Here is a 45,052-nt window from a genome sequence, read left to right as displayed (position 1 = left end):
TAATATGTAGAATTGTTTTTGACCAAATGTAATAGAAGATATAAATGATCTTAAAGAGAGAAAATTTAAAAAGTATAGATGCTGCACAGGTTATTGTGCCGAATGAAGCAATATTTGAACTTCCAGAAAAGGTACTTCAGTTTGGAACAGGCGTTTTGTTGCGCGGCCTTCCAGATTTTTTTATAGATAAAGCCAATAGAAACGGTGTTTTTAATGGCCGTGTGGTGGTGGTAAAATCAACCAGTAATGGTGGAACAAGTGAGTTTGACGAACAGGATAATTTATATACCCTTTGCATCAGAGGGATTGAAAATGGAAAATCAGTTGAAGAGAATATCATTTCTTCGGCCATCAGCAGGGTGGTTACGGCAGATAAAGAATGGAATGCTATTCTTGAGTTTGCTCAGAGTCCTGATTTTCAGGTTGTCATTTCTAATACAACGGAAGTTGGCATTGCCTATGTGGAAGAATCCATTACGCAACAGCCACCGGCATCCTTTCCGGCAAAATTACTTGCTGTACTTTTTGAAAGGTTTAAAAAATATGAAGGTAGTACTGAGGGTGCTTTAGTGGTGATCCCTACAGAACTGGTACCCGATAACGGTAAAAAATTAGCATCTATAGTTCAGGACTTAGCTGCATTTAACCAATTAGGCGAAGCTTTCAATAGCTGGATGACCGCTAATGTAGAATTTTGCAATTCTTTGGTTGACCGAATTGTTCCTGGAAAACCTGACCAGGCAACGCTGACAGCACTGGAAACTGAACTGGGTTACAGTGATAATTTATTGGCCATGGTAGAACCTTATTCATTATGGGCTATTGAAGGAAGTGAAAAAGCAGCATCCATTTTGTCTTTTAGTCAAACTGACCCGGGTGTAGTCATTACCAATGATATTCAACGTTTCAGAGAGCTTAAAGTTAGGTTGCTGAATGGCACACATACTTTAAGCTGTGGTATTGCAGTACTTTCTGCTATCGACACCGTGAAAAACGGCATGAAGGACGAAAATCTAAAAACCTATATTCAGCGATTAATGGAGCAGGAAATTGGCCCTGCTATTCCTTATGAAATCAACGAGGCAGATACCCAGGCCTTTGCAAAAGTGGTAACAGACCGTTTTGCTAATCCATATATTGAACACCTGTGGATCAACATTACAGTGCAATATACCATGAAAATGAAGATCAGGATTTTGCCTGTGTTGGAAAATTACTTCAAAATTAACCACACCATTCCTGCTTATATGGCCTTTGGTTTCGCCGCTTTTCTTGCTTTCATGAAATCGGAAGAAAGGGATGGAAAGTACTTTGGAAATTATGGCGGTGTCGAATATCCTATTAATGACGACAGTGCAGCCTATTTTCACGAAAAGCAAGTAGTAGCAACGTCAGAAGAAAGTTACATTCGTCAAATAATGAAAGATTCTGCCTTTTGGGGCCTAGATCTGCAATCTTTAACAGGATTTACCGAACAGGTGACAAAATATTACCTAGAGATAAAAGAAACAAGCATAAAACAAGCAATATCTGCGTTTTTATTGTAAATTCAGCCTAGAATCATGAAATACAACATTTTAAAAGTTCATCCTGGCGACAATGTTATTGTTGCATTGAGTGATCTCTCTAAAGGAGAAGTTCTTAATTTTGAGGAAGAAACCTATGTATTACAAGATAAAATCCTTGCAAAACACAAATTTACGATGGTAGATTTGGGGGAAGGTGATAAGATTATCATGTACGGCGTTTTAGTTGGCAAGACTAAAACAGCAATTCCCAAAGGATCTTTAATTACAACGGAAAATATTGTCCATGCGTCAACAGATTTTGACCTTGGTACAGAGAAAATTGGTTGGACTGCTCCGGATATCACTGCATGGAAAGATAAAACATTTAATGGTTTTCACCGTCCTGATGGGCAGGTAGGAACAGCTAACTATTGGTTGGTGATCCCTATGGTATTCTGTGAAAACAGAAATGTAGAAGTGCTGCAGGAAGCCTTGTTGAATAACCTGGGTTATGGCAGAAATGAAACTTACCAATCGCAGGCCCGGGAATTAATGTCGCTTTATGAAAATGGTGCTTCTATTGACCAGATTTTAAATGCACAAGTTACCCATACGGAGAACAGGAAGAAAGAAAATAAGCTGTTCCCAAACCTGGATGGCATAAAGTTCTTATCACATACCGGTGGTTGTGGTGGCACGCGCCAGGATTCAGAAACATTATGCGGCTTAATTGCAGGTTATATTACCCACCCCAATGTGGCAGGGGCAACCATTTTAAGTTTAGGCTGCCAGAATGCACAGGTAAGCATCTTAACAGAAGAAATTAACAAAAGAGATCCTGCTTTTGCCAAGCCTTTATATGTATTAGATCAACAAACCATTGGTAAGGAAGCAGACATGCTTTCTTTGGCAATTAAACAAACATTTGCCGGCTTAATGGCGGCTAATTGCAATGCAAGAAAACCAGCTCCATTGAGTAAATTATGTATTGGTTTGGAGTGTGGTGGTTCTGATGGGTTTTCAGGTATTTCTGCCAACCCCGCAATAGGTTATACGTCAGACTTATTAGTGGCCTTAGGTGGCTCTGTAATTCTTGCTGAATTTCCAGAATTATGTGGTGTAGAACAAAACCTGACTAACCGTTGTGTAGACGATAAAGATGCAGCAAGATTTGTGGATTTAATGCGTACTTACAGCAACAGGGCTACAGCAGCAGGTTCAGGTTTCGATAAAAATCCATCACCTGGAAATATCAAAGATGGCTTAATTACCGATGCAATCAAATCTGCAGGTGCTGCCAAAAAAGGAGGCACATCGCCTGTTGTTGCCGTTTTAGATTATCCAGAAAAAGTAACTAAACCGGGCTTAAACCTTTTATGTACACCGGGGAATGATGTGGAGTCTACCACTGCTGAAGTAGGTTCGGGTGCCAACGTGGTATTATTTACCACAGGTCTGGGTACGCCAACAGGAAATCCTATTGCTCCGGTCGTTAAAATATCTAGCAATACGGTGCTCTTTAATAAAATGAATGACATTATTGACATTGACACAGGTTCGATCATCGCTAAAACAGAAACCATTCAGGAAGCCGGAGAGCGGATCTTAAACTATGTGATAGAAGTAGCCAGCGGAAACATTCAGGTTAAAGCGGTTAAACATATACAAGACGACTTTATTCCATGGAAACGTGGAGTATCATTATAATTTAACAATAAAAATAATACACAAATGAAGGATATGAAAGTATTACATGCGGTACATCCGGATGATTTTAAAGCTTACAATACCGAAAAAATCAGGTCACAATTTTTGTTAGCTAATTTAAAAGAAGCAGACAAAGGAAATTATGCCTATACACATTACGACAGAATGATCATTGGTTTAGTTCATCCTGTTACCACTACTGTTACTTTAGAAAATTTCTCTAACCTGCGTGCTGAATTCTTTTTGGAAAGAAGAGAAGTAGGGATCATCAATGTTGGTGGAGCAGGAGTTATTGAAGCTGATGGGACAGCTTATACGGTTAATAAATTAGATGCTTTATATATTGGTAAAGGGGTTAAAGAAGTAAACTTTAAAAGCGTTGATGCTAACCAGCCAGCGGTTTTTTACCTTTTATCTACGCCAGCACATACCAACCACCCCACAACTTTATTAGAGCGTAAAGATGCTTTCTCTGCCGTATTGGGGAGTTTAGATACAGCTAACGAACGCAGAATCATCAGGTATATCCATAAAGATGGTATTCAAAGTTGCCAATTGGTAATGGGCTTAACCATTTTAGCGAATGGTAGTGTTTGGAACACCATGCCAGCGCATGTACACGACAGAAGAATGGAGGCATATTTCTATTTTGACGTAGAAGAAGATCAGCGTGTATTCCATTTTATGGGCGAAGCACAAGAAACAAGACATATTTTAATGGGTAACCATGATGCTGTAGTTTCTCCACCATGGAGCATTCACTCTGGTGCGGGAACTAAAAATTACAGTTTTATTTGGGGTATGGGTGGCGAGAATCTGGATTATGCAGATATGGATCCTGTTTTAATTCAAGATATACGATAATGGAAAATTTATTCTCATTGAAAGATAAGGTTATTATTGTAACCGGTGGTACAGGTATTTTAGGTGGTGCATTTGTCAATGCCGTTGTAGAAGCAGGTGGTAAAGTGGGTATTTTAGGCAGAAATGCTGAGGTTGCCAATGAGCGTGCTGATGCTATTAACCAGGCAGGTGGCGAGGCTATTGCTTTAGTGGCAGATGTGATGGATGAAAATCAACTCATCAAATGCCGCGAGCAAATTCTTGAAAAGTTTGGCCGTATTGATGGCTTGGTGAACGCCGCTGGGGGTAACCAACCAGAAGGGGTGATTAATCCTGATCAGGATATATTCAAAATGAACCTTGATGGAATGAAAAAAGTAATGGACCTGAACTTATGGGGTACCATTATTCCTACACAAGTATTTGGAGAGGCTATTGCTGCTACCGGTAAAGGAAGCATTGTGAATATCTCTTCCATGAACTCTAAAAGAGCAATATCTAAAGTTTTAGGCTATAACATGGGTAAAGCAGGAGTTGATTATTATAACCAATGGTTTGCTGTAGAATTGGCTAACCGTTATGGGGATAAAATCAGAATGAATGCTATTGCACCGGGCTTTTTCTTAACAGAACAAAACCGCAATTTACTTACTGTTGCTGATGGTGGTTATACTGACCGCGGAGGCATGGTGATTAAACAAACGCCGTTTAAGCGTTTTGGTGATCCTGATGAATTGAAAGGTGCTATCGTTTATTTATTGAGTGATGCTTCAAAATTTGTAACAGGAGCTATGATTTGTATTGATGGTGGTTTCTCTGTTTACGGGGGTGTTTAACAATATAATATAATTGAAGTGAAAAAATTCATCGACGAAAATTTCTTATTGAATAATAAAACGGCAGAAGTCCTTTATCATCAATATGCCAAAGACATGCCTATTATAGATTATCACTGTCACTTGCCTCCGGATCAAATTGCCGAAGACAGGAACTTTGAGAACCTTACGCAGGTATGGCTTTATGGAGATCACTACAAATGGCGCGCTATGCGCGCCAATGGTATTCCTGAAGAATATATTACAGGAAATAAAAGCGATTGGGAGAAGTTTGAAAAATGGGCGGAAACTGTCCCTTATACGCTTCGTAACCCTCTTTACCACTGGACACACTTAGAGTTGCAAAGGTATTTTGATGTATATGACATCCTTTCTCCTGCTACGGCAAGAAAGATCTATGATGAGTGTACAGCAAAACTTCAAACACCGGAATATTCAGTACGTAATTTATTACGTAAAATGAAGGTCGTTGTTGTGGCTACAACAGATGATCCTATAGATAACCTGGCTTACCATCAGCAAATTAAAGCTGAAGGTATAGACCTGAAAATATTACCTGCTTTTAGACCTGATAAAGCCATGCATGCTGATGATTTGCCTGCACTGGTTTCTTATATTTGCAAACTGGAAGAAGTAGCTGCAATGCCTGTTACTGACTTCAATTCTTATTTAGCAGCTTTAAAAAGCAGACATGATTACTTTGCAGTGAATGGCTGTTTGGTTTCTGATCATGGATTGGAGCAGATGTATGCAGAAAACTATACCGATGAAGAGGTAGAACAGATCTTTTTGAAGATCATGGCTGCACAACCTTTATCGGCATCAGAAATTCTTCAATTTAAATCTGCCATGCTTTATCATTTTGCTGTTTGGGATCATGAAAAAGGCTGGGTACAACAATACCATTTAGGTGCTTTAAGGAATAACAATTCACGCTTATTGCAAAGTCTTGGCCCGGATACAGGCTGGGATTCTATTGGTGATTTTCAACAAGGACCAATGCTATCGAAATTCTTCAACAGGTTGGATTCTAGTGATCAATTGACGAAAACTATTCTCTACAACTTAAACCCTGCAGACAATGAGCTGATGGCTACCATGATTGGAAATTACAATGATGGTTCTATTGCCGGAAAAATGCAGTATGGTTCCTCGTGGTGGTTCCTTGATCAGAAAGATGGCATGATCCGCCAGATGAATGCACTTTCTAACATGGGCTTATTAAGCAAGTTTGTGGGCATGTTAACGGATTCTCGAAGCTTCCTTTCTTTTCCGCGTCATGAATATTTCAGAAGGTTACTTTGTAATTTACTGGGCGAAGATGTTGAAAATGGCGAGTTGCCAGAAGACATTGAATGGTTAGGCAAAGTGGTTAAGGATATCTGTTTTAACAATGCTAAAGAATACTTCAAATTTTAAAATGGGCAAAGTATTAAACTTCGGCGAGTTGCTATTGAGAATTTGTCCTGATCCTGAAGGAAATTGGTTAAAGGTAAATAACCTGCCTTTTTTTGTTGGTGGGGCAGAATTAAATGTAGCAACCGCATTGTCACTTTGGGGCATTCCATCGGCCTACATGACTTCCTTGCCTAGAAATTTCCTTGCCGAGCAATTGGTAGCTTATGTGAATGAATTGGGTATTGATACTTCTAAAATTGAATACCAGGGAGAACGCATAGGGCTGTATTATTTGCACAAAGGCAAGGACATGAAAAATGCTGGCGTCATCTACGACAGAAGCAATTCTTCATTTGCAACCTTAGCCACAGGCGTAGTGAATTGGGATGAAGCTTTTAAAGATATTTCCTGGTTCCATTTCAGTGCCATTTGTCCGGCTTTAAGTCAGCTGACAGTTGACCTTTGTGAAGAAGCTTTAATTGAAGCATCGAAAAGAAATATCACCATCTCTATTGACTTAAACTTCAGGGAGAAACTCTGGAAATATGGCAAAGCGCCGATTGATGTTTTACCCTCGCTGGTTAAATATTGTGATGTGGTGATGGGCAATGTTTGGGCTGCTGAAAAGATGCTCGGCATCACTGTAGACGAAGATTTAGTGGATAATGATGACAAGGCACAATACCTGCAACAGGCAGAACGCAGCTCAAAGCTGATCCAGGAGCAATTCCCTAAGTGTAAGGCTGTGGCCAATACTTTCCGTTTTGATCATGGCCAGGGTGTGAGGTATTATTCATGCCTTTATACTGACCAGCAGTTATATGTATCAAAACAATACATGGCGGAAAAAATATTAGATAAAGTGGGTAGTGGCGACTGCTATATGGCGGGCTTAATTTATGGCTTTTATCAAAAACAGCAAGTACAGGAGATCCTTGATTTTGCTACTGCGGCGGCATTTTCAAAGCTGTTTATTGCCAGTGATGCCACGACATTGAAACCAGAAGAGATTAAAGAAATTGTAATAAAATATGAAAACTAAAGAGAGTTCTTTAAAAGCGATAACCGATCAGGGCTTATTACCATTGTTCTTTTATGAAGATGCACAAGTAAGTCTGGACTTGATCAGAACACTGTACAAGTCTGGAATTCGCGTACTAGAATATACCAACAGGGGCAAAGAAGCCTATGAAAATTTCAAGTTCCTGGTAAAGGCAGTTGAAGCAGAAATGAAAGACCTTCATTTAGGAATTGGGACTATAAAAAATACAGAAGAAGCACAAGCATTTATTGAAGCAGGTGCACATTTTATCGTTTGTCCGGTGGTTGATCCGGCAGTAGGAAAAATTGTACACGATGCAGGTTTGTTATGGATTCCAGGGTGTTTTACGCCAACAGAAATCAATACGGCACACCAGCTGCAGGCAGGTATCATTAAGTTGTTTCCGGCAAATATGCTTGGCCCCGCTTATTTATCTTCGATTAAAGAATTATTCCCTGGACAGCTTTTTATACCTACAGGAGGTGTAGAAATTGAGCAGGAGAACATGACAAAATGGTTTAAGTCTGGTGTTTGTGCTGTTGGGATGGGTAGTAAACTGATCAGCAAAAGCATTATGGAGACCAAAAATTACGAAGAACTAACTGTGCTAACTCAAAAAACTATTGATATGGTGAAAATTTCCAGGTAATACCAACGAATTAATATCATAACCAAAAACTAAATATAAATGAACGAGACCAAAATCACAAAATACCGCTGGACCATCTGTGCCCTGTTGTTTTTTGCTACTACCGTTAATTACCTTGACAGACAGGTATTAAGCCTTTTACATACACAGCTTGCTGAAGAATTTAACTGGACAAATACTGATTATGCAAACATTACGGCTGCATTTCAATTTGTGTATGCGCTATCTATGCTTTTTGCAGGCCGTATAGTAGATAAATTAGGCACTAAATGGGGTTATGCCGTTGCCATTATTTTATGGTCTGTAGGGGCTATTCTACACGCTAAGGCTATCCCAATGGGCCATGGCCTGGTTAATATTTTAGGTATTGTAGGCATTAGCGGGGTTTCTTTCTCCGTGATTGGATTTATATTTTCCCGCGCCATACTCGCTATTGGCGAATCGGGAAACTTTCCTGCAGCGATTAAAGCTACTGCAGAGTATTTCCCTAAAAAAGAACGTTCACTTGCCACAGGTATTTTCAATTCAGGAGCAAATGTGGGTGCTGTATTGGCACCATTAACAGTGCCATGGATAGCCTTGAAATATGGATGGGAAGCTGCCTTCATTATTATCGGTGCTGTAGGTTTTCTATGGCTGATTTTGTGGTTTATCTTTTATGAGATTCCAGCAAAACAAAAACGTTTATCGGACGCTGAACGTGCCTACATTTTAAGTGATGCTGAAGGTGTTGAGCCTATCACCACTGATCCAGCACCAAATATTGAAAAAGTATCTTGGGTACAACTTTTTAAATATAGACAAACCTGGGCTTTTACCTTTGGTAAATTTATGACTGATGGTGTATGGTGGTTTTTCTTGTTTTGGCTGCCGTCTTATTTAAATGTACAATACGGAATGGATAATACCGCAATTATGCTTCCCCTGGCTGTTTTATACAGTATGACGATGATTGGTAGTGTTGGTGGCGGTTGGTTCCCTATGTATTTCATGAAAAGAGGTTATACCGCGTATGATGGTAGAATGAAGGCCATGTTCATTATTGCGCTATTTCCTTTATTAGTGCTTCTGGCACAGCCTTTAGGACATTATACTTTCTGGATACCAGTTATTTTGATTGGTATTGGTGCTTCTGCTCACCAGGCATGGTCGGCTAATATTTTCACCACTGTATCTGATATGTTTCCTCAAAAAGCAATTGGATCTGTAATCGGAATTGGTGGCATGGCAGGTGGTATTGGTGGCGTTGTGATTTCAAAATTGGGTGGTGCATTATTTGATTATTACAAAGAACAAGGACACATCCAAACTGGTTATACCATTATGTTTGCTATTTGTGCTGTGGCTTATTTAGTAGCATGGGTAGTGATGAAATCTTTGGTACCTAAATACAGACCCATTACCGATTTATAAGACCTTTACACGACCGAGACGTAAACCACTTTAAAATTAAACCAATGAATTTTCAAGAACAGCTCAATTCTATTTTTGTTGAAGAGCATGAAATCCCCGAAGCCTTTAGGTTGGACGGTGAACTACACCAACAGGAATACCTCAGCAATGGGGTTATGCATCCCTGGACTGGTGCCGTCCATACCGTAGTTTCACCAATTTGTATCAAAACCCCACAAGGTTTAGAACGTAAGGTTATCGGCACTTACCCATTATGTGATGAAAAGGAGGCTATGGAGGCCCTTGATGCAGCGGTTGCTGCTTACGACAACGGCCGGGGTGAGTGGCCAACCATGAGTGTGGCCAATAGAATCAATCACGTGGAGAACTTTACACATCGGATTATTGAGAAAAAAGCCGAAGTGGTGAAATTGTTGATGTGGGAAATAGGTAAATCCTATGCTGATTCTGTGAAAGAATTTGATAGAACTGTTGAGTACATCTATGCTACTATTGATGCCCTAAAAGATTTGGATCGTCAATCGTCGACATTCATTATTGAACAAGGTATTGTGGCACAGGTTAGACGTTCACCACTAGGGGTTGTTTTATGTATGGGGCCATTCAATTACCCATTGAATGAAACCTTTACCACTTTGATCCCAGCCTTGATTATGGGGAATACCCTGTTATTTAAACCACCTAAGCACGGTACGCTTTTGCATTACCCCTTATTAGAAGCTTTTAGAGATTGTTTCCCTAAGGGAGTAGTCAATACCATTTATGGCAGAGGCAACAAAATTATTCCTGGAATTATGAAATCAGGAAAAGTTAATGTGTTGACGTTAATTGGCTCAAGTAAAGTCGCGAATGAACTAAAGAAATTGCACCCTAAAGTTAACAGACTGCGTGCGATTTTAGGTTTAGATGCTAAAAATGCGGCGATCATTACGGCAAAGGCTGACCTTAAATTAGCAGTACAGGAAACCGTTTTGGGCGCTTTGTCTTTTAACGGACAACGTTGTACGGCATTAAAAATTATTTTTGTTCATAGGTCTTTAGCAGATCAGTTCCTGAAAGATTTGTCGGCAGCTGTGGCTCAATTGAAGTTTGGTATGCCTTGGGTAGAGGGTGTTTCTTTAACCCCACTTCCTGAATTGCAAAAACCAGCTTATTTAAAAGAATGTATTGACGATGCCATCAGTCATGGTGCGCATATAGTCAACGAAAATGGTGGTGCTACCAATGAGTCTTTTGTTTATCCGGCTATTGTATATCCTGTTAATAAAGACATGAAACTTTATACCGAAGAGCAATTTGGACCATTAATTCCTGTGGTTCCTTTTGATGATTTAGAAGAAGCAATTGAATACCTCATTGAATCTACCCACGGACAACAAGTGAGTATTTTTAGTAATGACGACCAGGAAATTGCCTCCCTTATTGATCCTTTGGTTAACCAGGTGAGCAGGGTAAATATCAATTGTCAATGTCAGCGTGGACCAGATGTTTTTCCTTTTACAGGTAGAAAAGATAGTGCCGAGGGAACTTTATCTGTTGTAGATGCGCTAAGGTCATTCTCTATCCGATCGTTAGTGGCTACAAAATTAAACGAGAGCAATAAGAAACTGATCAACGAAATCATCGACAGCAACAGTTCAAACTTCTTGAGTACAAAGTTTCTGTTTTAATTTTAAATTTAATCATTCAATGGGCCCTTTGGTAAATTAATTTTTTCAAAGGGCCTTTATCGTTCACCTATTATTGCTTTTTTGGTAGACCAGGGCTTTGATAAATTTGCTGTAATAGGTTTTTTTACTGATGCATTGGTATTGCGCATTCTTAAAATAGGGCGCAGTATCTATAAGTTGCTGTGCATCAACACTGGCTATTTTACTGAAAAAGGCATACATTAATTTCAATAAAAGTCCTTTCCAAAAGGCGTCTTGTTTGGGTTGATAAGAAAAGTCTGTAAATAACCAGAGTCCTCCGTCTTTTAACAAAGCATGTAATTTATTGAAGGCAATTTCTGCCTTTTCTTTACCAAAGTTATCGAACAGAAATGCTGTATGGATCACATCATAGCAATCGCTGGTGTTAAAATCTTCTACGGCGGTCTGGATAAATTCTACCTGGTGCTTTCCGGTTTTACGCTTTTTCGCCAGGTTGATCATTTCACCTGAAATCTCTAAATAGGTGATATATAGTTTCTCGGGATGGCTTTTAGCAATTTGCTCCAATATCCAGCCTGTTCCTCCGCCAGCAATTAAAACCTTACTATGTGCAGGGATCAGGTGAAGCTGTTGGATTTGAGCATTTACCTGCGATTTAAAAAAAAGCATTCTGCTCAATATATCATAAGCCTTTGCTATTTGATCATAGTTATTTACCATCGGCTTATTCATTTAAGGTGCTAGCAATAGTGCGGCGGTAATGCCACATAAAGCCTTGATCAGGATCAACCCGTCAATGATCACCAGGTAAAATAATATATTCTTTCTCTTATTCATAGAATAGGCTACCATTAAGGTGAGCACAAAAGGAATGAAGTTGAAGATAACGGCTATTGCTGGAAACTGTGCGATGGTTGTAAAGATAAGCATGGAGATCATACCTATGCATAGCATAGGTATAAGGACCTTGTAAATGGTTTTTCGCATACCCATTCTCACAACTATGGTTTTGAGTTCTTTGTTGGCATCAATGGCATAATCCTTCATGTCGAACATAATGGCATTAACGGTACAGAACATCCAGTTTTTGATGAAGAGCCAGACCCAGAATATGGTGCCGGTAACATTAATGCCTGTTTCTATTTTATGGTCTATCAGTGGAAGCAGGTTAGCCGTACAGGCCCAAACAAAACCAATGATGAGTGGTTTAAGCCAGCCGGTGTTTCTTAGGTTTAAATTAAAAAAATAAGCAGGCAGCAGTCCGTAATAGAGCAAAGCGGCGAGCAGTGGAAAAATAATGGCTAACCAAAAATAATAGGGCAGGTGTAATATTTCATGGAAGTGTGGCACAAGGATGGTTAGTAAAGCACATGCTGCAATCAACGTTAGCATTCGCTGGCTCCATACTATAAAACGCTGGTGATCTATATACCACTGTGTTCTGGGGTTGGCAGCCTTGGTTAACTTCTGCACACCCATGTAAGCGTAAGTATAATACACAATGGGGGCCACTGCAATTAGGATATAATAGGGGATGGAATTAAAAGGCAGCTGAAGTTGAACTGTGGATTCTACGGTGAGGGCTACGGCTAATAAGCCAATAAAGTAATTCCCGAAAAAGATGAATTTTACAATTCTTAGCCCCATCTGTTCGCGTTGTGTATTAATCGTAGGTTTGTTAACAAACCTACGATTATATTGTGGATTGTAAGATCCTTACAAGGTTTTGTAGGTTATTTTAAAGACAGTTTTTGTATTGCCTTCTGTTAAGGTAATGACGCTTGGGAAATCATCTGCATTGTATTCATAGGTATAACTGTAAGCTGCGGTTGCCGGGCCTTTGGTTTTGGTAAGCACATTGTTGACTGTGCAATAAAAGAGTTTATGGGGCATTTCTAAAGACATGAGCTGTGCATTCTCTACGTACTTGAACAGGCCATTTTTTTTGTCGAAGGTGAACAGGATATCTTCATCAGGATTTAGGTTGTTGGTGATGGAGTTGTTGTTTAGTGAGGCATCGTAAGCGAGGGTGAGGGAGGAAGTTAGTTGTTTATTTGGCAGGTAATACTTAATATCTTTTATTTGTTGAAGGTTATTGTATTCTAGCGTGTATTCGCCAAGAGGTGTAATAATGTTTCCTTTTTGATTGAATTGAGTCACCCTATTGACAATTTGGTTAGTTTTCCAATATTCTACAAAATAAGTCAGCCCATTAATTTCATTAAGTTGAAAACCGGTGAGTAGGTCATTTGAATAATTTATACTGCCTGTTTTCTTCGTTTGACCATCTTCAAAGACATATAGTTTACCGGTATTACCTACGTATTTAAAAGTAAGGATACCCAAGGTAGATTCAATTTTGACAGGTATTAATTTGGCTGTAGAATTTGGAGGAGTAGGGTTTTCAGGACCAGGCGTTGTAGGACCAGGCGGTGTTGGAATTGGCACTGTCACCACTGGTTTTTCAGGTTCCAGTGGAGGGTCAGCTTTACCACAGCCCTTAAATACCATTAACATTAAAAGGATTAATATACCTGCCAGATTCCTAAGTTTTTTATTCATAATGAGCGTCTTTTAATCCTTAAAAGTGGATTAATTATCCTCCAATAAAAACATAACTTACCAATTGAGTAATAGTGTGTAAAAATGTATTTACCTGCTTGATGCCAATCTCAACTTTTAAAAAGTTCTTATTGAAATAATTTACTATTTTCAGCCTCTATATAAACCCAATCGAAATTTAAAGACCAACCATCACATGAAATCTTTCTATCATCAGCAGGCATTAACCTTGAAATTACTGTTCATTCTGTTGTTTATCTTTTCAGTCACCCTATCACAGGCTGCCACAGTAGATACCGTTTCTACGTTTAGCAAGTCCATGAATAAAACCATTAAAGCCGTGGTGATCTTGCCTGCTACATACAAAGCTCAACAACGATTTTCTACTGTATATTTATTACATGGCTATGGGGGTAATTATGGAGATTATATCAACAAAATTCCGGCAATTAAAGCCTATGCAGATCAATATCAAATGATCATTGTTTGTGCTGATGGTAGCTCCAGCTGGTATTTGGATAGCCCTGTTGATGACAAATGGAAATACGACACCTATATTTCTACAGAATTGGTGAGCTATACTGACCAGCATTATAAAACCATTGCCAACAGAAATAACAGGGCCATTACTGGTTTGAGCATGGGAGGTCATGGTGCGCTTTCTGTCGCCATTAAACACCAGGATGTATTTGGTGCCGCGGGCAGCATGAGTGGCGGATTAGATTTACGCCCTTTTCCGGCAAATTGGGAAATAGCAAAAAGATTGGGTACTTATGTACAGTATCCGGAAAGATGGAACAACAATAGTGTGATGGAATTAACACCCTTGCTTTCTACACATCAGCTGGCCTTGATTATTGATTGTGGAAAAGACGATTTCTTTTATACCGTGAATAAGGCCTTCCACGAAAAATTACTCTATCAGCAAATTCCCCATGATTTTATCATCAGACCGGGAGCTCACAATTGGGCTTACTGGACAAATTCCATAGGCTACCAGCTCTTGTTTTTTAATAATTTCTTTCAGCAGAGTATCCTTAAGTAATTGGTTTTTAGTGGATTTAAGGTTGTTTAAAAATAAAAATGAATATTAGTTCTATATATTCTATATACTTTATATATTTGTGAAGATGAACAACCTGAACCCGATTAAAATTTATATGATGTCCCCATGCTGTAAAAGCAGCGCTTAGACTGTTATGGGGTGTCATATATAAAAACTTCTTCAGTCTCAAAAACCGAAGAAGTTTTTTTTTAATCAAAATTAAACCAACATGCAAAGTTTTAGAACCGAACTTGAAAATCCAATAGTAGAACAAGACATCATAGATTTAGAGAAGAAAATCCGCCTATACAGGGAGGGTGCTATCCATGATGAAAAGTTCCGAAGCTTACGTCTGGCACGCGGCATTTATGGTCAGCGCCAGCCAGGGGTTCAAATGATCCGTATCAAATTACCCTTTGGAAAGGTTACTTTCAGACAATTGCTAAAAATTGCAGATGTAGCTGATGAGTATGGAAGTGGAAACCTCCATTTAACGACCCGTCAGGATATCCAAATGCACTATGTGAGTTTAGACCGTACACCAGAATTATGGGAGCAGCTGGAACGTGAAGATGTCACCATTCGTGAGGCTTGCGGAAATACAGTGAGAAATGTAACCTCATCTCCAGATGCTGGTATCAATCCAGACGAGATTTTTGATGTAAGTCCTTATGCACATGCGGTATTTTCATATTTCTTACGCAATCCTATTTGTCAGGAGATGGGAAGAAAGATCAAGATTTCTTTCTCTGCTACGGAAAAAGATACAGCCTTCAGTTATATCCATGATTTAGGCTTCATTCCAAAAATTAATGAGCAAGGTGAACGCGGATTTAAAGTTCTTTTTGCAGGCGGTTTAGGGGCACAGCCATTTTTGGCTAATGCTGTTCATGAATTCCTTCCTGAAGATCAGCTTATTCCCTATACAGAATCTGTACTACGCGTATTTGACCGCCATGGGGAGCGTAACAATAGAAATAAAGCACGTTTAAAATATTTAGTGCAAAAGTTAGGTTTAGCAGAAGTATTACAGCTGATTGAAGAAGAGCGTACGGCAAATAAATCCAAAAGCTTTGCGGTAGACAGAGATGCTGTGCCTTTGCCAGAACCACCTGCACTGCTCAACTTTGAGGAAACAGGAGTAGAAGAAACCATCGGTTACCAGCACTGGTTGGCTACCAATGTGTTTGAGCAAAAACAACCAGGTTTTTATGGGGTCTATATAAAAGTGACCATTGGTGACATCAGGACCTTTAAAGCGCGTGAATTAGTAGAAGCTATTCATCCTTATGTAGCTGACGAACTTAGGGTAACGCCTAACCAGGGCTTATTATTGAAGTTTGTTCGCCAAGAAGCTTTGCCTTCTCTATATAAAGCCTTATTGGCTACAGGATTTGCAAAGGCTGGCTTTGACAGCTTAGCAGATGTAACTACCTGCCCGGGAACAGATACTTGTAACCTTGGGATCTCCAATAGTATGTCGCTTGCTGCTACACTAGAAGATTTGGTGTATGAAGAATATCCTAACCTGATCTTCAATAAAGACATTAAAATTAAAATCAGCGGTTGCATGAATTCATGCGGACAGCATGGTTTAGCACATATAGGTTTCCATGGCAGTTCTGTTAAAGCAAACGGAAAAGTGGTGCCTGCAGTACAGGTTTTACTGGGTGGTGGTACCGTTGGCGATGGTGTTGGAAGAGTAGCTGAAAAAGTAATCAAAACACCATCAAAGCGTGCAACAGCCGTGTTAAGAACCATTTTAGACGATTACCAGGCGAATGCCCTGGCAGAAGAAAATTTCCACGGTTATTATGATCGCCTTGGTAAGGATTATTTCTACCAGTTATTAAAGCCTTTGGCTGATTTAACTAACCTTAAAGAAGATGAATATGTAGACTGGGGTCATGAGGAGACTTTTCAAACAGCCATTGGTGTTGGTGAATGTGCAGGAGTGATCATAGACCTTGTAGCCACCTTACTTTTAGAGGGTGAAGAAAAACTGGGCTGGGCAAAAGCTTCATTTAATGCTAAAGCCTGGTCAGATTCTATCTACCATAGCTACAGTGTAATGGTGAACACCGCAAAAGCCATGTTATTGGATAAAGGCGTGAGCAGCAGTACACAGGCGGGTGTTATCCGCGAATTTGAGAACCACTATGTTAACACAGGAGACGTAGAGCTGCAAGGCAGTTTCAATGACCTGGTATTACAGATCAATAAAAATGAACCAACAGAAGGTTTTGCCCGAGCTTATTTAAATAGTGCGGAAAGCTTTTTTAATCAAATGAAAACTAAAAGGGAGGCGGCGTTTCAATTATGATTCTAACGAACACACAACTAGGGTTTAAAGAACCCAAAATCACATTAGTAGGTGCTGGTCCTGGTGACCCAGAATTAATTACACTAAAAGGTGCTAATGCCTTGAAAACTGCAGACGTCATTTTATATGATGCCCTTGTAAATGAAGCTTTGCTGACTTACGCTAGTCCGACGGCCATTAAAATTTATGTAGGCAAAAGATCTGGTGCACATTCTTATTCGCAGGAAGCTGTTAACAAATTAATGGTAGACTATGCTTTAAATTATGGACATGTGGTTCGCCTGAAAGGTGGCGATCCTTTTGTTTTCGGCAGAGGTTACGAAGAAGTTGACTTTGCCCTGAACTATAATATTCCTACGCAGGTTATTCCAGGTTTATCGAGTTCTATCTCTGTTCCGGGTTTACAGCAAATTCCGGTAACACACCGAGGATTGAGCGAAAGTTTTTGGGTTGTTACCGGTACAACAGCTTCTGGAGAAATGTCTAACGACCTTTATGAAGCTGTGAGAACAAAAGCAACGGTAGTAGTTTTAATGGGATTAGGGAAATTGGCGGAGATAGTGAAACTGTTTCAAAATGAAGGTAAATACAAACTTCCTGTAGCGGCTATTCAAAGTGGCTCTACAGAAGATGAGAAAATTGCAGTGGGTATTGTGGATACCATTGAGGAGCTGGTGATTGAAAAAAACATCCAGGCACCTGCGCTGCTTATTTTTGGTGAAGTGGTATCTTTACATCCGTCCTTCCAACCCATAAAGAATTTTTACAGAACTTTACAAGAAGAACAATAATAGAATTTGGAAGGCAATGAATTATTTCCGGTATTTATAAAGCTACATACACTGCATACTTTAGTAGTGGGTGGCGGGCTAGTGGGTTTAGAAAAGATCAATACTTTATTAACGAACAGCCCCTCTGCAAGGCTGACCATTGTGGCCTTGCAGGTAGATCCAGAAATAAGGGCTATGGCTGAGACCTATAGTAACGTGGTTATTTATGAAAGAGCCTTTTGTGAAGAAGATCTCACTGAAGTAGAGCTGGTGGTTGCGGCCACTAACAACCAGGAGCTGAACCAACAGATCAGGGTAGCGGCGAAAAAGAGGAGACTGCTGGTCAATTTTGCTGATAAACCTGATCTGTGTGATTTCTATTTGGGATCAGTAGTGAAGAAAGGCGACCTGAAAATTGCCATCTCCACCAATGGAAAGTCACCTACCATTGCTAAAAGGTTAAAAGAAATTTTAAATGAAAGTCTGCCGCAAGAATTAGATACCACACTCCAGCAGATGGCTGCACTAAGAAACCGACTGGAAGGTAATTTTACAGATAAGGTAAAGAAGTTAAATCAAGTAACTTCTTTACTAGTGGAAGAACAACCAGATTTTGCAAAACATGACCATAAAAAGTGGCTGATTGCGAATATCCTTATTTTGTCGCTTGCAATTGCGCTGGCAGTAATTATATTTAAATCATGAAAACCCAATTAACTGAAATAGCAGCCATCATCAAGGATCTTGCACCTGTTGATGTTTTGCGCTATTTTACATCGCAATATCCGGGTTTGGTTACCTTTTCCACCAGCTTTGGCTGGGAAGATCAGGTGGTAACAGACTTGATCTTTAAAAATGATGTTCCTATAGAGGTTTTTACGCTGGAAACAGGAAGATTGTTTCCAGAAACCTATTATGTTTGGAACCGCACGCTGGAGATTTACCAAAAGCCAATCCATGCTTATTTTCCGCAAACAGCGTCCGTACAGGCGATGGTCAATGCAAAAGGTCCGAGTAGCTTTTATGAATCTGTAGAAAACCGGAAAGAGTGCTGCCACATTAGAAAAATAGAGCCTTTAAAGCGTGCTTTACAAGGTAAAAAGATATGGGTAACAGGCATTCGTGCAGAACAGTCTGTGAATCGTCATGACATGACTAACCTGGAATGGGATGAACAAAACCAATTGCTAAAGTATCATCCTTTATTCGACTGGAGCCTGGAGCAGGTTAAAGTATATATCAAAGAAAATAACGTCGTTTACAACACCCTCCATGATAAAGGATTTCCAAGTATCGGTTGTGCCCCTTGTACCCGTGCAGTTGCACCAGGAGAAGATTTCAGGGCCGGCAGGTGGTGGTGGGAAGACCAATCAAAAAAGGAATGTGGCTTACATGCCACTCAATAATATTAGAACATGAGTAAGGATAATTTAGATTATTTAGATGAGTTAGAAGCGGAGGCCATTCACATTTTACGTGAAGTGGCTGGTCAGTTTGAAAAACCTGCTTTATTATTTTCTGGAGGTAAGGATTCTATAACCCTGGTGAGGCTGGCAGAAAAAGCTTTCAGGCCAGGGAAATTCCCTTTCCCACTAGTACATATCGATACAGGACATAACTTTCCTGAAACTATTGAATTCCGCGATAAAATGGTGGAACGTATTGGGGAGAAACTAATTGTAGGCTATGTACAGGAATCCATTGACCAGGGGAAAGCCATTGAACAAAAGGGCAAAAATGCCAGTCGTAATTCCCTGCAAACAGTAACGCTTTTAGATACAATTGCTAAATATGGCTTTGACGCTTGTATTGGTGGAGCCAGAAGAGATGAGGAAAAAGCCAGAGCCAAGGAAAGAATATTTTCTGTACGTGATGAATTTGGTCAATGGGATCCTAAACGCCAAAGACCTGAATTATGGAATATCTATAACGGCAAAATCCATAAGGGAGAAAATGTGCGTGTTTTTCCAATCAGCAACTGGACGGAGCTTGATGTATGGAATTACATCAGAAGAGAAAAGATGGAGCTGCCTTCGATATATTTTGCGCATGACAGGGATTGCATTACCCGTAACGGGCAATTGATGGCGGCATCACCATTCCTGAATATGGATCATGAGGATTTGGTAGAACGTAAAATGGTACGTTTCCGTACGGTTGGCGATATGAGCTGCACGGCAGCCATTGCTTCAGCTGCCATCGAATTAGATGACATCATCGATGAAATTAGTGAATCAAAAATTAGCGAACGCGGAGCCAGAATGGATGATAAAGTATCTGAAGCTGCTATGGAAGACCGCAAAAAAGGAGGATACTTTTAATGAATATACTTAAATTTTTTACTGCAGGTAGTGTTGATGATGGTAAAAGCACCTTAATTGGCCGCCTGTTATATGATACAGATTCTATCCTCTACGATCAACTTGAAGCCTTACAGCAATCTAACCGTAAAAATGACGATGGTTCTATTGACCTCGCTATTTTAACTGATGGTTTAAGGGCGGAAAGAGAACAGGGCATCACCATTGATGTAGCCTATAAATATTTTCAGACGGACAAACGCAAGTTTATCATTGCAGATACGCCCGGACATATTCAGTACACGCGAAATATGGTTACTGGTGCTTCTACAGCAAACCTGGCCATTATTTTAGTGGATGCCAGAAATGGTGTAGTTGAACAAACTGTTAGGCACTCTTACCTTGTTTCCCTGTTGGGCATCAATAACATTGTTGTTTGTCTGAATAAAATGGATATGGTAGATTACAGTGAAGAAGTTTACAACAATATCACTGATAAATATAAAGACCTTGCCCAGCAGCTGAATTTAAAAGAGGTCACTTTTATTCCGGTAAGTGCCTTGAAAGGAGATAACATTGTTCATTCTTCAAAACACATGGAATGGTATAAAGGGGAAAGCCTTTTAGATTTCCTTGAAAATGTAGAAGTTGATCATGGGGCAAAATCACCCTTTGCCAGGATGCCCGTTCAATGGGTTATCAGGCCACAGACAGATGAACTTCATGATTACCGTGGTTATGCAGGCAGAATCTTGAGCGGTTCTTTTAGAGTGAATGATAAAGTGACGGTTTTACCTTCAGGATACCACTCTGTAGTGGAAAGAATAGAGATTTATGACCAGACACCCGAGGAAGCACATGCAGGGATGTCTGTAACGATCCATCTAAAAGATAACATTGACATCAGCAGGGGAGATATGCTGGTTAATTCAGACCACCCGGCACAGCATTCACAATTGATTGAAGCCGATATTTGCTGGATGGATAAACGTCCGCTTGATGAAACCATCACCTACCTTATCCAACACAACAGCAAGGTCACCAAATGTAAGATCAAGGACATCGTATTTAAAGTAGACATTAATACGTTGGAGAAAAAAGAAGCCTATGATTTCTCATTGAATGAAATAGGACGGGTTATCCTTAAAACTGCAGATACTTTACCATTTGACATTTTTGAAGAGAATAAAGCCAATGGATCGGCTATATTAATTGATAGTAGAACTAATTTAACTGTAGCTGCTCTAATGTTTAGGGCGGTAGCAGACTAAGAAAATAGATATTTAAATGTTCTAATAAAAAAAGGTTAGTCGCAGATGTGGCTAACCTTTTTTTGTTTAGGCTTGCTTGATGGGTTGCGTAATTTCTCAAATTATGCCGTTATAAGATGCAGTTTGTAGATTTTATTGTTTTTTGTCGCTAAATAATTCTTACTTTATGTTGATTTTTGAAATCGGTTTAAATATGGAGATTATACACATTAGTGCAGAGTGTTATCCGGTAGCCAAAGTAGGCGGACTGGGAGATGTAGTTGGCGCTTTACCTAAATATCAAAATAAACTGGGACATATTGCTAAGGTAGTCATGCCGGCCTATGAAACCCGTTTTATGAGGGAAAATGAATTTGAAGTCGTTTATGATGGCTGGGGTAAATTAGGCTTCCAGGATTTTACAGTCAGGATCTTCAGAGAAAAAACGAATAAACTAGGGTTCGATCTATTCCTTGTACATATTGCTAATTTTACCGACCGACCACAGGTTTACGGCTATGCCGATGATACAGAACGTTTTCTTGCCTTCCAAATAGCTGTTTTAGATTGGATTGCGCAATGGCAGCACCTTCCCGATGTAGTTCATTGCCACGATCACCATACAGGGCTCATTCCTTTTATGATGTCAAATTGCATCCGTTATAGGAAATTAAGTGCTGTACCTACGGTGCTGACTATACATAATGCCCAATACCAGGGGCAATTTGGCTGGGATAAACTTCATTATATACCTTCTTTTGACACCTGGAAATCCGGACTGCTGGAATGGAATGGTGCCATTAACCCGCTAGCAGCAGCAATCAAATGTGCCTGGAGAATAAGTACGGTGTCGCCAAGTTACCTTGATGAGATCAGCTTTAAAGCCAATGGACTGGAAAATTTGCTTGCTCAAGAGCGTGGTAAGTCTGCTGGAATATTAAATGGCATTGACAATGAGGTGTGGGATCCCTCAAAGGATCAAATGCTTACCAAAAATTACAGTATAAAAACGGTAGATAATGGAAAAAAAGCAAACAAAGAGGCCTTATGTAGTGTTTTTAACCTTGATTCGACGAAACCATTATTCGCTTTTATTGGGCGCCTGGTAGGGGAAAAGGGTGCAGATTTGTTGCCTGATATCTTTTATAATACTTTACATCAGGCCCATGGAGCAATTAGTGTGCTTGTTTTAGGCTCTGGAGACCCACAGGTAGAAGGCCGTTTAGCAGCTTTAAAAGAAGTTTTCCCTGGTCATTATAACGCTTATATAGGCTATAATGAGCAATTGTCGCATCAGATTTATGCAGCTGCAGATTTTTTACTGATGCCCTCCAGGGTAGAGCCTTGTGGCTTAAACCAGCTATATGCCTTACGTTACGGCACTATACCCATCGTAAGACGCATAGGAGGATTAAAAGATACAGTCGTAGATATTGGTGATGGCGGATTTGGAATTTGCCATGATCAAACTAGTATTTGGGATGTTGAACATGCTATGGGAAGAGCAGTTCACTTTTACCATGATAAAAAATTAATTAAAGATATACGCAAGATAATGATGCAGATTGATCATTCCTGGGATAAAGCTGCACAAGAATATATAGACCTATACCAAATATAAAAAAATAGCTATGACTGAAAAAGTATTGGGAGTTATCCTTGGCGGTGGCCAGGGATCCAGATTGTCTCCACTCACGCAAACACGCTCAAAACCAGCAGTACCTATCGCTGGTAAATACCGCTTAGTGGATATACCAATATCCAATTGTTTAAATTCTGGCATCCACCGCATGTTCGTTTTGACACAATTTAACTCGGCATCATTAAATAAACACATTAAAAATACTTATCATTTCAGTCACTTTAGCGAGGCCTTTGTGGATATTCTTGCTGCGGAGCAAACGCCAGAAAACCCAACATGGTTTCAGGGTACAGCTGATGCGGTCAGACAAACCATGCACCACCTGCTTAACCATGAATTTGAGTATGTGCTCATTCTCTCTGGTGACCAGTTATACCAGATGGATTTTAATGAAATGATCAATGCACATATCGAAGGTGGCGCAGAAATTACTCTGGCTACCATCCCTGTTACGGCAAAAGATGCAACTGACTTTGGTATCTTAAAGGCGAATGAAGAACAATTGATAACCTCTTTTACAGAAAAGCCTAATGCAGAGATGTTGAAGGACTGGTCGTCAGATACAGGTGAGGCCATGCATTCCGAAGGCCGTGATTATTTGGCTTCTATGGGGATATACCTGTTCAATAAAGATTTGCTGATCAAGATTTTTGCAGAAAATGCAGATGAAAAAGACTTCGGTAAGGAAATCATTCCTCGTGTAATCCAAAGTTGTAAAGTATGTAGCTTCCAATATGAAGGCTACTGGACAGATATTGGTAACATCTCTTCTTTCTTTGAAGCTAACCTTGGCCTGACAGATGAAATTCCTAAATTCAATCTTTTTGACAGTCACCATAGTATCTTTACCCGCCCAAGGATGTTGCCGCCTTCAAAAATTCTAGGCACTACCCTTAATAAAACGGTTATTGCTGAAGGTTGTATTTTACAGGCAGAATCCATTACTCATGCCGTTATAGGTATTCGCGCAAGGCTAGGGAAAGGTACAAAAGTAGAAAATGCATACATTATGGGTAGTGATAGGTACCAGACGCTGATAGAAATTCAGGCTGAGGTAGACCGTGGCAACCCATTGATTGGTGTGGGTGAAAGGTGTTTTATCCAAAATGCTATCCTCGATAAAAATTGCAGGGTAGGTAATGACGTCACTATTGTTGGCGGGCCACACCTTGCAGACGGCGACTTTGGTACTTATGCAGTTAAAGACGGCATTGTGGTCATTAAAAAAGGCGCAACGATTGCCGACGGAACAAAAATATAGAACTTCAAACCCTTAAAAAGGATTTTCTACCTCAATATTCGGCTATAGATTGATCTGTAGCCGTTTTTTTTTAATTAATGAAGGTGCGCCCTTAAAAATACGAATACGCGTATCTTTGGGTATGCAAAAGACTTTTACTGATTTTTTGAATAGGGAAATCGTACTCAATTACCCTCCAAAAAGAATCATCTCGCTGGTTCCCTCACAAACAGAATTGTTATTTGACCTTGGTTTAAACCAGGAAATAATCGGTGTGACTAAATTTTGCATCCATCCTCATGATAAAGTTAAGGACAAAATTAAAATTGGGGGCACCAAGAAGTTAAACATGGACTTGATTCGCAGCTTGAAGCCAGATTTAATTATTGGCAATAAAGAAGAAAACGAACAGGCGCAAATAGAAGAATTGCGGGAGGAATTTCCGGTATGGATGAGTGATATTTATACGCTGGAAGATGCCAAAAAAGCAATCCAGCAAATAGGGGTGCTGATAGACCGGGAACCTGAAGCCGCTTATTTGAATCATTTGATTACGGCTGGTTTTAATGACCTGCAGACTTTGGCCTTGCAAAATAACATCAATGAAAAAGTTGCCTACCTCATCTGGCGTGAACCCTATATGTTTGTCGGTCAGCATACCTTTATCAATGATATTTTGGCTTTAAACGGACTACATAATATAGTTACAGCCTTACGTTACCCTTCTATGGAAATTGCTGCGTTGCAGGAATTTCAGCCCCTGTTGGTGTTTTTATCCTCAGAACCCTATCCTTTTAGAGACAAACATATAGAGGAGCTCAAAAAGGCCTTGCCTCATGCTGCCATAAGGTTAGTAGATGGAGAGATGTTTAGCTGGTATGGTAGCCGACTGGTCAAAGCCGTACAATATTTTTTTCAGCTTCAAAAAGAAATCAAAGCATAAAAACATAAAAACCCCTCTTGTTAAATGCCGAGGCATTTAACAAGAGGGGTTAAAAAGCATTTGCTGTTTTTCTTGAACAGCAATGCTTATCTTTTAATTGAACAGCTTTGCTATTACGATTTGCTTAGCATTGGTTTCATTTATTATTTCAACTCCGTAATGGCAGCATCAATATAAGTTAGGCTCGCCTGGTCACTTTGTTTCTGTTGTTTCAATTTCACCAAAAAGTTAGTTACAAAGGTGTTTGCACCATAAGATTTGTATTTTACACCAATGGCCTTAACAGCATCAACTCCTTTTTTTACAGCGTTAAGGTCATTTACCTTGCCTAGCATGTTCATGTAAGCAGGAATCAAGTGTATTTGTTCCTGTGTACCCAAAGAACCAAATTTATCAGTGATAAAGGCCAGTTCATTTTCAGTACCATATTTAGAATAAACATTCACCATGGCTTCAGTTAATGCTTTTCTGTTGTCTTTCTCAAAAGATTTAGCCGTTGCAATGGCATCCTGTGGTTGTTGTAGAGATAAAGCCATCAACGCGGCGCCCTGTACGGCATAAGAATCACTTTCCAATGCTTTTTTAAACAATGGAAGATCAGCAGGATTGTTTGTCGCTGCTAAAGCAGTTATCGCTTTTGCTTTAACCAACGTATTGGCATCAGCAACAGCAAGCTTTTGAATAACAGGTAAAGCAGTTTTTGCCAGTTCAGCGTTTGTCAGGTCTAGTGCCTCTAAAGAGGCTAACCTTAAGCCGTGAAACTTGTCGTTAAGTGCTGCAAGCATAATTTTTGCACCATCAGCATCTTTCTGGTTTTTAGAAGCGGCCTGAATAGATTCCAGTCTATCTACATAAAGAGGGGCATTGGCATATTGGAAAGCATATTCCTTGATAGATTTGTTGTCTGTTTTATCCACTAACAAAACTTTCTCCGCATCCACATTCACAAGGTCAGGTTTTACTGTGCTTTTGAAAGTAAAGGTTTGCTCCGCATTTTCCATGGTTACCACATGGCGTTGTTTTTTACCACCAGCATAAATTTCAATGACCATAGGTAAGGTAAAAGTACTGCCTTCCTGAGTTTGTTTCAGCGTTACCGTTTGTGTTTTTGCAGCCTCATTCCAAGCGTAGTTGATCGTTAATTTTGGATGACCAGCATTAAAATACCATTGGTTAAAGAACCAGTTTAAATCTTTTCCACTCGCTTCTTCCATGGCCAAACGCAATTGATGCGCTTCACCGGTTTTAAAAGCATTTTGTTTTAAGTAGAGGTTCAATCCCTTAAAGAACACATCATCACCTACCTCATTACGGAGCATATGTAAAATACGTCCGCCTTTTTGGTAAGAAACCAAGTCAAACACATCTTCTTTGTCGGCATAATGGAAACGGACTAAACTTTTCAGGGCATCATTTTTTGAGCCCAGGTAATTAGCCATATCCTCGTAGTTATGCTCATCAGCTACATCTTTACCATATTTGTGTGCTGACCATAAATACTCGCTATAGTTGGCAAAAGATTCGTTTACAGTTAAATTGCTCCAGCTTTCAGCGGTTACATAATCACCGAACCATTGGTGGAAAAGTTCGTGGGCAATGGTACTTTCCGCCTGGCTGAAATACTCATCCTTCATTTCTTTGGGTGTACGTTGTACATAATCACCATGCAAGGTTGCCGTTGTATTTTCCATGGCACCACTTACATAATCACGTACCACTACCTGGCTGTATTTATTCCATGGGAAATCAAGGTTAAGTTTTTCAGAGAAAAAGCTGATCATCTCTGGTGTCGTTCCAAAGATGTCTTTAGCATAAGGCGCATAGGCCGGCTCCAGGTAATAACTAACTTCTTTATCTTTCCATTTGTCTTTGGTGATTTTAAAATCACCTACCGCCATCATAAATAAATAGGGTGCATGAGGAAGGTCCATTTTCCAGGTATCTGTACGGGTACCATTGGTGTTTTTAACCTGAGTTACCAGTTTTCCATTAGAAAGTGTTACATATTTGGAAGGCACCGTCATGATGATTTCAGACGTTGTTTTCTGGTTGGTACGGTCAATGGTAGGGAACCATGCTGATGAAGCCTCAGTTTCACCCTGCGTCCATATTTGAACAGGTTTATTGGCTACTGCACTATCCGGATTGATAAAGTATAAACCTTTAGCATCGGTAATAGCGGCGCTGCCTTTAGCTTTCAGCTCCTCTGGTTTCGCTACATATTCAATATAGATTGTATAGGCTTGTCCAGGTGCATAATTCTTTCCTAACTGGATGTGAATTTGCTCCTGGTCATAAGTGTATTTTAATTTTTCAAGCACCTTGCCATTCACTAAAGCAACGTTTTTAAGATCCATCCCTTTGGCATCTAGCGTTAAGGTATCTGTGGCATAGGCGTAAGGTTTTAAGGTTACCCATTCCTTGCCAATCAGTTGTCTTTTTGCATAGTCGAACTTTACATCAAGTTTAGTATGCACTAAAGCATTAATCTTTGTTGGAGAGGCACGATAGATTTTTTCAGCCTTTACATCAGTTGCTTTCTCTTGTTGTGCCTGTACGCTGTTTACGGCGAGCACAAAGACAAGGCAGGCGTAGGCTGAATTTCTTAAAATATATTTCATTTTTATATTGAGTTTTTTTATGGAATTGAAGCTATTGATATTTAGTTTTTTATCCGTACTGATTTGAGTACTTATACTATATATAGTTACAGTTAAGCCTTAATTTTTTATATTGAATAGCTAAAAATACAGAATCTGGGGTAATATGAAAATTAAATGCTCGCTTATTTCCTTTTGTATCTTGTAAAATACAAAATATGGAAATTAAAATCTGAAGATATTCTCTTAAAATGACGATATATTTAAATAATAGTATAAAAAACAGATGATAATATTTTTGTGAACAAATTTGTTTCATAATGATTAAAAAGGATTGGTTTTTGTATATAGGGCATTGGTAATCATCGTTACCTTAATTTTTTACCTATTAAAAATTTAATACCTATGAAAAACAATTCATTATTCAAAAGCCTGTTAGCAGGTGTAGCAATTTTAGCTTTAACAACAGGATTAACATCTTGTAAGAAAAATGACGTAGACGAAACAGGATCTGCAAACTTAAAAGTGATTAACGCATCACCATCTTCTACTCCACAGGGCTTCTTTTTAGCCAACAGTACTGTGATTCAAAGTGGATTAGCCTATGGTGATACAAAAGATTACATTGCTACTAATTCAGGTAATAACCTGGAAGCACAATTTAGAAATGATGGTTCTTCAACAGTGTATGCTACCACTAAATTCGACCTTGACAAAGGAAAATACTACAGTGTATTTTTAGCTGGAGATGGACAAGCGGCAAGGGTTAAACTTTTTACAGATGATATGACTGCACCTGCAGCTGGAAAAGCAAAAATAAGGTTTATACACCTGAGTGATGCTGCTCCTGCAAGTGTAGACATCAAACGTGGATCAGGAGATAACTTAGTGGTTAACTTGCAACGCGACAATTCAAGTGACTATTTAACTGTTGACCCAGGTATTCTAAGCATTAATGTTTATGCTACAGGACAAACTACAAGCTTGGGTAGCTTTAACATCACTGCTTTCTTAGCCAATAAAATTTATACCGTTTATATTGCGGGATCTACTGCGGCAGATATCCAGGTGAAACAAATTTCACATAACTAAGGTGTAATTTACCCAAAACACATCTACCGTTTTATCAATAGAATAGGGCAGTCATTCATCAATGACTGCCCTATCTTTTTGAACTGATTTTTTTCCGGGCTAGTACCTTCGTCACCGTCCAACCAAGCAACCCCAGAGCACAACAATCCCTATCTTTTTAATAAACATGCGTAATTCTTCTCTCACAATAATTACTGCATTTTTATTTACAATATAACTTTGAACTAAACGTATAGTTTCCGAACTTAATATAACCAAATCAACAGCGGAGTCCACCTCTTTCTTCTAATCATATATAAACCTAACAAATCTCTACAGCAGCTTACTACGAGTAACCTATTAGAGCCCCCTTGTAGTATAGTCTACCTCTTTCTTATAAGATAATTAATTACTGATGATGTATGGTCAGCTGAGCAATTTGCTAAAACAGTGATTTGGAGTTGATGAATGCTTCATCACCATTCAAAACCAAATTGTATTCGCATGAAAATTAAACATTTACTTTGTACAGGTATTCCTGTGCTCTTGTTGATGGGAAATCAAGCTTTTGCACATAGCGATGTAAAGGTCAGCATCAATCCCGGTGCTGCAAGTCATTCAATTTTTCAAAACGCAACGCAACAAATCACAGTTAGTGGTACTGTATTGGATGAAAAATCCAGTCCCATGCCAGGTGTAGGTATCAAATCCGCTAAGACCGGAAGATCATCTGTGACCGATAACAATGGAAAGTTCAGCATTCAGGTTGATAGTCCGGAGGAAGTATTGACTTTTACTTCCGTAGGTTACACTACGCAGTCACGGCCTGCAGGCAGTGGTGCTACGCCTTTAAGTATTAAAATGGTTCAAGCCTCAGGAGTGGTGTTGGATGATATTGTGGTTGTAGGTTACGGTACGCGTCGTAAATCTGATTTAACAGGTTCCGTAGGTTCAGTGAGGCAGGAACAGCTGCAAGAACGACCGGCGGCATCGCTCAACCAGGCTTTATCTGGCCGTATTGCAGGGGTACAGGTCAACTCCAATTCCGGTCGCCCGGGTGGACAAACCAATGTGCGCATCAGGGGTTTCAGTTCCATCAACACCACCAACAACCCTTTATATGTTATCGATGGGGTTATTTTGCCTGTGGGTACACAAACGCAAAATTCTAACGCTATAGATTTTCTCAACCCTGGAGATATTGCCTCAGTAGAAGTATTAAAAGATGCATCTTCTATCGCTATTTACGGTGCTCGTGGTGCCAACGGGGTAATCCTGATCACCACTAAAAAGGGTACTTCTCAAGGTGGCAGGATCACTTATGATGTCGATTTCAGTGTGCCAACCATAGGACCAAACCGGCTGGAGATGCTCAATGCACAGGAATTTGTAGATATAGAAAACCTTGCCTATGAAAATGCGGCTATCTACGATCCAGCAGGATTTGCCGCAGGTAATTATGTAGATCCCCGCATCAAAAGGCTGTCTTTACCCTTGCTTTTTGATGCCAATGGCGCACCCCTTTACAATACCGATTGGTTTAAAGAGGCCACGCAAAATAAGTTATCGCAAAACCACCAGTTAGGCTTTACCGGTGGTAATGAGGAAACAACATTTGGCTTGTTCCTCAATTACAGAGATGACAATGGTTTATTGCGCAGCTCTTTCCTCAGGCGCTATTCTGGTAGATTTACCATGGAAAGCCAGCTTAAAAAATGGGTAAGGGTTGGCGGTAGTCTCAACTATACCAATCAGGAGGAGAACCTGGTAGACATTGGTACTGGTGGCTTAAATGCCGTCCGTATGATCACTGAAAGCTTTTCCTTTTTACCGGTCAAATATCCTGATGGCACCTGGGCCGACAACCAAAATTACCCTGGTGCAGAAGGTGGCTCAAACCCTGTGCATATTTTAAGCGATAGGAAGTATGGCTTACAGACACAAAATACCCTAGGAAACATTTTTGTCAATATTAACCTGATGGAAGGGTTGGAGCTCCGCAGTGTCTTAGGAGCCAATATTGTAACCCGTAACCGTACTGAATATAATGGCAGAAGTTTATATGGAATTTCTTTTGACCAGAATGGTAGGGCCGTTATTGCTGATAACAGGGAAACGTATTGGTCTTTTGAGAATTACTTTACCTATAACAAGACTTTTCAAACCGATCATGACATCAATGCTACTTTAGGGTTGTCGTGGCAGGAAACCAATATCTATGGCTTCGATGTTGCTGCAGAGAATTTCTCTACCGATTATTTTGGCACCAATAACATTGGATCGGCCAGCAGACCAATTCCCGGCACCTCCAACAGGTCAAGGTTTGCTTTTAACTCCTATTTCGGCAGGGCCAACTATACCTATAAAAACAAATATTTATTTACCTTAACTGGTCGTGCAGATGGTTCTTCTAAATTCGGTGAAAACCATAAATATGCCTTTTTCCCGTCTGGCGCCATTGCCTGGAGAGCATCTGAAGAAGACTTTTTAAAAGATCATCCTATTATTTCTAATTTAAAAGTCCGTGGTAGTTATGGTGTTACCGGTAACTCCGAAATTAACACCTATGCTTCATTATCATTATTGGGAACCGTTTATCCGGTATTGAATACTGCTTATGCAGCAATCATCGACAATACAAGGATTACTGGTGTAGGTACCAATAGGTTGGCAAACCCTGATTTGAAATGGGAAAAAACGGCACAATCAGACATAGGTGTGGAGCTTGGCTTATTTCACAACAAGATTAACCTGGAGGCTGATTATTATTACCGCAAAACAACAGATATGTTGCTTGCTGCACCTGTGCCCGCTTCCAGTGGTTATACCTCCATCACCAGAAACATAGGGAGCATGCAAAATAAGGGTTTTGAGCTGACGCTAAATACCACCAACATCAGCAATGACAACTTTACCTGGACCACCAGTTTTAACATTTCGCTGAACAAAAATAAAGTACTCGAACTGGCAACGCCGGCAGATATCTTTGGTTTGGGAAATCCGAGTTTCACCAATGAAACAGGTATCATCAGGGTCGGTGAGCCAGTAGGTTCATTTTGGGGGTTGACACGCCTGGGCACCTGGAGTGAAGCAGAGCGTGCAGAGGCTGCCAAATATAATTATAGAGGGGGTAAACCCTTGCTACCCGGCGATATTAAATACCTGGATGTGAATGGTGATTTTGCTATTAACGACGCCGACCGCATGATTATCGGTAATGGTAACCCCGATGGCTGGGGCGCTTTAACCAATAACCTTAAATATAAGAATTTCGAGCTGCTGTTAGATATTCAATATTCTTATGGCAACGATGTGCTCGATATGAGTACACACTCTGCCGAAGATAGGGTGGGCATTGCCAACAGCTATAAAACTGTGCTGAATGCCTGGACACCACAAAACCAAAATACGCCGATTGCTGCCATCCGTGATACCAGAGCAGGATATGTCACCAATGTAGACACCCGCTGGGTGCAGGATGGATCCTTCATCAGGGGGCGAAACTTGCTGGTAGGTTACACTTTCGCACCCAATATTACACAAAAACTGAAGGTAGACCGCTTAAGGGTATATGCAAGTGTGCAGAACTTTTTCCTGATTACAAAATACAGGGGAAACGATCCGGAGGTAACCACCTACTCAAATGCTTTTGCCCAGGGCCAAACATTTTTTGATTACCCTAAGCCAACAACTTATTTACTGGGTGTAAATATTGGCTTATAGTTTACAGAATCTTTATTTTAAATGTAACGATCATGAAATTCTATCATAAACAGCTACAGATTCTCCTTTTATCGGCCTTGTTGATCTTTGGAAGCAGTTGCAAAAAGTTCCTGGAAGAAGAAGACCCTTCCAATTTATCTCCCGACACCTATTACACTCTTCCTGAACATGCAGAGACTGCGATTGCCGCTGCCTACGCACGAACCAGGTTTATTGGTGAAGGAGCCGGAATTTTTGTGGCTAATTTTTCAATGCTGGAAGTCGTAACAGGAACAGCGCGAACAGAAACAGGCCAAAATTCAGACTTGAATAACCTTATAGGGTTGCAGTATAACGGCGACAACCTATTGGTGAGAAATTGGTGGATTGGCCTGTACAGTGTAATTGCTCAGTGTAACCTGGTATTAGACAAAGTTCCCGCCATTACGCCGATGGATGAAATACGTAAAGCACAAGTACTGGGAGAAGCCCGGTTTTTGCGTGCCTGGGCTTACTTTTACCTGGTACGTTTATATGGCGATGTGCCTTTAATCAGCACCACACAAACCACAGAATCAGAGAATTTCCTGCCCTCCAGAGCACCATCCGAAGAGGTGTATAATTTAATAGTAGCAGATTTAACACAGGCAGAAGAGGCGGGCTTGCCCTGGAAAGATGCAAGTGGAAGGGTGAGCATGGGGGCTGTAAAATCTTTATTGTCTAAAGTATACCTCACCATGGCCGGTCAGCCACTTAATAAAGGGGCATCACATTATGTCCTGGCAAGGGACAAAGCATTAGATGTCATCAACAATGGTGGCTTCAGGCTTTTTGATTCCTATATGGATTTGCACAGCCTGACTACGGAAAACAGGGAAGAGCATATATTTGAAATACAGTACCTGGCTACGGTTGCAGGCAACCCCATGCAGCAGCTGTTATTACCCAATTTCAAAGATGTTTCTGCTTACAGTGATGAAATTGGAACTACAGTGCCTACCAGACAGTTCTATGAATCTTATGAAGAGGGTGATTTAAGGGCAAAAGACCGGGAGGGTTTCTTTTATACTTCTTATTATGACGGTGGCAATGGGCCTTTAAAACAATTAAATGCACCTTATATCTATAAGCATTTTGATATTGTGGCTAACGGCACACTAGGCGTAGAGGGCACTACACAGTCTGATCTAAACTGGCCACAAATCCGCTATGCTGATGTCTTATTGGTCTACGCAGAAGCACAAAACCGGGCTGATGGCAGTCCGAATGCAGGGGCCTACGCCGCTGTAAATGCCATTCGAGAACGTGCAGAATTGGCACCACTTGCAGGTTTAAGCCAGACAGCTTTTGAAGAGGCCATATGGAGAGAGCGCTGGCATGAGCTCTGTTATGAAGGGATTACCTGGTTTGACATGGTGCGCTTGAGGAAAGTGTACAACGAAGCCACAAATAGGTTTGACGACTTTGCTGGTCATGCATTCCCTGATAATCCTACCATCAAACTCTCCGAAAAAAACCTTCTCTTTCCATTGCCTACAACAGAAATTAGAAACAATCCAAACCTGACCCCTCAAAATCCGGGTTATTAATTAAAGTTTTGGAGGTATAAAATAAAGGGCTGTTCTATTGTTGAACAGCCTTTTTAAAAACAATCTATTTAGCTGTGGGTTAGTTGTATAATGGTTCAATATCTCAATTTTAAGCTTAAGCCATGAGTACTTCAAATCAAACCCATGATCATCAAACCATCAAAGAATGGGTGGAAAAAAGAAAAGGTGTTCCCTCAAAAATAAAAGGCACCGATAAAACCGGTGATGAAGGGGTGTTAAGGATACATTTTCCTAAACATAGCCAAAGCAATAACTTCGATGAAGTGAGCTGGGACGAGTTTTTTGAAGAATTTGAAGATAAAGAGCTTGACTTCCTCTTTCAGGATAAAAAGGCTAATGGGGAAACAAGTACCTTCCATAAATTTGTACAGCGTAAATAATTAACCGGTTATTTTGGCCTGTTGACCGTTGGTTTCCTGCTCCATACCAGCTAGCTATAGCATTGCTATGGCTGTTGCGGTAGTTTTGAAGAAAAAAGATCATGGAAACCTTAAACAACAATCAATCAAAACGCTATTTCACCATCGGTACAATTCTTTTAACCATTGGTATCATTTCAATCATCAATAATGCTGGAATCCCTATGCCACACTGGATCTGGAGCTGGCATACCATTATGCTTACTATAGGCTTGTGGTTAGGGTATAAAAAAGATTTTGTTGCCGGGGGATGGATCCTACTGGTCATCTTTGGTGCCTTATTTACACTTAACAGTGTGCTAATTTACTTCTTGTCGCCTTTCATGCCGGCCTTAGTGTTAATAACCGTTGGTTTATACATACTGTTAAAACCAGCTAAGTCGACGAAAGATATCGGCAAATAATCGCTAAAGTAAACTGTTTTCTTGTAATGGTAAAATATAAATAACTTATAATTTTTTATTTTCAATTTAAAGTTATTTATATTTTGTAAAAGTGTTGTTACTTACGGAGTTTCTTAGGATATTTAAGTAACGACGCTAACCAAATAAAACCATTTACGATGAAAAAACGATTTTCTGAATTTCTCAGGTGGAAGCTTGAGAAAAGCGCAGCTGTATTGTTTTGCAAATGCCTGTTTTACCTCGCTATTGCATCCAATACCACCTATGCAGCAACAAGTATGAGTAAAGATGGAACGGTGGTTTACCAGGACATTCCAATTAAAGGAACTGTTAAAGACGACAGTGGGCAACCGTTGCCTGGTGCTACAGTCACCATTAAAGGCCAAAAAGGGGGTACCCTCACAGATGGCAATGGTAATTTCTTACTGCAGGCTCCGTCCACGTCTGCCGTCTTAGTGTTCAGTTATACAGGTTACCTATCCAGAGAGGTAACGGTGGGCAATCAAACAACAATAAATATCACCCTGCAGCCCGACAACCAGTCGCTCAATGAGGTCGTTGTCATTGGTTATGGTACGGCCAGAAAATCAGATTTAACCGGTGCTGTGGGCTCTGTAAAAGAAGCAGAATTGCAGGAACGCCCTGCAGCATCCCTAAATCAAGCCTTAACAGGCAGAATTTCTGGTGTGCAAGTCAACAGTAATTCCGGTCGTCCGGGTGGAAGAGCCAACGTCAGGATTCGTGGGTTTAGCTCTATCAACTCATCTAACAACCCCTTGTATGTGGTGGATGGGGTGCAGCTGCCCATGGGTAACCAGGCACAGGCCAGTCAGGCAATAGATTACATCAACCCCAATGACATCACCTCTGTAGAGGTTTTAAAAGATGCTTCCTCTACGGCCATCTATGGTTCCCGAGGTGCTAACGGGGTCATCTTGATTACCACAAAACGCGGACAACTTGGCGAAAGCAGAATCAGCTATAATGCAGATTTCAGTGTCCCTTCTATAGGCCCTAATTTTGCTGAGGTATTAAATGCCAAAGAATTTCTGGCGGTCGAAGACCTTGCTTATCAGAACATGGCAAAGTACGACCCCGAGGGATGGGCTGCCGGCAGGTATGCTTCCAGAAATCCTGCCCTGGCAAGAACAGATCCACGGTTATTCGACAGCAGTGGAAATCCAATTTATGATACCGACTGGTTTAAAGAAGCTACGCAGCATAAGCTTTCACAAAACCATCAACTGGGCTTTAGTGGGGGCAATGAGCGCACATCCTACTCTTTTTCGCTGGGCTATCGTGATGACGAGGGATTGATTAAAACATCTTTTTTGAAAAGGTATTCCGGAAGGTTCACTATTGATGACCAGCTGAAAAAATGGCTTAAAGTAGGGGGTACCTTGAGTTATACCAAACAAGATGAAAACCTGGTGGATCAAAGTGACCAGGTAGCGCGAAGTATTGTAGAAGATTTTCCTTTTTTACCGGTAAAATACGATAATGGTATTTATGCTGATAACAGGGATTACCCCAATGCCGAAGGCCGTTTTAATGTAATACATCGCCTTGAAGACAGTCGTTATCTTTTTAATACGCAAACTACCTTGGGTAGTCTATATTCCAGCATTACCTTCACCAAGGATTTAGAAATGCGGACCATCCTTGGTGCCAATGTCATCTCCCAGGAGAATGAGGAATTTACCAGTCGTACATTAAATATTTCTGAACAAGGTAATGCTGCCGCCAGAACCCGTAGAGAGGTATTCTGGTCGGTAGAAAACTTCCTTACCTATAACAAGCGCTTTAAAGATGTTCATTCCTTTACAGGTTTACTCGGTCTGTCATGGCAAGAAAGTGCTTTCAATAACATCAGTGCTGTGGTAAGAGGCTTTGCTACCGATTACTTCCTGTACAACAACTTAGGTGCGGGTAGCTTAAATCCACAGGTAGGTTCTAACCAAACTCGGCAGTCTTTAAACTCTTATTTTGGCAGGATTAACTATAGCTTAAAAGACAAATATCTGTTCACCGCTACTGGTCGTGCAGATGGTTCTTCTAAATTTGGAGAGAACAATAAGTTTGCCTTTTTCCCTTCTGCAGCCCTGGCATGGAGAGTCTCGGAAGAAGGATTCTTAAAGGATAAAACCATTATCTCTAACTTAAAAGTCAGGGCCAGTGTGGGGATAACAGGTAACTCCGAAATACCGCCATATTCGTCTTTATCCTTGTTAAGTTCTACTTATAGTACTGTTTTTAATGATGTCAGGGTGGTCGGTACTGGAGTCAACAGGCTTGCCAATGCTGATTTGAAATGGGAGAAAACTACCCAAAGTGATTTTGGTGTGGAGTTGGGTTTGTTTAAGGGCAAAATTTCCCTTGAAGCAGATTTGTACTATAGAAAAACTACAGATATGCTTTTAGATGCGCCAGTGCCCCGCACAAGTGGCTATGCCACCATCAGGAAAAATATCGGGTCTATGGAAAACAAGGGCTTGGAGCTGGGCATCAACACCAAGAACTTTGATTCAGAAAACTTTTCATGGAACACTACCTTCAATATTTCCATCAACAAGAACAAAATTCTCTCTTTGGCTACACCGGCAGATATTTTTGGTATCGGCGGACCAAACTTCACCAATCCAACCAATATCATCAGAATTGGCGAAGCTGCGGGTTCCTTTTGGGGTTTAACAAGGTTAGGCATTTGGTCAGAGGCAGAAAGAGAAGAAGCAGCCAAGTTTGTCAGTTATCGTAATGGTAAAACCATTTTGCCGGGTGATGTAAAATACCTGGATGTGAATGGCGATTATGCCATTAACGATGCCGACAGGATGATTATTGGTAATGGTAGTCCTGATGCCTGGGGTGCTTTCCTCAATACTTTCCGTTACAAGAAGCTGGATTTTACCGTTGAACTTCAATACTCCATTGGTAACGACATGATGGACATGACCACGCACTCCAGTGAAGACAGGGTGTCTTTGGCCAACAGTTATGCCACTGTCTTAAATGCATGGACACCGCAAAATCAGAATACCTCCATTGCTGAAATCAGGGATACCCGTGCAGGTTATGTAACGAATGTGGATACCCACTGGATTAAAGATGCTTCTTTTATCCGTGGTAAAAACCTGCTTTTAGGTTATACTTTTTCTAATGCTGTGGCTACAAAAATGCGTTTAAGCAGGCTGAGGGTGTATGTATCTGCCCAGAATCTTTTCCTGATCACCAAAGATGAACTCCAGGGAGATCCTGAGGCCACACCAACAGGAGGATATGCCACTGACGCCAATAATGTTTTCTCCCAGGGAATGAACTGGCACAGCTATCCGCGTCCAAAAATCTTCATGGTGGGTTTAAATGTAGGACTCTAAATTCCTGTTTATGCCTGTTGTATCCCATACGCTTTAATAAATAACTGATATAGAGATGAAAACCACGATCATAAAAAATATTAGCAGTGTATTCCTGTGTGGAATGCTCTTGTTTGGGCCTGGTTGTAAAAAGTTCTTAGACGAACAGGATCCCTCAAATTTAACCCCGGAAAGCTTTTATACGATTCCTGAACATGCGGAAGCAGCAGTAGCATCGGTCTATGCTGATGCCCGTTTTATTGGTGATGGTGCCGGTATCTTCTCCTCCAATTGGCAACTTCTGGAGGCTGTAACTGGTACTGCCAGTACGGAAACGGCACAGAATTCTGACCTCAACAACCTCTTGGGTTTAATCCATGATGGCAATACGGGCCATGTCATCAATTGGTGGAATGGCGTGTATAAGGTCATTTCACAAGCTAACCTCGTGATTGAAAAAGTGCCGGGCATTACGCCGATGAATGAAGAGCAAAAGAAAAGCATCCTTGGGGAGGCACATTTCCTCCGTGCATGGGCCTATTTTTATGCCGTTAGGCTCTGGGGCGATGTGCCTATCATTACCTTGCCGCAAACGGCAAATTCACCAGACTTTTTTCCCCCACGTGCACCTAAAGAGGATGTCTATAACCTGATTCTTTCAGACCTGACCATTGCAGAGCAGGCAGGCTTGCCGTGGATGGATAAAAGAGGAAGGGTTTCTTTGGCTGCTGTGAAATCAGAAATGGCCATTGTTTACCTCACCATGGCGGGGCAGCCTTTAAACAAAGGGGCATCACACTATAAGCTGGCTGCAGATAAAGCCAATGAGGTGGTTACCTATGCCAATAGCAACCCTGCAGTCATCAACCTTTTTGACAACTATAATGATGTGCACAAGGAAACCCTGAAGAATGAAAAAGAGCATATTTTGATGCTACAATACAATTCTATAGTGGCTAGCAACCCGATGGATAATATGTATCCTAACTTTAAGCCGGTCACCTTCAATGGTCCAACGGGTACTGGAAGTACAGTGCCTACCTTGTCATTTTATAATTCTTATGAGCCTGGAGATTTAAGGGCTAAGGACAGGGAAGGTTATTTTTATACCAGCTATTTCACCAACGGCAATGGGGCCTTGTTTCAAATGGGTGCTCCTTATATTTTTAAGCATTTTAATGTCATTGCCAATGGAACTTCTGGTGTGGCCGGCAGCAGAAATAACAATCTCAATGTTCCTTTAATTCGTTATGCAGAGGTTTTATTGGTTTTCGCTGAAGCACAAAATGAATCAGGCAGTCCTACGGCAGAAGCTTATAATGCTTTCAAAAGAATCCGTGACCGTGCCCAGCTGGCTACTCCTGCAATTGGCAGTTACACGCAAAATACCTTTCGTGAAGCCGTATGGAAAGAGCGCTGGCATGAGCTCTGTTATGAGCAGATTACCTGGTTTGATATGGTACGGTTAAGAAAAGTGTATAATGAAACCACCAATGGCTTCGATAATTTTGTGGGCCACGTTAACAAAAGCTCCAACCAGGCACTGCAGGAGAAACATTTACTTTTCCCTATTCCGAGACAGGAAATGCAGAATAACCCAAATCTTAAACCGCAAAATCCGGGTTATCCTGACTAAATTACTTTAACCTTGAGGTACTTTAAACATTCAATTGTGGTGCTGTAAACATTAATGTATAGTAAATGAAAACCCAATATCCCAGTGTAATGCACTTGGGCTATTGGTTTTTTTTGTATATCTTCATTCTGCCTTTAGCCCTTCTCATCAAACATTCTGCAAACATTTAAAACCTAATTAATGATGTATCGATCACTTCAACAGTACCTGGCTATTCTTGTCGCAATCTTTCCTATTTTTGTGATGGCACAAAGTAGTCATACACCACAACTAAGCACAATGAGCTATCCAGAAACGAAAAAACAAAACATCACAGATACTTATTTTGGAACTGTCGTTAACGACCCCTACCGCTGGCTGGAGGATGACCGTTCAGCAGAAACCAAAGCATGGGTAAAAGCACAAAACGAAGTTACCCAAGCCTATTTATCTAAAATTCCTTACCGCGATGCCATTAAAGCACGGTTGACGAAAATAATGGATTATGAAAAGTTTTCGCAGCCCTTTAAAGAAGGGGAGTATACCTATTATTACAAAAATGATGGATTGCAAAACCAAAGCATCCTTTATCGCCAGAAAGAGGGCGCTGCTGCAGAGGTTTTCCTTGATCCAAATACCTTCAGTAAAGATGCAACGACCTCTTTGGCTGGAGTCGATTTTTCTAAGGATGGCAGTTTAGTGGCCTATCGCTTATCTGGAGGAGGTTCAGACTGGAACGATGCTGTGGTGATGAAGGCTGCAGATAAAACCATCATTGGCGATACTTTAAAAGACATTAAATTTTCTGGAATAGCCTGGCATGGCAATAAAGGTTTTTACTATAGTACCTACGACAAACCTACGGAGGGCAGTCAGCTGAGTGGCTTAACACAATACCATAAACTTTATTACCATGAGCTAGGTACAGCTCAGCAAACAGACAAGCTGATTTTTGGTGGCGACCAAACCCCGCGTCGTTATATTGGTGCGGGTTTAACCGAAGATGAGCGTTACCTGGTGATCTCTGCGGCCAACTCTACTTCTGGTAATGAGTTGTATATTAAAGATTTGTCGGTAGAGGGTTCTGCTATCATTCCAGTGGTGAGTAACTTTGATAAAGACCACAGTGTTATAGATAACGTAGGCTCGAAGCTTTATATTTATACAACTTTAAACGCACCTAACGGGCGGATTGTGACTGTAGATGCGGCAAATCCGGGGGTAGCAAACTGGAAAGACCTGATTAAAGAAACCAAAGATGTGCTGAGTCCTTCCACAGGTGGGGGTAAGATCTTTGCCAATTACATTAAAGATGCGGTATCAATGGTGCTGCAATTTGATAGAAATGGGAAATTAGAACATGAAATTGCCTTACCCGGCATAGGTACTGCCGGTGGTTTCAGCAGTAAGGAACACGAAAAAGAATTGTATTTTATTTTTACTTCTTACGTTTATCCAACAACCATCTTTAAGTATTCTGTTAATAGTGGTAAATCTGAGGTCTATAAAAAGCCAAATGTAGCCTTCGACCCAGCTAAATATGAGTCAAAACAAGTTTTCTATACATCTAAAGATGGTACCAAAGTACCTATGATCATCACCTATAAAAAAGGAGTAGTGCTCAATGGTAAAAATCCAACTTTGTTATATGGCTATGGCGGTTTCAACGTAAGTTTAACCCCTGCATTTAGTACCTCGGTATTGGTGTTGCTGGAGCAAGGCGCAGTGTATGCGGTTCCTAACCTTCGTGGTGGTGGAGAATATGGCGAAAAATGGCACCTTGCCGGTACCAAGCTGCAAAAGCAAAATGTATTTGATGACTTTATTGCTGCGGCAGAATACCTGATAGCCCAGAAATATACCGCTAAAGACTACCTGGCTATCATGGGTGGCTCTAACGGGGGCTTGCTGGTAGGTGCTACGATGATACAGCGACCAGAACTATTTAAAGTTGCCCTGCCTGCGGTAGGTGTAATGGACATGTTGCGCTACCATAAGTTTACTGCTGGTGCAGGCTGGAGCTTTGACTATGGCACAGCAGAGGAATCCAAAGAAATGTTCGAATACATTTATCGTTACTCTCCGGTGCATGCTTTGAAAAAAGGCGTTAAATACCCGGCTACATTGGTCAGCACAGCAGATCATGATGATAGGGTAGTGCCGGCGCATTCATTTAAGTTTGCCGCAACACTTCAGGATTGTCAGGCAGGTGAGGCACCGGTCCTCATCAGTATTCAAACTAATTCCGGACACGGTGCTGGAAAACCTACTGATAAAGCCATTGAAGAAACGGCAGATAAATGGGCATTTTTGTTGTATAACATGGGCTTGTCTTATCAATAAATTTTAGCCCTCTATAGAACCGATATACTGGGTGTCTGAAGCCTGAAGCCTGTCGTCTGCAATAAAATACAAGTAAAGCTCAAAACGATCATGTCGTAAATTGGCTGGGATTTCAATGGTATCCCAGCCATTGCTTCTTTTCTCCCCGTTGAGCACCGTAAAATACTTCTTCTGTCCTACGGCATATGCCAAAAGCATCACCTGGTCATTCATTTCCGGCCAGCCCAGGGTGCTGTCTTTATCCCAGGTAATTTTCAAACCATGCTCCACCCATTGTGCAGCCGGATTTTCAGCGGGCAATAAAGGTCCTTTGCTCAACACCACTTTGGAGTAATCTATTTCTAAATCAGGGTAATTTCCTTTCACTGCATGGAGTCTATTAAATTTCATCGCCAGGTTATGCCAGTTTAAGGTGGTACCCTTTGCAAAGGGGCTCAAGCCTGGTTTGGCAAAACCATCCATCCCTTTGATAAAAGTTGTCGTCAATTTCCATTTTCCCTGGTTGGTATATTGCTTTCTGCTAGGTTGTTTTTTTTTAGGCTGCGGTTTTGACCTTATAACATGTTGCCCATTGAGCTGATAAGAAACCAGGTTGGCAACACTGCCATTCACGCCTCCAAAAACTCCGTTTTTTAAAGTTCCCATAATGATATTATTTTTAAATGATTAATTAATTGTATCGACTTGTTATCGTATGGTAAATATATTGAAACAAATTTATACAAAACAATATAAAAATAATAATTATTTTATTGTTGGTTAATTGTTAGGCCGGCATTCAGAAGGGGTTTAGCTATCAATTCGATATAAGAAGGCCCTATGAAGGCCCTACAAAGGCTTTCTAAAGGATATGTAAACTAATGTTTGTTAGTTAATTTACAAATACCTAAATTTTCTTTCTAAGTCACTAAATTTTTGTAACTTAAACTCCTATAAACAATTTCATCACCATCTCAAATAAAATCCTCCTCAAATGAAAAAGACATTTTTTTATACCCTGCTTGCGGCTATACCTTTGGTTTATGGCTGTGGTCAAAATACTGATACTGCTAAGAAAGCAAAAGATGCCGCGTTAATGGACTCCTTAGCCAGGCAGGAATGCTTTGCTGCCATTGATTCTAACGACAAGGCTGATTTAAAAATTAAAACGCTCAGCAATGGCGAGGTACAAGGAAGCCTGGTGATTGATTATGTGGAGAAAGGCAAAAACGACGGAATGGTAAAGGGGAAATTTAGTGGTGATACTTTATTTGTTGATTATACTTTTAAAGTAGGTGCCGATAATCCTACAGTTTATAAAAATCCTTTGGCTTTTTTAAAGAAGGGTGATTCGTTGATCCTGGGTGTTGGGCAGATAGAAACAACTTTAGGCAGGTCATACTTTGTTAAAAGCGTACCCATCCGCTTTGACAAGAGTAAATTTACTTTCACCACTACCACTTGTCCGTAATTTAAAAAACGGCGCTATGCAATGGTGAGCAGATGAGCCTAGAATACTGTGGATAACTCTGTGGATAACTAAAGGAAAACAGGTGGATAAACGTTGGTAACTGTACTTTTATCTGTGTATAACTTGTTGAAATTAAATATTAAAAAACACTTGACAAGTATAGGTAAAATGTTGTAAATTAGATCTATCAAATAAAAAGTACCTTGACAATCTGAAAGAAAATCATCCATGAAATGGATTAAGCCTATGGGCTGAAACAATCAGGATTTTTCGATGGATCAACAGGCATCCAATTCAAACCTAGTTTGAAGAAGAGCTTAAAGTAACCCGGTTGCGAAATCTGGTGAAATAACTGTATCCAAATCAGAAATCGTAAGCTATCGAGGGTTCTTAGGAATGAACTATAGCTTAATGATGATAAAGTGTATATACTGTTTTGAAAAGATCAGGCATACCAATAGTTGTTAGCGGCACAAAAATTTGATGTTTATTTATAGCTACGGCTATAAGAAAGCGAAACCGGAGAACCAAATCGAACGAGGCGGAACTCCGGTTTCATTATTTATGGACAGCTCATCTTTTCCTTAATAAAATTCCCTAATTTTAAGGATCATGAGTAAAGTCCGAAAATCCTCCCCAGCAACGAAGAAAAAGATTTTTGTCCTGGATACCTCTGTTATCCTTTACGACCATAATGCATTCAACAATTTTCAGGAACATGATGTTGCCATCCCCATCCAGGTGCTGGAAGAGTTAGACAACATGAAAAATGGCAATGAAACCCGCAATGCCGAAGCACGAAGTTTTATCCGGGTGATGGACAATGCTTCTGGCGATCAGATTATGAATGTGTGGATGCCCATTAAGGGAAGTAAGGGGGGAAGATTTAAAGTAGTGATGGACCAGCCCGGCGGAAAAGTAGATGCCGAAGTTGTTTTTGGTGCCGGGAAATTTGACCATCGCATTTTAAATGCTGCCCTGGGCCTCAAGGAGGAGTTTCCCAAAAAAAAGGTGATCCTGGTGTCTAAGGATATCTGCCTCCGATTGAAAGCAAAATCGCTCGACCTGAATGCTGAAGATTATGAAACGGGTAAAATTAAAAACGTAGAGGAGCTTTACACGGGCAAAACAACGCTGAACAAAGTTCCTGAGCATGTTTTTGCAGCACTGAAAGAGAGCGGCAGTATTGATGCACGCAATCTTAATTTACCTTTCACCGCTGGCAACCATTTCTATACGCTCAAAAGTGGAAAGAAAAATGCGCTTGCTTATTTTGATGTGAAGAAGCATTCACTGTACCGCATCGACAAGCACAGCATGTTTAAAATACAACCTAAAAATGAAGAACAGGCGCTAGCCATG

Annotated in this window: 34 protein-coding genes; 29 read left to right on the top strand and 5 right to left on the bottom strand. The window is 40.4% G+C overall.

The annotated features are described in order from the left end of the window. Positions 1-44 precede the first annotated feature (44 nt). Genes ACR2F7_RS02955 through ACR2F7_RS02915 form a run of 9 tightly spaced genes read left to right on the top strand, consistent with a single transcriptional unit; the run spans position 45 to position 11,066 of the window. Positions 45-1,547, top strand: coding sequence for a tagaturonate reductase (locus ACR2F7_RS02955; protein WP_432712120.1), 1,503 nt, complete (start codon positions 45-47; stop codon positions 1,545-1,547). Between the two features lie 15 nt (positions 1,548-1,562). After that, positions 1,563-3,215 (top strand): UxaA family hydrolase, encoded by a 1,653-nt coding sequence (locus tag ACR2F7_RS02950; protein ID WP_432712119.1) that lies wholly within the window; start codon positions 1,563-1,565, stop codon positions 3,213-3,215. Positions 3,216-3,239: 24 nt separating this feature from the next. Continuing rightward, positions 3,240-4,079, top strand: a complete 840-nt coding sequence (kduI, locus tag ACR2F7_RS02945; RefSeq protein ID WP_432712118.1) for a 5-dehydro-4-deoxy-D-glucuronate isomerase — start codon at positions 3,240-3,242, stop codon at positions 4,077-4,079. Further along, entirely contained in the window at positions 4,079-4,894 is an 816-nt protein-coding gene (locus ACR2F7_RS02940; protein ID WP_432712117.1) for an SDR family oxidoreductase, read from the top strand. The genes kduI and ACR2F7_RS02940 overlap by 1 nt, the downstream gene beginning before the upstream one ends. 18 nt (positions 4,895-4,912) lie before the next feature. Beyond that, positions 4,913-6,313, top strand: coding sequence for a glucuronate isomerase (gene uxaC, locus ACR2F7_RS02935; protein WP_432712116.1), 1,401 nt, complete (start codon positions 4,913-4,915; stop codon positions 6,311-6,313). Between the two features lies 1 nt (position 6,314). After that, positions 6,315-7,334: a PfkB family carbohydrate kinase gene (locus tag ACR2F7_RS02930; RefSeq protein ID WP_432712115.1), complete on the top strand. Its 1,020-nt coding sequence runs from the start codon at positions 6,315-6,317 to the stop codon at positions 7,332-7,334. Further along, entirely contained in the window at positions 7,324-7,983 is a 660-nt protein-coding gene (locus tag ACR2F7_RS02925) for a bifunctional 4-hydroxy-2-oxoglutarate aldolase/2-dehydro-3-deoxy-phosphogluconate aldolase (RefSeq protein WP_432712114.1), read from the top strand. Before ACR2F7_RS02930 ends, ACR2F7_RS02925 begins: the two co-directional genes overlap by 11 nt. A gap of 39 nt (positions 7,984-8,022) precedes the next feature. Further along, a complete protein-coding gene (locus tag ACR2F7_RS02920; protein WP_432712113.1) occupies positions 8,023-9,396 on the top strand; it encodes an MFS transporter in 1,374 nt (457 codons plus the stop codon). Positions 9,397-9,440: 44 nt separating this feature from the next. Then, a complete protein-coding gene (locus tag ACR2F7_RS02915) occupies positions 9,441-11,066 on the top strand; it encodes an NADP-dependent glyceraldehyde-3-phosphate dehydrogenase (protein WP_432712112.1) in 1,626 nt (541 codons plus the stop codon). A gap of 63 nt (positions 11,067-11,129) precedes the next feature. Here the strand turns inward: ACR2F7_RS02915 and ACR2F7_RS02910 are convergent, their stop codons facing one another. The 3 genes from ACR2F7_RS02910 to ACR2F7_RS02900 all read right to left on the bottom strand — a co-directional run bounded on the left by ACR2F7_RS02910 (position 11,130) and on the right by ACR2F7_RS02900 (position 13,610). Next, on the bottom strand, positions 11,130-11,768 hold the full coding sequence (locus ACR2F7_RS02910; RefSeq protein WP_432712111.1) for a class I SAM-dependent methyltransferase: 639 nt from the start codon (positions 11,766-11,768) through the stop codon (positions 11,130-11,132). Positions 11,769-11,780: 12 nt separating this feature from the next. Then, positions 11,781-12,695 (bottom strand): hypothetical protein, encoded by a 915-nt coding sequence (locus ACR2F7_RS02905; RefSeq protein WP_432712110.1) that lies wholly within the window; start codon positions 12,693-12,695, stop codon positions 11,781-11,783. A 69-nt stretch (positions 12,696-12,764) separates the two neighbouring features. Beyond that, complete coding sequence (locus ACR2F7_RS02900; RefSeq protein ID WP_432712109.1) at positions 12,765-13,610, bottom strand: hypothetical protein; 846 nt, start codon at positions 13,608-13,610, stop codon at positions 12,765-12,767. Between the two features lie 196 nt (positions 13,611-13,806). Here ACR2F7_RS02900 and ACR2F7_RS02895 point away from each other — a divergent pair, with 196 nt between their 5' ends. From ACR2F7_RS02895 to ACR2F7_RS02850, 10 genes are all read left to right on the top strand, one after another. Continuing rightward, a complete protein-coding gene (locus tag ACR2F7_RS02895) occupies positions 13,807-14,655 on the top strand; it encodes an alpha/beta hydrolase (protein ID WP_432712108.1) in 849 nt (282 codons plus the stop codon). Between the two features lie 229 nt (positions 14,656-14,884). Beyond that, complete coding sequence (locus tag ACR2F7_RS02890) at positions 14,885-16,978, top strand: nitrite reductase (RefSeq protein WP_432712107.1); 2,094 nt, start codon at positions 14,885-14,887, stop codon at positions 16,976-16,978. Then, positions 16,975-17,769, top strand: coding sequence for a uroporphyrinogen-III C-methyltransferase (gene cobA / locus ACR2F7_RS02885; RefSeq protein ID WP_432712106.1), 795 nt, complete (start codon positions 16,975-16,977; stop codon positions 17,767-17,769). The genes ACR2F7_RS02890 and cobA overlap by 4 nt, the downstream gene beginning before the upstream one ends. 6 nt (positions 17,770-17,775) lie before the next feature. Next, the gene (locus ACR2F7_RS02880) at positions 17,776-18,453 is read left to right on the top strand and encodes a precorrin-2 dehydrogenase/sirohydrochlorin ferrochelatase family protein (RefSeq protein WP_432712105.1); all 678 of its coding nucleotides are present in this window, start codon (positions 17,776-17,778) and stop codon (positions 18,451-18,453) included. After that, positions 18,450-19,154 (top strand): phosphoadenylyl-sulfate reductase, encoded by a 705-nt coding sequence (locus tag ACR2F7_RS02875; protein WP_432712104.1) that lies wholly within the window; start codon positions 18,450-18,452, stop codon positions 19,152-19,154. Before ACR2F7_RS02880 ends, ACR2F7_RS02875 begins: the two co-directional genes overlap by 4 nt. Before the next feature lie 9 nt (positions 19,155-19,163). Next, positions 19,164-20,069 (top strand): sulfate adenylyltransferase subunit CysD, encoded by a 906-nt coding sequence (gene cysD, locus ACR2F7_RS02870; protein ID WP_432712103.1) that lies wholly within the window; start codon positions 19,164-19,166, stop codon positions 20,067-20,069. Continuing rightward, positions 20,069-21,319: a sulfate adenylyltransferase subunit 1 gene (locus tag ACR2F7_RS02865; protein WP_432712102.1), complete on the top strand. Its 1,251-nt coding sequence runs from the start codon at positions 20,069-20,071 to the stop codon at positions 21,317-21,319. Before cysD ends, ACR2F7_RS02865 begins: the two co-directional genes overlap by 1 nt. A gap of 193 nt (positions 21,320-21,512) precedes the next feature. Then, positions 21,513-22,919 carry a glycogen synthase gene (locus tag ACR2F7_RS02860; protein ID WP_432712101.1) on the top strand — a complete coding sequence of 469 codons (1,407 nt, stop codon included), beginning with the start codon at positions 21,513-21,515 and terminating at the stop codon, positions 22,917-22,919. Positions 22,920-22,929: 10 nt separating this feature from the next. Beyond that, a complete protein-coding gene (locus ACR2F7_RS02855; RefSeq protein WP_432712100.1) occupies positions 22,930-24,201 on the top strand; it encodes a glucose-1-phosphate adenylyltransferase in 1,272 nt (423 codons plus the stop codon). Between the two features lie 121 nt (positions 24,202-24,322). Continuing rightward, the gene (locus tag ACR2F7_RS02850; protein ID WP_432712099.1) at positions 24,323-25,123 is read left to right on the top strand and encodes a helical backbone metal receptor; all 801 of its coding nucleotides are present in this window, start codon (positions 24,323-24,325) and stop codon (positions 25,121-25,123) included. A gap of 143 nt (positions 25,124-25,266) precedes the next feature. Here ACR2F7_RS02850 and ACR2F7_RS02845 read toward each other — a convergent pair whose 3' ends face one another. Next, entirely contained in the window at positions 25,267-27,744 is a 2,478-nt protein-coding gene (locus ACR2F7_RS02845; RefSeq protein WP_432712098.1) for a M1 family aminopeptidase, read from the bottom strand. 384 nt (positions 27,745-28,128) lie between these two features. Between ACR2F7_RS02845 and ACR2F7_RS02840 the strand changes: the two genes are divergently transcribed. From ACR2F7_RS02840 to ACR2F7_RS02805, 8 genes are all read left to right on the top strand, one after another. Next, on the top strand, positions 28,129-28,815 hold the full coding sequence (locus tag ACR2F7_RS02840; RefSeq protein ID WP_432712097.1) for a DUF4397 domain-containing protein: 687 nt from the start codon (positions 28,129-28,131) through the stop codon (positions 28,813-28,815). 483 nt (positions 28,816-29,298) lie between these two features. Then, a complete protein-coding gene (locus ACR2F7_RS02835) occupies positions 29,299-32,517 on the top strand; it encodes a SusC/RagA family TonB-linked outer membrane protein (RefSeq protein ID WP_432712096.1) in 3,219 nt (1,072 codons plus the stop codon). A gap of 32 nt (positions 32,518-32,549) precedes the next feature. Continuing rightward, positions 32,550-34,085, top strand: a complete 1,536-nt coding sequence (locus ACR2F7_RS02830) for a RagB/SusD family nutrient uptake outer membrane protein (protein ID WP_432712095.1) — start codon at positions 32,550-32,552, stop codon at positions 34,083-34,085. 122 nt (positions 34,086-34,207) lie between these two features. Beyond that, positions 34,208-34,486: a hypothetical protein gene (locus ACR2F7_RS02825; RefSeq protein ID WP_432712094.1), complete on the top strand. Its 279-nt coding sequence runs from the start codon at positions 34,208-34,210 to the stop codon at positions 34,484-34,486. Between the two features lie 101 nt (positions 34,487-34,587). After that, a complete protein-coding gene (locus tag ACR2F7_RS02820; RefSeq protein WP_432712093.1) occupies positions 34,588-34,929 on the top strand; it encodes a LiaF transmembrane domain-containing protein in 342 nt (113 codons plus the stop codon). A gap of 158 nt (positions 34,930-35,087) precedes the next feature. After that, positions 35,088-38,303 carry a SusC/RagA family TonB-linked outer membrane protein gene (locus tag ACR2F7_RS02815; RefSeq protein WP_432712092.1) on the top strand — a complete coding sequence of 1,072 codons (3,216 nt, stop codon included), beginning with the start codon at positions 35,088-35,090 and terminating at the stop codon, positions 38,301-38,303. Positions 38,304-38,358: 55 nt separating this feature from the next. Continuing rightward, on the top strand, positions 38,359-39,918 hold the full coding sequence (locus tag ACR2F7_RS02810; protein ID WP_432712091.1) for a RagB/SusD family nutrient uptake outer membrane protein: 1,560 nt from the start codon (positions 38,359-38,361) through the stop codon (positions 39,916-39,918). A gap of 279 nt (positions 39,919-40,197) precedes the next feature. Then, positions 40,198-42,240 (top strand): prolyl oligopeptidase family serine peptidase, encoded by a 2,043-nt coding sequence (locus tag ACR2F7_RS02805; RefSeq protein WP_432712121.1) that lies wholly within the window; start codon positions 40,198-40,200, stop codon positions 42,238-42,240. A 3-nt stretch (positions 42,241-42,243) separates the two neighbouring features. Here the strand turns inward: ACR2F7_RS02805 and ACR2F7_RS02800 are convergent, their stop codons facing one another. Beyond that, positions 42,244-42,885: a DUF6266 family protein gene (locus ACR2F7_RS02800; protein WP_432712090.1), complete on the bottom strand. Its 642-nt coding sequence runs from the start codon at positions 42,883-42,885 to the stop codon at positions 42,244-42,246. 328 nt (positions 42,886-43,213) lie between these two features. Here ACR2F7_RS02800 and ACR2F7_RS02795 point away from each other — a divergent pair, with 328 nt between their 5' ends. Both ACR2F7_RS02795 and ACR2F7_RS02790 read left to right on the top strand, forming a co-directional pair. After that, a complete protein-coding gene (locus ACR2F7_RS02795; RefSeq protein ID WP_432712089.1) occupies positions 43,214-43,690 on the top strand; it encodes a hypothetical protein in 477 nt (158 codons plus the stop codon). A gap of 612 nt (positions 43,691-44,302) precedes the next feature. Next, on the top strand, positions 44,303-45,052 hold a 750-nt coding region (locus tag ACR2F7_RS02790), incomplete at its 3' end, for a PIN domain-containing protein (protein ID WP_432712088.1).

It is taken from the genome of Pedobacter sp., assembly GCF_045628745.1.
In the GTDB taxonomy this organism is placed as follows: Bacteria; Bacteroidota; Bacteroidia; order Sphingobacteriales; family Sphingobacteriaceae; genus Pedobacter.
Note: the sequence above shows the minus strand (reverse complement) of the source record. Positions and strands in the feature narration are given on the sequence as shown.

Bases quoted from the DNA above. Each gene is read 5' to 3' on its own strand.
- kduI (WP_432712118.1), top strand. From the start codon at position 3,240: ATGAAGGATATGAAAGTATTACATGCGGTACATCCGGATGATTTTAAA.
- ACR2F7_RS02830 (WP_432712095.1), top strand. From the start codon at position 32,550: ATGAAATTCTATCATAAACAGCTACAGATTCTCCTTTTATCGGCCTTG.
- ACR2F7_RS02900 (WP_432712109.1), bottom strand. From the start codon at position 13,610: ATGAATAAAAAACTTAGGAATCTGGCAGGTATATTAATCCTTTTAATG.
- ACR2F7_RS02865 (WP_432712102.1), top strand. From the start codon at position 20,069: ATGAATATACTTAAATTTTTTACTGCAGGTAGTGTTGATGATGGTAAA.
- ACR2F7_RS02800 (WP_432712090.1), bottom strand. From the start codon at position 42,885: ATGGGAACTTTAAAAAACGGAGTTTTTGGAGGCGTGAATGGCAGTGTT.
- ACR2F7_RS02810 (WP_432712091.1), top strand. From the start codon at position 38,359: ATGAAAACCACGATCATAAAAAATATTAGCAGTGTATTCCTGTGTGGA.
- ACR2F7_RS02905 (WP_432712110.1), bottom strand. From the start codon at position 12,695: ATGGGGCTAAGAATTGTAAAATTCATCTTTTTCGGGAATTACTTTATT.
- cysD (WP_432712103.1), top strand. From the start codon at position 19,164: ATGAGTAAGGATAATTTAGATTATTTAGATGAGTTAGAAGCGGAGGCC.
- ACR2F7_RS02895 (WP_432712108.1), top strand. From the start codon at position 13,807: ATGAAATCTTTCTATCATCAGCAGGCATTAACCTTGAAATTACTGTTC.
- ACR2F7_RS02820 (WP_432712093.1), top strand. From the start codon at position 34,588: ATGGAAACCTTAAACAACAATCAATCAAAACGCTATTTCACCATCGGT.
- cobA (WP_432712106.1), top strand. From the start codon at position 16,975: ATGATTCTAACGAACACACAACTAGGGTTTAAAGAACCCAAAATCACA.
- ACR2F7_RS02815 (WP_432712092.1), top strand. From the start codon at position 35,088: ATGAAAAAACGATTTTCTGAATTTCTCAGGTGGAAGCTTGAGAAAAGC.
- ACR2F7_RS02955 (WP_432712120.1), top strand. From the start codon at position 45: ATGATCTTAAAGAGAGAAAATTTAAAAAGTATAGATGCTGCACAGGTT.
- ACR2F7_RS02850 (WP_432712099.1), top strand. From the start codon at position 24,323: ATGCAAAAGACTTTTACTGATTTTTTGAATAGGGAAATCGTACTCAAT.
- ACR2F7_RS02840 (WP_432712097.1), top strand. From the start codon at position 28,129: ATGAAAAACAATTCATTATTCAAAAGCCTGTTAGCAGGTGTAGCAATT.
- ACR2F7_RS02925 (WP_432712114.1), top strand. From the start codon at position 7,324: ATGAAAACTAAAGAGAGTTCTTTAAAAGCGATAACCGATCAGGGCTTA.
- ACR2F7_RS02930 (WP_432712115.1), top strand. From the start codon at position 6,315: ATGGGCAAAGTATTAAACTTCGGCGAGTTGCTATTGAGAATTTGTCCT.
- ACR2F7_RS02890 (WP_432712107.1), top strand. From the start codon at position 14,885: ATGCAAAGTTTTAGAACCGAACTTGAAAATCCAATAGTAGAACAAGAC.
- ACR2F7_RS02845 (WP_432712098.1), bottom strand. From the start codon at position 27,744: ATGAAATATATTTTAAGAAATTCAGCCTACGCCTGCCTTGTCTTTGTG.
- ACR2F7_RS02910 (WP_432712111.1), bottom strand. From the start codon at position 11,768: ATGGTAAATAACTATGATCAAATAGCAAAGGCTTATGATATATTGAGC.
- ACR2F7_RS02875 (WP_432712104.1), top strand. From the start codon at position 18,450: ATGAAAACCCAATTAACTGAAATAGCAGCCATCATCAAGGATCTTGCA.
- ACR2F7_RS02855 (WP_432712100.1), top strand. From the start codon at position 22,930: ATGACTGAAAAAGTATTGGGAGTTATCCTTGGCGGTGGCCAGGGATCC.
- ACR2F7_RS02835 (WP_432712096.1), top strand. From the start codon at position 29,299: ATGAAAATTAAACATTTACTTTGTACAGGTATTCCTGTGCTCTTGTTG.
- ACR2F7_RS02915 (WP_432712112.1), top strand. From the start codon at position 9,441: ATGAATTTTCAAGAACAGCTCAATTCTATTTTTGTTGAAGAGCATGAA.
- ACR2F7_RS02825 (WP_432712094.1), top strand. From the start codon at position 34,208: ATGAGTACTTCAAATCAAACCCATGATCATCAAACCATCAAAGAATGG.
- ACR2F7_RS02795 (WP_432712089.1), top strand. From the start codon at position 43,214: ATGAAAAAGACATTTTTTTATACCCTGCTTGCGGCTATACCTTTGGTT.
- ACR2F7_RS02860 (WP_432712101.1), top strand. From the start codon at position 21,513: ATGGAGATTATACACATTAGTGCAGAGTGTTATCCGGTAGCCAAAGTA.
- ACR2F7_RS02940 (WP_432712117.1), top strand. From the start codon at position 4,079: ATGGAAAATTTATTCTCATTGAAAGATAAGGTTATTATTGTAACCGGT.
- ACR2F7_RS02950 (WP_432712119.1), top strand. From the start codon at position 1,563: ATGAAATACAACATTTTAAAAGTTCATCCTGGCGACAATGTTATTGTT.
- ACR2F7_RS02805 (WP_432712121.1), top strand. From the start codon at position 40,198: ATGAGCTATCCAGAAACGAAAAAACAAAACATCACAGATACTTATTTT.
- ACR2F7_RS02920 (WP_432712113.1), top strand. From the start codon at position 8,023: ATGAACGAGACCAAAATCACAAAATACCGCTGGACCATCTGTGCCCTG.